The 57,121-nt window shown below is 49.0% G+C and carries 57 protein-coding genes and 1 pseudogene (1 of these 58 cut by a window edge); 26 read left to right on the forward strand and 32 right to left on the reverse strand.

Annotated elements, in window-relative coordinates:
* On the reverse strand, window positions 1–265 hold a 265-nt coding region (locus JMI88_RS36125), incomplete at its 3' end, for a hypothetical protein (protein WP_201366896.1).
* A gap of 105 nt (window positions 266–370) precedes the next feature.
* The gene (locus JMI88_RS36130; protein ID WP_201366897.1) at window positions 371–838 is read right to left on the reverse strand and encodes an NUDIX domain-containing protein; all 468 of its coding nucleotides are present in this window, start codon (window positions 836–838) and stop codon (window positions 371–373) included.
* Window positions 839–1,233: 395 nt separating this feature from the next.
* On the opposite strand from JMI88_RS36130, the gene JMI88_RS36135 reads away from it, so the two are divergent.
* The 6 genes from JMI88_RS36135 (at window position 1,234) to JMI88_RS41005 (ending at window position 5,803) form a co-directional block, all read left to right on the forward strand.
* Window positions 1,234–1,695, forward strand: a complete 462-nt coding sequence (locus JMI88_RS36135) for an SRPBCC domain-containing protein (protein ID WP_201366898.1) — start codon at window positions 1,234–1,236, stop codon at window positions 1,693–1,695.
* A gap of 77 nt (window positions 1,696–1,772) precedes the next feature.
* Window positions 1,773–2,180 carry an ArsR/SmtB family transcription factor gene (locus JMI88_RS36140; protein WP_201366899.1) on the forward strand — a complete coding sequence of 136 codons (408 nt, stop codon included), beginning with the start codon at window positions 1,773–1,775 and terminating at the stop codon, window positions 2,178–2,180.
* Window positions 2,181–2,652: 472 nt separating this feature from the next.
* The gene (locus JMI88_RS41000) at window positions 2,653–3,474 is read left to right on the forward strand and encodes a DUF899 family protein (protein WP_201366952.1); all 822 of its coding nucleotides are present in this window, start codon (window positions 2,653–2,655) and stop codon (window positions 3,472–3,474) included.
* 385 nt (window positions 3,475–3,859) lie between these two features.
* Window positions 3,860–4,423, forward strand: a complete 564-nt coding sequence (locus JMI88_RS36150) for a DUF2182 domain-containing protein (RefSeq protein ID WP_236023216.1) — start codon at window positions 3,860–3,862, stop codon at window positions 4,421–4,423.
* A gap of 600 nt (window positions 4,424–5,023) precedes the next feature.
* Entirely contained in the window at window positions 5,024–5,296 is a 273-nt protein-coding gene (locus tag JMI88_RS36155) for a hypothetical protein (protein WP_201366901.1), read from the forward strand.
* Between the two features lie 264 nt (window positions 5,297–5,560).
* A complete protein-coding gene (locus JMI88_RS41005) occupies window positions 5,561–5,803 on the forward strand; it encodes a cupin domain-containing protein (RefSeq protein ID WP_373323998.1) in 243 nt (80 codons plus the stop codon).
* Here JMI88_RS41005 and JMI88_RS36165 read toward each other — a convergent pair.
* The 7 genes and pseudogenes from JMI88_RS36165 to JMI88_RS36195 form a co-directional block, all read right to left on the reverse strand.
* Complete coding sequence (locus JMI88_RS36165; protein ID WP_201366902.1) at window positions 5,757–6,809, reverse strand: phosphotransferase enzyme family protein; 1,053 nt, start codon at window positions 6,807–6,809, stop codon at window positions 5,757–5,759. The genes JMI88_RS41005 and JMI88_RS36165 overlap by 47 nt on opposite strands.
* Window positions 6,810–6,936: 127 nt before the next feature.
* Window positions 6,937–7,587: pseudogene (locus JMI88_RS41010) on the reverse strand (AMP-binding enzyme); the annotation flags it as partial.
* A gap of 2,657 nt (window positions 7,588–10,244) precedes the next feature.
* The gene (locus tag JMI88_RS36175) at window positions 10,245–11,426 is read right to left on the reverse strand and encodes an rRNA adenine N-6-methyltransferase family protein (protein WP_201366903.1); all 1,182 of its coding nucleotides are present in this window, start codon (window positions 11,424–11,426) and stop codon (window positions 10,245–10,247) included.
* Window positions 11,423–12,424, reverse strand: coding sequence for an MvdC/MvdD family ATP grasp protein (locus tag JMI88_RS36180; protein ID WP_201366904.1), 1,002 nt, complete (start codon window positions 12,422–12,424; stop codon window positions 11,423–11,425). Before JMI88_RS36180 ends, JMI88_RS36175 begins: the two co-directional genes overlap by 4 nt.
* A complete protein-coding gene (locus tag JMI88_RS36185; RefSeq protein WP_201366905.1) occupies window positions 12,424–12,687 on the reverse strand; it encodes a hypothetical protein in 264 nt (87 codons plus the stop codon). The genes JMI88_RS36180 and JMI88_RS36185 overlap by 1 nt, the downstream gene beginning before the upstream one ends.
* A 233-nt stretch (window positions 12,688–12,920) precedes the next feature.
* Complete coding sequence (locus JMI88_RS36190; RefSeq protein WP_201366906.1) at window positions 12,921–13,181, reverse strand: hypothetical protein; 261 nt, start codon at window positions 13,179–13,181, stop codon at window positions 12,921–12,923.
* Window positions 13,174–13,401: a hypothetical protein gene (locus JMI88_RS36195; protein ID WP_201366907.1), complete on the reverse strand. Its 228-nt coding sequence runs from the start codon at window positions 13,399–13,401 to the stop codon at window positions 13,174–13,176. The genes JMI88_RS36190 and JMI88_RS36195 overlap by 8 nt, the downstream gene beginning before the upstream one ends.
* Window positions 13,402–13,575: 174 nt before the next feature.
* On the opposite strand from JMI88_RS36195, the gene JMI88_RS36200 reads away from it, so the two are divergent.
* From JMI88_RS36200 to JMI88_RS36210, 3 genes are read left to right on the forward strand one after another with little or no spacing between them, the layout of a single operon-like run.
* Complete coding sequence (locus JMI88_RS36200) at window positions 13,576–14,949, forward strand: helix-turn-helix domain-containing protein (protein ID WP_201366908.1); 1,374 nt, start codon at window positions 13,576–13,578, stop codon at window positions 14,947–14,949.
* Between the two features lie 8 nt (window positions 14,950–14,957).
* Window positions 14,958–15,500 (forward strand): flavoprotein, encoded by a 543-nt coding sequence (locus JMI88_RS36205; RefSeq protein ID WP_201366909.1) that lies wholly within the window; start codon window positions 14,958–14,960, stop codon window positions 15,498–15,500.
* A 19-nt stretch (window positions 15,501–15,519) separates the two neighbouring features.
* Window positions 15,520–16,212: a hypothetical protein gene (locus tag JMI88_RS36210; protein WP_201366910.1), complete on the forward strand. Its 693-nt coding sequence runs from the start codon at window positions 15,520–15,522 to the stop codon at window positions 16,210–16,212.
* A gap of 145 nt (window positions 16,213–16,357) precedes the next feature.
* Here the strand turns inward: JMI88_RS36210 and JMI88_RS36215 are convergent, their stop codons facing one another.
* The 3 genes from JMI88_RS36215 to JMI88_RS36225 form a co-directional block, all read right to left on the reverse strand.
* Window positions 16,358–17,056: a hypothetical protein gene (locus JMI88_RS36215; protein ID WP_201366911.1), complete on the reverse strand. Its 699-nt coding sequence runs from the start codon at window positions 17,054–17,056 to the stop codon at window positions 16,358–16,360.
* A gap of 125 nt (window positions 17,057–17,181) precedes the next feature.
* Window positions 17,182–17,694: a hypothetical protein gene (locus JMI88_RS36220; protein WP_201366912.1), complete on the reverse strand. Its 513-nt coding sequence runs from the start codon at window positions 17,692–17,694 to the stop codon at window positions 17,182–17,184.
* Window positions 17,695–17,761: 67 nt separating this feature from the next.
* Window positions 17,762–18,778, reverse strand: coding sequence for a serine hydrolase domain-containing protein (locus JMI88_RS36225; protein WP_201366913.1), 1,017 nt, complete (start codon window positions 18,776–18,778; stop codon window positions 17,762–17,764).
* Window positions 18,779–19,038: 260 nt separating this feature from the next.
* Between JMI88_RS36225 and JMI88_RS36230 the strand changes: the two genes are divergently transcribed.
* Both JMI88_RS36230 and JMI88_RS36235 read left to right on the forward strand, forming a co-directional pair.
* Window positions 19,039–20,133 (forward strand): hypothetical protein, encoded by a 1,095-nt coding sequence (locus tag JMI88_RS36230; RefSeq protein ID WP_236023030.1) that lies wholly within the window; start codon window positions 19,039–19,041, stop codon window positions 20,131–20,133.
* Window positions 20,134–20,438: 305 nt separating this feature from the next.
* The gene (locus JMI88_RS36235) at window positions 20,439–21,053 is read left to right on the forward strand and encodes a hypothetical protein (protein ID WP_201366914.1); all 615 of its coding nucleotides are present in this window, start codon (window positions 20,439–20,441) and stop codon (window positions 21,051–21,053) included.
* A 41-nt stretch (window positions 21,054–21,094) separates the two neighbouring features.
* On the opposite strand, the gene JMI88_RS36240 is transcribed toward JMI88_RS36235, so the two are convergent.
* From JMI88_RS36240 to JMI88_RS36280, 9 genes are all read right to left on the reverse strand, one after another.
* Complete coding sequence (locus JMI88_RS36240) at window positions 21,095–21,619, reverse strand: hypothetical protein (RefSeq protein WP_201366915.1); 525 nt, start codon at window positions 21,617–21,619, stop codon at window positions 21,095–21,097.
* 150 nt (window positions 21,620–21,769) lie between these two features.
* Entirely contained in the window at window positions 21,770–22,801 is a 1,032-nt protein-coding gene (locus JMI88_RS36245; RefSeq protein WP_201366916.1) for a phosphotransferase family protein, read from the reverse strand.
* A 326-nt stretch (window positions 22,802–23,127) separates the two neighbouring features.
* Window positions 23,128–24,081 carry a glycoside hydrolase family 26 protein gene (locus JMI88_RS36250; protein WP_201366917.1) on the reverse strand — a complete coding sequence of 318 codons (954 nt, stop codon included), beginning with the start codon at window positions 24,079–24,081 and terminating at the stop codon, window positions 23,128–23,130.
* A 120-nt stretch (window positions 24,082–24,201) separates the two neighbouring features.
* A complete protein-coding gene (locus JMI88_RS36255; RefSeq protein ID WP_201366918.1) occupies window positions 24,202–24,861 on the reverse strand; it encodes an RNA polymerase sigma factor in 660 nt (219 codons plus the stop codon).
* Window positions 24,862–25,079: 218 nt separating this feature from the next.
* Complete coding sequence (locus JMI88_RS36260; RefSeq protein WP_201366919.1) at window positions 25,080–25,703, reverse strand: recombinase family protein; 624 nt, start codon at window positions 25,701–25,703, stop codon at window positions 25,080–25,082.
* Between the two features lie 300 nt (window positions 25,704–26,003).
* Entirely contained in the window at window positions 26,004–26,717 is a 714-nt protein-coding gene (locus tag JMI88_RS36265; protein WP_201366920.1) for a hypothetical protein, read from the reverse strand.
* A 3-nt stretch (window positions 26,718–26,720) separates the two neighbouring features.
* Window positions 26,721–27,209 (reverse strand): hypothetical protein, encoded by a 489-nt coding sequence (locus tag JMI88_RS36270; protein WP_201366921.1) that lies wholly within the window; start codon window positions 27,207–27,209, stop codon window positions 26,721–26,723.
* 198 nt (window positions 27,210–27,407) lie between these two features.
* The gene (locus JMI88_RS36275; RefSeq protein WP_201366922.1) at window positions 27,408–28,127 is read right to left on the reverse strand and encodes a carbon-nitrogen hydrolase family protein; all 720 of its coding nucleotides are present in this window, start codon (window positions 28,125–28,127) and stop codon (window positions 27,408–27,410) included.
* 153 nt (window positions 28,128–28,280) lie between these two features.
* Window positions 28,281–31,130, reverse strand: coding sequence for a helix-turn-helix domain-containing protein (locus JMI88_RS36280; RefSeq protein WP_201366923.1), 2,850 nt, complete (start codon window positions 31,128–31,130; stop codon window positions 28,281–28,283).
* A 383-nt stretch (window positions 31,131–31,513) separates the two neighbouring features.
* Here JMI88_RS36280 and JMI88_RS36285 point away from each other — a divergent pair, with 383 nt between their 5' ends.
* Both JMI88_RS36285 and JMI88_RS36290 read left to right on the forward strand, forming a co-directional pair.
* Window positions 31,514–31,846, forward strand: coding sequence for a helix-turn-helix domain-containing protein (locus JMI88_RS36285; RefSeq protein WP_201366924.1), 333 nt, complete (start codon window positions 31,514–31,516; stop codon window positions 31,844–31,846).
* Between the two features lie 308 nt (window positions 31,847–32,154).
* Window positions 32,155–33,192, forward strand: coding sequence for a HEAT repeat domain-containing protein (locus tag JMI88_RS36290; protein WP_201366925.1), 1,038 nt, complete (start codon window positions 32,155–32,157; stop codon window positions 33,190–33,192).
* Window positions 33,193–33,207: 15 nt separating this feature from the next.
* On the opposite strand, the gene JMI88_RS36295 is transcribed toward JMI88_RS36290, so the two are convergent.
* Window positions 33,208–33,669 (reverse strand): hypothetical protein, encoded by a 462-nt coding sequence (locus JMI88_RS36295; protein WP_201366926.1) that lies wholly within the window; start codon window positions 33,667–33,669, stop codon window positions 33,208–33,210.
* Window positions 33,670–33,942: 273 nt separating this feature from the next.
* Here JMI88_RS36295 and JMI88_RS36300 point away from each other — a divergent pair, with 273 nt between their 5' ends.
* On the forward strand, window positions 33,943–34,587 hold the full coding sequence (locus tag JMI88_RS36300; protein ID WP_201366927.1) for a hypothetical protein: 645 nt from the start codon (window positions 33,943–33,945) through the stop codon (window positions 34,585–34,587).
* A 100-nt stretch (window positions 34,588–34,687) separates the two neighbouring features.
* Here the strand turns inward: JMI88_RS36300 and JMI88_RS36305 are convergent, their stop codons facing one another.
* The 6 genes from JMI88_RS36305 to JMI88_RS36330 form a co-directional block, all read right to left on the reverse strand.
* A complete protein-coding gene (locus tag JMI88_RS36305; protein ID WP_201366928.1) occupies window positions 34,688–34,981 on the reverse strand; it encodes a hypothetical protein in 294 nt (97 codons plus the stop codon).
* An 11-nt stretch (window positions 34,982–34,992) separates the two neighbouring features.
* Entirely contained in the window at window positions 34,993–35,652 is a 660-nt protein-coding gene (locus JMI88_RS36310) for an SMI1/KNR4 family protein (protein ID WP_201366929.1), read from the reverse strand.
* 136 nt (window positions 35,653–35,788) lie between these two features.
* Entirely contained in the window at window positions 35,789–36,490 is a 702-nt protein-coding gene (locus tag JMI88_RS36315) for a hypothetical protein (RefSeq protein ID WP_201366930.1), read from the reverse strand.
* Between the two features lie 38 nt (window positions 36,491–36,528).
* A complete protein-coding gene (locus tag JMI88_RS36320; RefSeq protein ID WP_201366931.1) occupies window positions 36,529–37,110 on the reverse strand; it encodes a hypothetical protein in 582 nt (193 codons plus the stop codon).
* Window positions 37,111–37,513: 403 nt separating this feature from the next.
* Window positions 37,514–38,533 carry a phosphotransferase enzyme family protein gene (locus tag JMI88_RS36325; RefSeq protein WP_201366932.1) on the reverse strand — a complete coding sequence of 340 codons (1,020 nt, stop codon included), beginning with the start codon at window positions 38,531–38,533 and terminating at the stop codon, window positions 37,514–37,516.
* Between the two features lie 105 nt (window positions 38,534–38,638).
* A complete protein-coding gene (locus tag JMI88_RS36330) occupies window positions 38,639–39,106 on the reverse strand; it encodes an NUDIX domain-containing protein (protein ID WP_201366933.1) in 468 nt (155 codons plus the stop codon).
* A 326-nt stretch (window positions 39,107–39,432) separates the two neighbouring features.
* On the opposite strand from JMI88_RS36330, the gene JMI88_RS36335 reads away from it, so the two are divergent.
* From JMI88_RS36335 to JMI88_RS36385, 11 genes are all read left to right on the forward strand, one after another.
* Window positions 39,433–40,788: a hypothetical protein gene (locus tag JMI88_RS36335; RefSeq protein ID WP_201366934.1), complete on the forward strand. Its 1,356-nt coding sequence runs from the start codon at window positions 39,433–39,435 to the stop codon at window positions 40,786–40,788.
* 11 nt (window positions 40,789–40,799) lie between these two features.
* Window positions 40,800–41,483, forward strand: a complete 684-nt coding sequence (locus JMI88_RS36340) for a CHAP domain-containing protein (RefSeq protein ID WP_236023215.1) — start codon at window positions 40,800–40,802, stop codon at window positions 41,481–41,483.
* Window positions 41,484–41,529: 46 nt separating this feature from the next.
* Window positions 41,530–41,766, forward strand: a complete 237-nt coding sequence (locus tag JMI88_RS36345) for a hypothetical protein (RefSeq protein WP_201366935.1) — start codon at window positions 41,530–41,532, stop codon at window positions 41,764–41,766.
* An 11-nt stretch (window positions 41,767–41,777) separates the two neighbouring features.
* Complete coding sequence (locus JMI88_RS36350) at window positions 41,778–42,158, forward strand: PrgI family protein (protein ID WP_201366936.1); 381 nt, start codon at window positions 41,778–41,780, stop codon at window positions 42,156–42,158.
* A gap of 5 nt (window positions 42,159–42,163) precedes the next feature.
* The gene (locus JMI88_RS36355; RefSeq protein WP_201366937.1) at window positions 42,164–44,629 is read left to right on the forward strand and encodes a VirB4 family type IV secretion system protein; all 2,466 of its coding nucleotides are present in this window, start codon (window positions 42,164–42,166) and stop codon (window positions 44,627–44,629) included.
* 554 nt (window positions 44,630–45,183) lie between these two features.
* Window positions 45,184–46,530, forward strand: coding sequence for a phosphotransferase (locus tag JMI88_RS36360; protein WP_201366938.1), 1,347 nt, complete (start codon window positions 45,184–45,186; stop codon window positions 46,528–46,530).
* Between the two features lie 290 nt (window positions 46,531–46,820).
* Window positions 46,821–47,636, forward strand: a complete 816-nt coding sequence (locus JMI88_RS36365; RefSeq protein ID WP_201366939.1) for a YwqG family protein — start codon at window positions 46,821–46,823, stop codon at window positions 47,634–47,636.
* A gap of 190 nt (window positions 47,637–47,826) precedes the next feature.
* Window positions 47,827–48,333, forward strand: a complete 507-nt coding sequence (locus tag JMI88_RS36370; RefSeq protein WP_201366940.1) for a PP2C family protein-serine/threonine phosphatase — start codon at window positions 47,827–47,829, stop codon at window positions 48,331–48,333.
* Window positions 48,318–48,725, forward strand: coding sequence for a PP2C family protein-serine/threonine phosphatase (locus JMI88_RS36375; RefSeq protein ID WP_201366941.1), 408 nt, complete (start codon window positions 48,318–48,320; stop codon window positions 48,723–48,725). The genes JMI88_RS36370 and JMI88_RS36375 overlap by 16 nt, the downstream gene beginning before the upstream one ends.
* 82 nt (window positions 48,726–48,807) lie before the next feature.
* Window positions 48,808–49,167, forward strand: a complete 360-nt coding sequence (locus tag JMI88_RS36380) for a cupin domain-containing protein (RefSeq protein WP_201366942.1) — start codon at window positions 48,808–48,810, stop codon at window positions 49,165–49,167.
* Between the two features lie 316 nt (window positions 49,168–49,483).
* Entirely contained in the window at window positions 49,484–49,990 is a 507-nt protein-coding gene (locus JMI88_RS36385) for an HIT family protein (protein ID WP_201366943.1), read from the forward strand.
* Window positions 49,991–50,089: 99 nt separating this feature from the next.
* Here the strand turns inward: JMI88_RS36385 and JMI88_RS36390 are convergent, their stop codons facing one another.
* The 4 genes from JMI88_RS36390 to JMI88_RS36405 all read right to left on the reverse strand — a co-directional run bounded on the left by JMI88_RS36390 (window position 50,090) and on the right by JMI88_RS36405 (window position 53,791).
* Window positions 50,090–51,955, reverse strand: a complete 1,866-nt coding sequence (locus JMI88_RS36390) for a VirD4-like conjugal transfer protein, CD1115 family (RefSeq protein ID WP_201366944.1) — start codon at window positions 51,953–51,955, stop codon at window positions 50,090–50,092.
* The gene (locus JMI88_RS36395; protein WP_201366945.1) at window positions 51,952–52,584 is read right to left on the reverse strand and encodes a hypothetical protein; all 633 of its coding nucleotides are present in this window, start codon (window positions 52,582–52,584) and stop codon (window positions 51,952–51,954) included. Before JMI88_RS36395 ends, JMI88_RS36390 begins: the two co-directional genes overlap by 4 nt.
* Window positions 52,581–53,039 carry a hypothetical protein gene (locus tag JMI88_RS36400; protein WP_201366946.1) on the reverse strand — a complete coding sequence of 153 codons (459 nt, stop codon included), beginning with the start codon at window positions 53,037–53,039 and terminating at the stop codon, window positions 52,581–52,583. The genes JMI88_RS36395 and JMI88_RS36400 overlap by 4 nt, the downstream gene beginning before the upstream one ends.
* A gap of 347 nt (window positions 53,040–53,386) precedes the next feature.
* Window positions 53,387–53,791: a hypothetical protein gene (locus JMI88_RS36405; RefSeq protein ID WP_201366947.1), complete on the reverse strand. Its 405-nt coding sequence runs from the start codon at window positions 53,789–53,791 to the stop codon at window positions 53,387–53,389.
* Window positions 53,792–56,843: 3,052 nt separating this feature from the next.
* Here JMI88_RS36405 and cas10 point away from each other — a divergent pair.
* Window positions 56,844–57,121: the 5' portion of a type III-B CRISPR-associated protein Cas10/Cmr2 gene (gene cas10, locus JMI88_RS36410; RefSeq protein ID WP_201366948.1), read on the forward strand. 1,771 nt of this gene lie beyond the right edge of the window; 278 of the gene's 2,049 nt are visible here — the first part of the coding sequence; the start codon lies at window positions 56,844–56,846; the stop codon falls past the right edge of the window.

The following is a 57,121-nucleotide window of genomic DNA, read 5'->3' on the forward strand; positions in this document are numbered from 1 at the left end:
CCCGATTGGAGAGACTGAACCGTACTTGTTGAATGGCAAGGAGCCGCTGACGTGAGACGAACGGCTGATGGACGCGAAGCACGACCCCTGCTGGATCTAATCGTGCGTTGAGGCTCATAACTCCGCCAAGATCAGTGGCGTGTGATCCAGGAGCGATCTGGGTGACTAGTTGTTGCACGTCGGGGTTGTCCAGTAACGGGCGATCAGGATTTGAAGGATCATCCTTCCACCATTCCAACAGATGTGAATGTTGATATGAGTCCATTGAGAGGCCGTCTCCATATGCAGTCAATTTCAAACTCATCATTATATGCGATATGCAGGTCAAATCAGGCTCTGCATCAGCGGATTCTGTATGTGTCTTGAAATATTAGTTGATATCGCCAACGTAGAGTGGAGCCGATGAGGAAATTCCTTGTCCTTGCTCAAGAAGGAAGGGAATGAGTGTCTGGGGGTAGAAACGGTAGATTGCCAATTGCCCCAGCGGGAGCCATTCAACCCCTTCTTGATCTGCATCGGGAGCCATTCCCTCGAACGTACGCGAGAACTCGTCGATGGTGCAGCGAAAAAGATGACAGACCACGTGAACGTCCCCTTCGAGGTCGGCGTTCTCATGATGTTTTCCAATGTATTCACGCACCCACAGCAATGGGCCAACCACAATGTCACATCCCACTTCTTCGAGGACCTCTCGTTGAAGTGCCTGTACCAAGGTTTCTCCTCCTTCTTGTCCACCTGTTGGGAAACTATACAAGATACCTTTTTCGTCACGTTTTTTCACGACCAAAAGGTTTTCATCTTGAATGATTACAGCCGCAACACTACTTCGTGGATACATCTTCTTCTCCTCCTCATTTTTGCTTTCCTCTTTATTGAGGACGAATTTTAAGCGGAAGAGTATCAACAAGTGGTCATCATCGAGAGTCTGTAAAATTCGAATTTACAGACAAAGGATAAGCTGAATAACATGAGCCATGATAATAATGCCAGAATAACGAACCTATCACATCTTCTGAGATGCACTTAAAATCCCTCCTCACACTCGGCTCTGGCTAGTGGCCTCGCCAGATCAGGCGGACCGCTTGATCTTTCGCGGGCTTGAGCCGGGCCGAGGATTTGAGCAAGATCGGAGAAGTTTTTTTTCTTGCTTGGTAATATACTCTCTATATGCAACCGAATAGTTGCCTGTCAAAAAGAAGAGAAAAGTGGAGTCATTCACAAGGAGGAAACACCATGACGATTCCTGATTGTATTGAACGAATTGAAATGCTGCCTGTCTCGCGCGAACGTGTCTGGGACGCCATTACGAAGCCGGAACAATTTTCACAATGGTTCGACATAGTAAGGGATATCGATTTTCGTGTGGGGGGCACGATCAACTTCACCTGGGAGAACGAGCTTTCTCCGTATCCCGCCGTGATTGAAAAGATTGAGCCGCCCCAGTGTTTTGCCTTTCGTTGGGCTTCCTACGCCTTCGGTCATCCCGAACTCAAGCTTCCCCCAACTGCCACGACGCTGGTGACTTTTACCCTCGAAGAGGTTGCGGAGGGGACGCGCTTGACAGTGGTCGAGTCTGGCTTTGCTTCTCTGCCAGACGCCTTTCAGGCGCAATCGCACCAGGAGAATGTGGAAGGCTGGCAGAGCGAACTCCCTAAGCTGCGTCTGTACCTTCAGAGCACCATTTCAGCAACCTAGCCGAGGCGGGCACCCACCGTTGGCGTTTGCTCCTGTGTGGTGTTTTCAGGGTCGCAAACAGGAGAGGGGAACATGCGATGACAGATTCACAGACACGCCTGGTCTTTGTGGCTCTGGCAGATCCAACGCGCCGTTTGTTGCTCGAACAGCTCTGCCAGGAGGGGTCTGGGACCGCAACGAGCTTTGCTGCACGTTTACCAATCACCCGCCAGGCCGTGACCAAGCACCTGACGATTCTGGCTGAGGCTGGCCTCGTGACAGTCCAGGAGGTGGGTCGAGAACGGCGGTATCTGCCACATCCAGAGGCTTTGCAGTCCGTCACGACCTGGATTGCGACTATCGAAGCACGCTGGGATCAGCGTCTGGCTGCTTTGCGGAGCTATCTGCTCGATGAGCCGCGCACGCCATCCACCTCGGAAGAAGAGCATGCCACAATGGCACAACATCAGGAAAGGATGAATGAATATGACCCAAACCAGGGATAATCAACACTTCACTACGACCTTTTTGGTAGACCAAACTCCAGAAGAAGTTTTCAATGCCGTCATCAATGTGCGCGGATGGTGGTCACAAGCCATTGAGGGGAGGACTGACCAGCTCGGTGCTCAGTTTACATACCACTACCAGGATGTTCACCGTTGCGCCTTCAACATCACCGAATTCGTGCCTGGCAAGAAAGTCGTCTGGCACGTGGTGGACAACTCCTTCAGCTTTGTGAAAGACAAAAACGAGTGGATTGGGACCGATGTGGTCTTTGAAACTGCCAGGAAGGGTGATCAAACGGAAGTTCACTTTACGCATGTTGGGCTTGTGCCTGCATATGAGTGCTACGACGTGTGCTCGGACGCATGGAGCTCGTACATCACCAAGAGTTTGCGCGACCTCATTACCACGGGCAAAGGGCAGCCCAACCCTCTCGAAAAAATCGTGAGGAAAGTTCGTCACATGGAGGCGATCATGAAGGATGAGTCGAAGAACGCAGAGTTGCCCGGGGCCGCCGGCCTCGACACCTCTGCCCTGCCTGCGGTGGTGGATCGGGCCACCTGGCAGGCAGAACTGGACAAGCTGCGAGTTCAGGAAAAGGCGCACACCCGTCAAGGAGATGCCATCGCGGCGGCTCGACGGCGGCTGCCGATGGTGGAGGTGGACCCCACCATCCAACTTCTCGGCCCGCACGGACCAGTCACGCTGCTGGAGGCCTTCGAGGGCCGAAGGCTTCTGATCGCCTACTATCACATGTGGCACACTGGTCAACCCGCCGCAGCCCAGTGCGAGGGCTGCACCAAATACAACGGCCAGGTTCGGGAGCTGTCCTATCTGCATTCCCGCGACGTTACCTACGCTACGTTCTGCCAGGGTCCCTACGAGGAGAGCATCCGTTACCGCGACTTCATGGGCTGGGACGTGCCGTGGTACTCGGTGCAAGACTCCGCCGACAAGCTGCTGGCCGGGCGCCAGGTCGGCATGTTCTACCTGGTGTGCTACCTGAGGCACGGCGACAGGGTGTTCGAGACCTATTGGACCAACGGGCGCGGCGTCGAGGTCATGTCCCCTAGCTACGGTCTGTTGGACATGACCGTCTACGGACGGCAGGAGACGTGGGAGGACTCGCCCGCTGGCTGGCCGCAACGGTGGGGGGAAAACACCAGCGAACCCAATGCCTACCGCACCAATGGACGGCCCATCGCCCAATGGTCTCGGCTGGCGGCTGGACGCTCCGACGACCTCGGCACTGGCACCACTGCCACCACCCCACACGGCAGCTCAAACCAGCCGTGACCTCTCGATCAGCACCGACACGGTGGTGGCGTGCAGTGCGGTGGCCAGTTCCCTCTCTCCATTCGAAGCAGAAAGGAGGCCAACTCCGTGAACCGGTCAGGGGAGGCACTGAACCCGAGCTAGCCTCCGGCCTTAAACGAGGCTGGCCGTGATCAAAGGGGAACAGTTCATGAAGAATAGGTGTACGATGCATATGCAGTTAGAACGAGAGCATGTTCTTTTTCTCGCGCCGCTGCTGATCCTGGCCGCGGTGTCGTGGGCGCTGTTGATCTGGCAGGCCGGTATGATGAATGGTATGGGGCTCACCATGGGCATGGGAATCAGGGTGTTCCTGGCAATCTGGGTGGTCATGATGGTCGCGATGATGTTTCCCGCAATAGCCCCGATGAACCTGACTTTCGCGCGTGTTCAGCGTGAGAGGGGAAGCTTCGGGCTTGCCTTTGTCCCAGCCTGGATCTTCGTTGGCGCATATCTGCTGATCTGGACGCTCTTCGGGGTACTGGCTTACTTCGGCGCGAACGCCGCCTCGGAGCTGGCTCGAACCGTTCCCTGGCTCCTGATGAATGCGCCCCGGATCGGCGGCGGCATCCTCGTGCTGGCTGGGATCTACCAGTTCACGCCCCTCAAACGCGTCTGTCTGGCGAAATGCTGCATGTGCCAGCAGTCCCTTCTTGAGGGATGGCGGGACGGTCGCCTCGGCGCCTTTCGCATGGGCCTTTCGCATGGCCTCTCTTGCCTGGGAGCGAACTGGTTGCTCTGTGTGCTGCTCTTTCCTGTGGGCCTCATGAATATCGCCGCAATGGCCGTGCTTACCGCGCTGATCTTCGTGGAAAAGGTTTTTCCACAAGCAGAGCGCATTGCCTGGATAGCGGGCCTGGCCCTGACCCTCTACGGCACGCTTGTGATCGTCGTGCCTGCTGCGCTCCCAACTTGGGGCACAGGCATGTAACGGGGAGGCTCACAGACAACTGGGGGAGCGGGACGAGCCAAGTGACCAGTTGGCACTCGTGTTGGCGTGACGCAGATGGGAGTGCTGCTCTCGCGATGTTCCTTTCACGCAAGTGCCGACATCTGTCCCAAAACTAATGGGGGGTTCTCATTGACACGAGAGCCGAAAGGCATGACACAGAGTGGCTTCAATGTTCTCTTTTTCGATGGGCAATGACTTTCATCGTGCCAATTTCGTTGGTGGGCCTCATATGCCTGATTGAGCGACAAGTGCATGCTGCTTCTTTTCCTGGAAACTTCCTCCTCGACCGGCTTCACCTGCCAAAAGCCTGATCGAGGAGGAAGCTCCTCTGCTTCAAACGTGAGGAGGTGACATGTCGATTCTCTTTGTGTCGCAGCAAACCAAGGTTTTTGATACATCTCATCTACAGAAAGATAATACGCTATTATATCTGCTAACTGATACTTTTCTTTTCTCAGTCTTGTTTTTGAACAGGGACAACTTATTCCTGCTGACCTCTATACGTTATCCAAAGCATACTATGTTCATCATGCATGTTTCCATCAATCTTCTGTTGATGCTAGTATTTCTGTATATCTTATGCGATATGGTGATACGCTCCTTTTCTGTTCATACGGCCTGTGGAATATCGCTCGTGATCCCATCATTGAAGATATTCTCAATCTTTATACACCTGATGATCCTGCATCTGCGGCTGATGTGCTGCTTCAGAAGGCATCGGATGCTGGTGGGCCAAATAATATGAGTGCGATAGTCGTCTCGATGTTACAATCACAAAGCCCGGAGCAAAGTTCTGGCTTGCATGCTGTAGCTATTCCAGCTGGCCTTCATATTCCCCTACGTGATGCGTAACGAGACAGACCTTGTAGCAAGCAGAAGTCAAATTATGCCTTTATTCGGCCTACACATCTTCCCAATGGTCTCTGTGCAGTGACACGACACTCCTCATACACATTTGAGTACATGAGTACCCTGAATCAGCAGAACATGACTATTTCGAGCCACGGAGGGCACCGATGACATACTTTCACCATCGTAAGTTACCAGACTTATTCTACTTTATTAGCAGGGCGTCTTCTACCTGACGAAATTGGCTTTCAATCTGATCGGCTTCAAATTTGGTACAATCACACCACTGAAGCATGGGTTGATCCTTTACCTCATGCACATCGAGAGAGCGACGAATGCTTCATCATTTTACAGGGAAGCGTGATTGTTGAAGTAGAAGGAGAACGATTCACCATTGGTCCTCGCGAGTTTTGTTGTTTCCCCATTGGGATATATCACCAGATTGTTGAAGTTCATCCTGGTTTTATTCAATTTTTGACATCTCAAAAGGGAGCGAGCGTAATTCCTTGAAGTGAGCATCAAAATAGGCATCACTGCCAAACCATTGAAAGCCGTAGAGAGGTCCTTTTTCTAGATTTACGGCCATGAAATACACCAGCAACAGCATATGCATCGTCGGGATGAACGCTAAGGTCTCCTCTGTCACTTGTCGCTTTTCTCGATAGCCCTCAAGAAACGAGAGCCACACTTGTTGCCTCTCCTCATCAGTCCTGTCCTGACCCATAGCGCTGCCATAAGCGCCCGCCAGATCAAACACTCGCCATCCTGGTCCGCACAGATCGAAATCGAACCAGGTGACACGATCACCCGCAAGGGTAGCATTCGCACTAAAGGCATCTCCATGAATTGGTCCCCAATCCAGATGATTGCCTATGGGATCAGCAAAGCACATGCGGATCTCATTGGCAATATCGAGAAGATAATCCCAGTCATCAATGCGCTGTTTGAGGAACGGCTGAAGTTGCGCAAGAGATCGATCAAGAAGATATCTTAGATCAAGAGCAGGGCGCTCATGGGTGCTATCAAAAGTATCCGCTGCAGTATGAAGCATGGCCAGGCTTTGTCCAAAGTAAATGCTCTGCTCTGCATTTCCCAGCGGAAAGGGCTCAGGGACACGGCCGGGAGCTGCGGTAAAAAGCACGACGTACCGCCTTCCTTCAGGAACCGAGATCGGCGTGATCAATAGACCATCGGGACGTGCAATGGGAAGAGAGACGGAGACACCCAACTGCGCAAGATGGAGCAAAAGGTCAAGTTCATACTGAATGGCTGAGAGTGTATGCCGATCAACTCCGTAGATACGCACCATATAGATGCTATTTGTGGTTGTCGTAATGCGATAGGTATCATTCCATCCCATACGAATGAGGGTGCACCCTGCAGCTTCAAGAAAGGGATAGACGGTTCTTACCAGCGAAAGGACTCCCTGTGCCGCTAGAGTCGAGTGAGTCACAGGCAGGGAAAACGCTTTTTCTGTTATATCAAAAGGGAGAGGCGAGAACGCGTTCTCTGGCATGGGCATAAAGATCTCCTTCAGGTAAGAACCAGACCAATACACTGGCGTAACTTACAGGCTGCGTTGCTTTACCCCAAATAGTGGTCGCACTGCAGCCTTCCCTTTCCTCCAACGCTTCTTTCTGGACCTATGTGGTTTGAATTGAGGCAACCTCCTGCAGCCCCAATTCCTGGATCGACGTCTCGCGCATCAGGTATTTCTGTATCTTGCCTGTCACGGTCATGGGGAACTCCTGCGTGAAACGGATGTAGCGCGGGATCTTGTAGTGCGCGATCTGTTCCCGACAGTATTCCCTTACCTCATCTTCGCCCAGTTGTTCGCCGTCGCGGACCTTGATCCAGGCGACGATGGCCTCGCCGTATTTGGGATCAGGCACGCCGATGACCTGCACATCGGCGATCCTGGGGTGGGTGTACAGGAATTCTTCAATCTCACGGGGATAGACGTTCTCGCCGCCACGGATGATCATGTCCTTGATGCGGCCAACGATGTTGACGTAGCCCTTTTCATCCATGGTGGCCAGGTCTCCAGTGTGCATCCAGCGCGCCTGGTCGATGGCTATTGCGGTCGCCTTGGGATTGTCCCAGTAGCCCAGCATGACGCTGTAGCCGCGCGTGCAGAGCTCTCCGGGTGTCCCCAATGGAACGATTGCACCGCTAGCCGGGTCGACGATCTTGATCTCCAGGTGCGGATGAATCTGCCCCACGGTGCTCACGCGTTTCCCCAACGGGGAATCGATGCGGGTTTGTGTTGAGACGGGTGAGGTTTCCGTCATGCCCTCAGAATGCATATCTCCACCAGGCTCCTCTTCCGGACTAACAATAGCCTCAAAAATAGCCTGTGGATCGGCAGACAACAACCAGAAAGCGTGAGCCATCTTCTTCTCCCTACGGCAAATCTCGATGCCCTTGCAGATGTAATCTAGAGATTGTACCGGGTCAGGGGTAACGCTCAAATCTATCCAGCAGGCATTTTTGGGAAAATCAGTTTTCATTGGAAAAGCCGGGTCACTCTTAATGCCCCACTGTTTTAAATACGAATAAATAGATGCCATTGTACGCGTGGGAACCTGCATTAATAAGTCTGTCAGAAGTGTGCAAGTAGGGTAAACGCGGCGAATAATCTCAATTTCTTGCTCTGTAAATTTCTTGTCAATCTGAGCGCCATTGGCGCGCCAGACAATTGCTACATCTGGGCGTGGATTAATAATATCCCGCCACTCGACGTACAACTTGAACCAGTGAGGCGTCAATGGTTCAACCTCCACCTTATAAGTGAGCTCATCTATCAAAAACTGTTTCTTCTCCCAGGACAACTTCGGCCATTTATCATCAAAATTCGAGAGCACATCATAAAACTCCTGTATCTCTTTTTCCGTCTTAACGTGATTTACCGTCTGCTGCTTATGCTCCAGGGCAGCCTTTTTCTGGTTCAGCGACTTCATACTCACAAGTATGCCTTTTACCACCTGCTCATCTTGCTTCTGATCCCCTGTTTTAATCTCATCAATCAGTGTCAACCTCTTATGGTAAGCTACCAGCTTCCTATCGATCTCAGCGAGTTGGTCCTGAATAGAAATGCACTCACCAGCCTGCTGTTTCGCAACCCTGGTAAGGTGTTCTTTTACCCTATCCGCAATATGTAAATCAGCCTTTATAAGCATCCGCAAGCGAGAAATAAATTCCCTATCCAGTACATCCACATATATAGAAAAAACGTGGTCAGACATAATGCCATGCTCTTTCCGATATGCTTTATAGAGCCATCGTTTTAACTTCGCCTCCCACATGGTAGAAAAGCCAGGAGCAATGGAGCATCGAACTTTTCCATGTAACAACGCTTCAGGCTGTCCGTGTTTCTTACGCACCTGCCTGTGACGTCGCTCCCTATTCTCCGCCAGAGGCTCTCCTTGCAGTGTATACCCACTATGATACTCGTAAGCCATGCGAAATAACTCTTTATCAACCACTGCTGGATGATTATCCCAAATAATAAAAGCAGCCTCTGGATTATTTTTATCCTTGATCGTCCATGCACCTATGAGCGCTAAATTAGTAAACCAGCTGTAAATAGTTCCAATATCAGTGGGCTTGTACCCTAATCCTGGAAAATATTTCATCGGCGTGATTATTTCGTACATTTTTAAATCGTTATCAGATGGATCAGGAAAAAGGTAAGGCAGGTCACTAATTTCTCTGAACAAAGCCGGAGCCGACCATCCCAACTCAAATCCCCTCTCAAAAACCCATTTCATCTTCTCCTGCCACGGCGCATAAAGTACCGGCTTGCGGATATCCTTCGGCGCAAATCTTTCCATAACCAGACCAGGAGGGAGGTTCCGTCCATCATAGCCACCCCGAAAGCTTTTATTAAGCTTTGCAGATTGCATATAAACAATCGGGCCTCTCAAAAAATTCGCGGCTTCGATCATCTTATTCTGAAACTTAACTACATGGTCTGGATTTCTAAAATTGTAGAACTTTACTGCACCATACTCATCTAGCTCATCTGAAGCTGTAAAGGGAGGAACGAATAAACTTATCCCCTTTTCCTTGCACTTGGCAATAAAGGGACCCCATTGGTCGCCTTCCAGATTTCTAAATAACCTATCCTCGCGAGAGACGATAATCTCTCCTATGCGACGAAACTCACCATTCGGCAACATCATGCCTTTTTCCATATCAGACCACAATCGATTAAATTCAGGGCGCTCATCAATACGCAGCTTTCCACTCTTACCAGCACCTTCATCGTACACAACAATATAGTCCTCATCCTCCTGCCTGCGCAGTCGAGTAGCGAACACGCGCAAGCCAAGTTGTATACGACGAGACTCCCCATACTTTTTATCAGCTCCTTTACCTGATTGCCTGATATAAACAGCCGTCAAGCGGGTCTGATCAATTTCTGGTAACTCAAACGTATAATTTTGTTTCTCTCGGTTTTCCAATTCCTGAAATTTAAATCGTCGCGGCTTGGTCATTCTTATTACTTACCCTCTCTAACAGCGCAAATAATTACAAAATATTAACGATATCATATTTAAAATTTAAAATTTTAAATATGATATCGTTAATATTAATAGATAAGAATACGAAAAGTCAAGTACATTTAGTTCCTTCGCGCAGTGAATTCATGGGCATAATTCTCAATATATTTAATCAGTAATTCCTTCTGCTCTTCGCTCAAATACGACATCGCTAATCTCAAATCCATCCCTTAAACCTCCAGACAGAGAACTCTAGATGAAAAGATATATTTTTACATCACAGAGCTATGGCCTTACGATGCTTCAGTAAGCCTAGAATAGCCTGCTTGAGGCAGAGAATGGGGCGAGAGTTTTGATCCAGAAAAAAGAATATTTTTAAGGAAATTTATCTATGAGATTGTGTAATGCATTAACACAATCTCATAGTAGAAGGTTCTGTGTATCTATTAAGCGCGCTTTTGAGGCGCATTAACGAGTAAACTCAGTGTCCCTACATATAAGACAGTCTGGTTATGAGCGTTTATCTCCAGACGGTAATGTTGGGGTGCAGGCCTTTTCAAGACTTCCCAGGTGGCGTAAGCATCCTGGATTTTCTGCCAGAGAGGATAGGAGCCGTGGACGTCACCAGCCCATTTGCCGTTCAGTTGTTGGAAGCGAAGGATCGTACAGTGTTTGGGATTGTACAGATAGATATAGGTGACGTCGCCCATGATTTGTCGGCTGATATGGGTGTCTGGGAGAAACCACTGCAGGAACCAGCGGTAGGAGTGATTTTCGAAGATATCAGGAAAAGGTGAGTTGTTAGCCAGGGGGAATAGCTCACGTCGTGGCTCCAGGAGCAGATTTTTAACCGTATCAAAGGATGTTTGAGGCAGCTGTTCTGTGATTAGAGGCATGAAGTGTAGCGGTCGCTCTTGGAAATGTCCGCTTATGTTGCCGTCTTGCGCTTTTTCCATGATCAAAAATCCGCTGGCGAGCGAGCCGTGCAGGTCGGTGACGAGACGTCCTCCTGGGCCGAGTTGCTGGGTCCAGGCTGGCGGTATAAGAGGGACGCTAGCAGTGGCGATAATGCGATCATATGGAGCGTGCTCAGGGTAACCTCGATAGCCATCTCCAACGACGACATTGACTAGTCCAACTGTGCCCAGCAACGCCTGCTGCGCCTGTTGGGCCAGTCCTTTGTCGATTTCGATACTCGTGACCAAGCGGGGGTCTCCGGTGAGCATGGTCATGATGGCCACATTATAGCCAGTTCCTGCACCTATCTCCAAAACGCGTTGTCCTGGTTTGATATCGAGTGCTTCGAGCATGAGTGCCATGACAGTTGGCATCGAGCTAGACGAACTGGGCCAGCCGCGCTCATTCACCTGTGTAACCAGCGCTTCATCGCTATAAACGATTTGCATATAGTCTTGTGTGTTTGCCGCGTCGTATCGCGTCCATTCCCTTCGCTTTGGAGCCTCGTCTCGTTCGTAGAAAAAGGGGACGAAACGTTCTCGGGGGATGGCCTCGAAGGCTTTGCGGATTGCTGCTGTTTTGATGACGCCTTTGCTCACGAGTTCATCGGCCAGGTACTGGCGTGCTTCTGCAGATGACTGCGTGGCGCTGTTGAAAGGGAAGGTACTCATAGGCGATACTCCTCTGGTTGTGATAAGAGATTGGCCATGGCTTCCTTTAAGTGGAGTTGTGGCACTTCTTTTTGGAGCCAGTAAAATTGTCCATTGGGATTCAATTCGAGCCATACGTACTCGCCTGCGGGTGTGACGATCAGGTCCATTGACGAGTATTGTAGCCCAAAGAAGCGGACCAGGTCGAAGAGCTTTTGTGCGAGGTCATCCGGCAATTGGTGGGCGCCGTAGGTCAGGTTGGGGTAATCGCGCCGGAAGTAGATGCGCCCATGTGCTGTGTGCTGGGAGTGGATCTCTGCCGCAAAGATCTGTTGTCCGATGATGATCACGCGCAGCTCGAATGCTTTCACGACAGCCTCCTGGAAGAGGTGGGCTGTGACGCGTACTCGTTTGAGGGTGTGTTCGTCAATGTATTCAGGTCCTACTTCGTTGGTATACAGGTAGCTCTTGTCGTTGCCCTCGATAACGCCACGAGCGACCGATTTAAGAATGATGCGACCCTGGCAGGTTTCATAAAAGGTTTTGACCTGTTGTGGGTCATTCGTGACCAGGGTGCGGGGAATCTGCAAGCCAAGTTGTTGGGCGGCTGTCATCTGGAGCGGCTTGAGATCGGCTCTTCGGATGGCATGATAGCGGCTGACCCAGAGTGTATGCGTATCCTGTAACTCGGTACTTTCCAGGATGCCCAGAAAGCCTCGCTGGGTTTCCAGTTCGAGGAAGTTTTGCTCGCCAACTGTATATTCAGAAGGAGCTTTATAGAACGTGGGGCGGCGCCACCAGATGCCGGCCAGGGTATCAAGGGCAATAGTCTGCCCTTGATACTCGAACGTTCCATCCAACAGGCCTTGCTGATCAAGCGTGCATGAGGCGGTGATGCCGCCTGGAAAATCGGCGACATTGCAGCAGGTGACTCGGACACCGCGATGCTGCAACTCCTCAATCATCATGGTGGCGTGGCCATCGGTTGGCTGTGTGAGGATCAACACGTGACTTCGCATTAGTAATCGTCGTCCTCTCGTGAATTGGAGTCAGCGATGAGCCCGGTTTGATCCGGGATTTCATCCGGATCATCTGTATCGTCGGTCTCATCATCCTCCTCTTTGCCGTCACGATTACTTTTGTAGGCCGTCGGATAAATGGACTCGTCGCGTGGACCGAAACGGGGTGGGGTTTCGGCGAAGAGTAGACTAAAGGGCAGTGGTCTTTCAACGGGCTCGCTGGTTTCAACTGGAACCGATGATGCTGGAAGCGTTGTGTTCATCTCTTGTGCTCCAATCTGCTTATTGTCTCTTTCTATGATGGATGCACTACAAAGTTGCTTACCTGAGGTGACCTTCCCGGTGCATGTTGTCGCAAGGGTTGGGGTGGAGACTGTGACAACATGCACCGGGAACACAGACACAACATGGAGTACGGTGCCCAGGGGTTGGGCGAGGCAAATACTCCATGTGACGGCTGTGTCATGCACACTCTCCCGTTCTGTTCTTTCTCTCCTCACTGCGCTCTGTGTCTGGATGATGGCATCCAGGCGACGGGATGACTCCACCGAATGTCATTCAAGGTGACGCGTTGGTGTGTGTGGCGAGAGAATGTGTTCATGACTGTGCGGGCGACATGTTCGTCAACGAAACCGCCGATTTCAACTGCGTATGATTGTGCCAGGGTCACACCTGCCTCACGTGCCAGTTGTTCGGATGTGATGGTGGTGTTCCTGCGCAATTCGAGCAGAGTTGGTTTGCTGGCGTGCTTATCCATCGATCACGCTCCGCTCATAGATCTCACACATGGCCACAATCGACTTTTCATCGCCAATCACATGGGCCAACTGTTCCTGAGCACATTGCAACTCTATATGCTTGCGGACAATAAAGGTGTGCCTGGCCGTTCCCGCCGCGAGTCCTGAAAGTCCCTGGTGCATGGCAAAGCAAATCGACTCGATCTGCTGCCGTAACACTGCAACCTGGCTTCCTGCCATGAGAAACCTCCTTTGTTTTGTGGTGATCGTATTCTCTGTGTAGAGAATACCCAGGATAGCGCCGCAAGTAGATAGCGCTTTGATGCCAGATGTTGACTTTTTCGTGATATGGGCTGTTTTATAGGTGATTTTGTGCTACACTTTTTCTATGAGATAGAACGTGAGGTATGAGTTATGAGCCGTGAAGAAAAACAGCCAAACGAGAAGCTCAAATATCAGCGCGAGATCCGTGGCTGGTCGCAGAAGAAGATTGGCATGAGTATTGGGACCAGTAAAGAGATGGTGAGTCGCTGGGAGACGGGTGAAAGAGCACCAGGCAAGTTTTATCAGGAAAAGCTCTGCACTTTATTTCAGCTTTCCGCTATTGAGCTTGGCTTTTTAGTGCCACCAAAAGCGGCTGGAGGGTCTCTCGCCTCCCAATCAGAGCCTTCCGCTCTGCCTGTATCAGGACAAGATCAACAGCATAGAGACATAACAATAGATACTGGAGGACCTGTTTTGGATCTTTCGCGTCGGCATGTGTTGAAAGGTATGCTCCAGGTTGCCTGTACGACGCTGGTTCTTTCCCCGTATACCATGCTTCATGCCGATGCACTGCATCGACTCGATTATTATCTCACACGTTCTTCTGGTGTTGATACGAGCGTGCTAGATGATCTTGAGGACGTCACGCAACGCTACTGGAAGCTTAGCCAGAATTTTTCATTTGAGGTCTTTAGTGGCGTCGTTGGTCACTTTCAGACTGTCACCGCTCTATTGCATCGTTCCCAGCCTTTAGGTACAGCACAACGACTCTCAGAGATTGCCGGAGAAGTGGCTCAAATCATCGGGAAAATTCTTTTTGACTTTCATGAGTATGATCTGGCATGGTCCTATTATGCTTTCTCCCTCAGCGCTGCCCAGGCAGCGGGTAACCATGATTTATGGGCTGTGGGCCTTGGTCGTATGAGCTTATTGAGCATAGAGAAACATCAACCACAAGATGCACTCACCCTCTTAGTTGCCAGTCAGAAGCTTGCTGTCCAACAGAACGGTACTCGTGCTTGGTTAGCTTGTATCGAAGCCGAGGCGAATTCACAGCTTGGGGACCTTGAGGCATTTACCAGAGCGATTGAGATAGCAGAAAATATCGCTCCCGATACAATCGTCGACAATGATAGGTATGCCACGGGTTTCAGCCCCTCACGTCTGGCTGGCTACAAGGGATCAGGATATCTCCAATTGAAGAAATCCGAGCTGGCGCTTGGTGCACTGCAATTTGCCGAATCTCTGTTGACCTCTTCCTCTTTGCGGCGCAAATCAGTTATACTGGCTGATATGGGAACTGCTTATGCTGGCCTCGGCGATGACCAGAAAGCCTATGAGGTCGCCTGTCAATCATTGACCATTATTCGCCATGTGCGATCGTTGAGTTCCCTGCAACGCATCTATGCCTTACGCACGGCTCTTCAGCCCTGGGAAACGGCTGCCTGGGTGAATGAGCTGGATCACCATATCCACGAAGTTTACAAAGAAATCACAGCGGAGCCTGTTGCTTCACTGTTGTAAGGAGTGCTATGGTTGTTTCTCGCAAGCCAGTTCTCTACATGATCGTGTGTGCTGCTCCCCCTGCTCAAACAATCGACGATTTTATTCGACACGTACAACAGGCTGGTTGGGATGTCTGTGTGATTGCCACCCCCCAGGCCACGCGCTGGATTGATAAACCCACCTTAGAAGCAATTACTGGCCATATGGTTCGCGTCGACTACAAACTGCCAGGAGAAGGTGACCCTCTCCCCAAAGCTGATGCCATCATCGTCATTCCGGCCACCTTCAACACTGTCAACAAATGGGCAGCCGGTATCGGAGATAACCTGGCGGTCAGCCTACTCTGCGAAGCACTCGGCAATGGGCAGATCCCGATCCTCCTCATCCCCTGCGTCAAGATGGATCTCGTGCGCCACCCTGCCTTTGCCAGGAGCATCGCTCTCTTACGTGACTGCAACGTTCGTATCTTACATGAACCGGAGCGCTATAAATCCCCTCAAATGGTACCCTGGCAGGAAATCCTCGCTGAACTGCAGTTGGTATACCATGCATATGAGAAAGCACGATAAAGGATCAAAACGAACGCATATGATGATGCAGGCATTTATTGAAGAATATATCGAGATAGAAAACAATCCCCGATACCATCATAAGCGCAATCGGTTGATGACCGAACTGCTCGCCCGATATCCCAACCTTGAGCAAACTTCTTTTGACGACCTCCTCATTATGTTGGGTCAGCTCAAAAGTAACCAGGCAGATATACGTATGCCTCTCTTTGCACAGTTGATCTATCCAGTCCTGGTGCGCGAAATTGAGTCGGGAAATGCGCAGGCGATAAAAGTGATGTTGGAGTATCCCCATTCGCTTACTTCCTATAATATGATGAAGAAGACCTATGATGGGTATACGACGCGGACATTAATCGATCGGTATTTGCAACACGACCCGGATGACCGTGAGGTGCTGTTGAAGAAGCTTATCTATCTCGCCGATGTGCTCTCTAATGCAGTGCATGAATTGCCTCTTGGCGTGCTCTATGGCATGGATGGTGCCACCGTGGATGGATGCCAGAAGTTGCTAGAGCGCCTGGAAGAATATAAGGTGACCTGCCAGAAACTTCATCTCGACCGTGAGGCAGACATCCATTATTGTGCTGCTCACTTCCATGGATACCGAGACTACCTCCTACACCAGCATCTGTATCAGAACTACTCTGACTACATTCAACAACACCAATTAGAACTCCGAACGACGCGTAATTACTATTTCAAGTCGTGATACCCGCAGCCTTTCATGGGCAATCGATTTATCCAGTATGGTTACGAGAAATCGATTCAGGTAGCTTTAAAAGATATATTGCTTCAAAGTGGTGTTGTAAGCGATCTAAATGTGGCTTTGTAATCTCCTTTTTATACCAAGAGAGCTACTCCAATAAACTTTTATCTATTTTTGTATAATATGGCCTTCCACTTTGCTTTTCAGATCGTCCTGTATAAAGAAAATGTCCATAACGATGGACATACAAGTGATTTATTTCAGCGTTATCTGGCTCGATAGTGACACGCCATGCTTGATCTGGTATTCCTTGAGGAACCTCCCAGATTCTAAAACGAAGAAAAGCTTCTGGATCATCATGATCGTATTGCTCTGCGTCAAAAGGAACTGTGTCGATCCTTGTTACCTGCGCTCCGCCATCACTCTCGTATGCTTCTTCCACCCACATAACCGCTAAATTGTAGACGAATAAAATGAATGGATCTGTATCATCTCCATAGAGAAGAGGTTTGAGTGTTTGCTGTTGTGTATCATCGCTAAAAGGATGATTATAGTCAAAGGGATTATAATCTCTTTGACGTCGATTTGTTTCATCTTCTGGGTCAGTGGGTCGAAGTATGGTTATATTATCATTGAAAAAGCTTGATTCCTTTGGTTTACGCACGGTTTGATAGAGGTACGATTCGTATTGATGTAAAAACGTAAGCAAATCATAGGTAGCTTGGGGGCTTAAGACTACTTCCTCTTTCAGCTTATTATTGGTTAAGGCTAATGCTCCATGGGCAAATAATTCAGCCTGATACGTACTGATATCAAGAAAAACTCGTATAGGTTCGTATTCAGTCATTCATCGACACCTCTATATAAACTACCTTGACTACATTCTATAGCGCCCATTGAAACTCTGAAAGATGTGCAACTATTATGTTAATCAGGCGCTATAGAATAGCCGAGCGCTTCCTATGCTTTGTGCTATGTTTGTCGTTGGAACATCCAATAATCGATTTGTATCAATTTTTGCACCTGGCCATCAGCTTCAACGACAAATTCGAAGACACCCCATTCGGAAGCGAAGTGTGTATTATCAATAGGAATACAACGCACTTCATCATGTATATCAGTGTTGCAGATCGAGATCACGCTCTCCGACAAAGTGACCTTGTAGGTACGATCAGCGGGACGGCTATACGTCCCTACATATTTTTCCCACAATGTCGGATTAAGTGCCTTCACATTTATAACGACACGTGTCCAGGGAGAGGCATTAAGTACAATATATGTTGCTTGCCCACCTGTGAATGGGAGAAAGCCAACAGTTAACGGGGGATCGGCATCACAAACATCATATAAGTCATCTTTTACTGCCTTAAGGGTTTGCCATGAGCCACCATTGATACTAAGGCAAAGCTGATCCTCAACAACCTGGAGCGTAGCGATACCCCCCTCATTATAGACATAGTTACCGACATATGTTGGCCAGAGCAAGGAATTTCCTTTTCCATGAGTCTGTATAACAGATTCAGGTCGATCCAACAGAAAATCATAAAGATAGTCAAAATAACTTAAAAAAGAAAAAAACCTGTAATTGCATACAATTCATCAAAGCAATAATCGCAGAACCTGTCTCTGGCTCAATGCGCAATTTACACCAATAGTTCCCAGCAGAACCATGATTGCCAAACCAGTATGCGCCATTATGTATCTCAGACATAAAGCCCAGGCCAGCACTGCTGCCATACAGCCCGTAAGTTGTACTAGGTGGAACAGTGTGCATCAACTGGATTGTTTCGGCGGATAACAAACGTTGCCCCTGGAAGACACCTTTATGCAAGTGCAACAGCACAAAATTGGTCAGATCAGCGCTACAGGACAAACCCAATGCCGATGGGCGAAAGGCAGCATTGTCAGGAAAACGGTGGATCACGAGTGGTTGCCCATTCTCATTCAGGTAGTGACCTAATGCAAGTGCATGCGTCATAGCAATCGTTGGATCAAAAGTTGTATGTCGCATATCAAGAGGTTCAAAGAGGATTTCTTGCATTACATCCGAAAAGGGTTTCGCCGTCACCACCTCCATTAAAAAAGCAAGCAGATTGACATGCAAGCCACTATAGCTTGGAAAGATACCAGGCGGAAGCGTAAATGGGTACTGTGAAAAATCTTCGCGTATTGATGTGCCAAGAGCATCAGCGTCCCTATGCCCATACACACGAAAGATATCGGCCAGACCAGCAGTATGGTCAAAGAGCATACGTACCGTAATGGAGTTTTCTGCACCTGATCGACGAAATTTAATCCAAGGAACATAGTCTTTTACAAGACGATCAAGTTCGAGCTTTCCCATTTCGACGAGGCGTAGTGCCGCCGTGCATGTTAGACCTTTAGTGATAGAGCCGAGCAAGAAAAGTGTCTGAGGAGTAATCGGTACGCCACTTTCTTCAACACTCGTCTTTCCAAAACTCCTGGCAAAAATAACGTGATGGTTCTGCAGAAGAACGAGTGCGGCACCTGGCACATGGGATCGCTCAAAGTCATCCTGAAATCGTTGTTCAAGTTCACGAATGTCCATAATACACCTTTGCAATTATTCTATTAAGGCTAATTCTTAGTATTACAAGTTATATGATACAACAATAACTTTTATATAACATTTATGCAAAGTAAATTAACGTGGTAGAGCTACATTAACTGGTGAAATGCGAGGGGCTTGAAAAAATCGGAAGCCATTGGCATGATGTGTTTATGCAAAAAAACAACACAGACAAACCAATGGACCCGTCGAAGCAATTTTGCCCGAATTCGACGTGTTGCGCAAGAGGTCAAAGCGGAATGGGTACCATTCGCATTCATGACCGAAAACGAGAGCGCTATCGCTGTACGATCTGTCGCAAGACCTTCAGCCAACGCACTGGAACGATGTTTGAAGGATTGCGCAAACCAACGGAACTGATTATCATCGTAGTGACTTTACTGGCCTATGGATGTCCAGTGCAAGCCATTGTTCATGCCTTCGGCTTAGATGAACGAACGGTCGCCTCATGGCGAGATCGAGCAGGCGCGCAGTGCCAGCGTGTTCACCAGGGACTCGTTGAAACCACCTCGCTCGATCTCGTCCATGTTCAAGCTGACGAGATTCGAGTGAAAGGACGCAAGATCATTGCCTGGATGGGATTAGCGATGATGGTCTCCACTCGTTTGTGGCTGGCAGGAAGGGTAAGCGTGACGCGAGATCGTGAGCTCGCTGATGCGCTGATGCAACAGGTGCGACGCTGTTGCCAGGATCTCAAAGCCGTGCTGATCTGTACAGACGGATGGGGCGCGTACCCCAACAGTATCAAGAAAGCATTTCGAGAGAAAGTGAAAACGACGATGGGACGGGGACGGGCGCGTTTGCAGGTCTGGCCGCAGTTGCATATTGGAACCGTGATCAAGCGGAGTGAGCACAAACGGGTCGTCGAGGTGAAGCGTACCTTCTCGTATGGTCAACAGGAACATGCGATGCAGCTTCTCGCGAGATCAGCAGGAGGGAGTGTCCTCAATACCGCCTTCATTGAACGGTTGAATGGCACCATGAGACAACGCCTGGCTACCTTAACTCGCAAGTGCCGTCACGCTGCTTGTCGCATCGATGCTTTGGAATATGGAATGTATTTGATCGGCTGTACCTACAATTTTTGTTGGCCTCACCAAGAGTTGAGCAAATCAACGCATTTGGGTAGGGCATGTACGCCTGCCATGGCCAGCGGATTGACCGATCATATTTGGAGTCTCTCTGAATTGTTAACGTACAAGCTTGCTCCTCCTATTTGGATCGAAGCCAAACATCGAGGACGGCCGCGAAAACAACGCGAGCCAGAACGTGTACGCTCCCATCGCCCCCGACTTCGACTTCGAAAAGGGCATTTGTGCTCAGTCACCAGTTAGTGGGGTTCTACCAATTAACGTTCAGCTCTGTATCTTTAATGTATATCTTTGAGTATAACATTTTTTACTTTAATAGTCTAAAGCTTTGCCAAAGTCATGTAAAAACTCAAAAAAGCCTTTACAACTTGTTTATGGGATTTTGTCATAGGCCTTATTGTATATGAGGGTATGTTGATTTGTATGATTGCGATATACTAGGGGTTAGCAAGAAGGCAGAATTGAGAAGGTTGCCTTTGCCGTGGTCATTCTTCGTGGTGTGGCTGCAGGTAGAAATGGTATTGAGAAAGGTAAGCAAATAAAAAGAGATGGAAAAAGCCTCAGAGAATAGGACCCTTCAACAGCAGTTGGCACGGCTGGTTTCCGAGATTTCAAACCCCTTGTTTGTTGCTCTCCCGACATTTTTGGTGATTGCACTTGTGACAGCGCCCGACGTGGCGCATGCTTTCCTCTGGTGGATCATTCCTATTCTGGGCATTTCGGTGGCACCATTTCTTTTTATCTGGCAGGGCGTACGAAAAGGGAAACTGACGGATCACCATGTCAGTCAACGTGAGCAGCGTTTTGTGCCGTTGTTCTTTGGCCTGACGTGTATGCTGCTCAGTTTTGCTTGCCTCTACGCCTTGCATGCGTCTCCCATTCTGGTTGCTACTGTGGTGGCAGTGATCGTTGCTTGCGGTATTTCGCTCATCGTGACGCGCTATTGGAAGATTAGCTTGCATCTGGTTGGTATGGCTGGTGCTGTGACAGTTTTTGTCCTCCTCTTCGGCCCCCGCTGGCTGGCCCTCTCGCCGCTCGTGTTCCTAGTTGGCTGGGCACGGTGGCAGGTGCGTGCCCATACCGTCCTGCAAGCCATTGCTGGTACTTGTCTGGCTGTATTTGTGACAGTGGCGACGTTTCATCTCTTTGGCATTCAACTCTAGTTGATGTGTCTTACAGATACACTGTGTTTTTTACATATCCCCTACCGTAACTGGGCCATGTCTCTATATATGTGTACTGGCTCGGAGTCTAAAAACAAGCGATGGGAGTATGAATGAAATAAGCCGACGGAAATGACGTACTTTTTGTAGACCCAACTGTCTTCCGGGATACGTACATTGTAGATGACACGTCCCCACTGATTCTCTTGCAATAACCATGTTGTTCTCAGAAAATCGGCGCGTCTTGGCATGCCCGTTTTCTGTTCCCATTCGAATGTTGTGCTGAGTGTGTTTTCACAAATCTCGAGCTTGAGGCAATTGTACCAGAATGGATTGGCTTGCTCCTGTTGCTCGAATTTTTCTCTAGGACGTTGAAAGCTGTCGCGCTCAGTATAAATTGCTGTATGGAGCAGGAGGTCTTGTTCAGGGTATGGAAAGGCAAGAGTAGGTAATTCAAGTGCCTCAGGAGTACGATTTCTTGCTTGAGCACTGATTCCTCCTCGTGAAGCTTTCGTCCAAATTGTACAGATACTCTGCATTACAACTAATGAATGAGATGACATCATCTATTCTTCCTCATTTGGGGTCTCGACATATTTTCCCGCGAGGGGACTGACAGGGGAAATATGTCGGGACCCCAAATGAGGGCGTAGGAAATAGCTCACCCACAGAATTATCAGTAAAATTCCACCTGTTGAATCTCAACATTTACAGGTTTAGAATCTAGAGTATCTTTGAGATCTCATGGAATGAGATCTATTGAAGGTGAATAATTCTGACCAATTGCTTGCCTGTAATAAGTGGTTCAAAACTTCCAGCCGGGTGCCAGACCATTGAAATTCGTTTTCCCCCGCACAAAGAAGCCGTAACCTGAACGTGTCAAAATTTGGCTCTTTTCCATACCCTGTAAAGAGAGGTGTCCACCAATCCCTTCCCGTAAACTCTCTTACCATCTCTATGGCAATCTTTACAAGGTCCTGGAGACTATCGCCTGCTGAGGCAACCTCCATGTCCACACAACCCGAAACCATCCATTTCTCGACTTCATTCTGGTGCAGGTAGAATTGGTGAGCATGACAATCGCCATGCGTGAAGCGAGGAGGCTGATATTCTGCCTCTAGTACCTCCTTGAGCGTTGAGAACAGTATTTGTAGTTGTTTCGTTGTCTGCTGAGAGAGTTTGCTCTGCTCTTGTTGCAGTTGCGCTAGTGCAGTCATTTGTCTCTGTCTCGCTGACCAGATTGGATGCTGCCACTTAGTATCGTCAAGCGGTCCGTCAGGTTTATTGTCAACGATGTAGCCTGGAAAACGAAAGGTAATACGATGCATCTGCTGCAGATATTCTCCCGTGGTACTGAGCAGCTCATCCCATTGCAACTTATCATCTTGATAGTGCTTGAGCATCTCAACCAGCGACCTCCCTGGCAGTTTTCTTGTCAAAAGAAAAGGTAGCCCAAGAGGATTCTTCCGAGTATTCCAAGCAAGTAACACATCAGGAGTTGCCAGCCCATGAGAAGCAAGTACAGACCACGCACTCTGTTCATGACGTACTGAGAACCCTGTTTCAACATCCTCTGGTGGATACCAATCTTTGGTATGCATCTTCAGGAAAAAGATGCCCTGCTGACACTCAATTCGATAGACGTGATTGTATTCTTTAATCAAGGTAACAGTAACTGGCTCATGTAGACCTGCAAGGTGTGTAATCCCTTGAGCTTGTAGCTGTGTCAGTTGTGTGGGTATTTGCATTGTGTCGTCTCCTTAACAGCATAGTTCATGTAACCGTTCAACATGTACAATTCGACGGCCACTCGAATCTGCGCATCATACGGCGAGATGCTGAGGCTGCCAATGAGAGGTAGGCTCAGGATACGTGTAAAAACCGTAATTATTCAGAAGTATGACGTAAAAAAGACATTTCCTGCAATTTTCGCCTTGATCACGATCGTGCCTCGCTCAAGGGAAGAGAAGCTCGCATAATTTACCCTTTCTGCATAGGACTTCTGAATAGTTACGAAAAAGTGAGACTTGTGCAAAAGAGCCTATCCCTCATTACGTGGAATGCCGCCTCTCTCTTATCTTGTAGTATGATGATACAGAGGATGAGCGAGTTCTTGTCGATAGTGATCCAGGATCACCGAATTGACCCAGATTCTCGCATCACCCCAATCGCTCCATACGGGATACTTTGCCCAATTCCAACTAATATAGCAAAAAGCCTTCACGCTTGGTTGCGTACGGATAAACGAAAAATAAGGCACAAACCATTTTTTCCATGTCTCTTCGCCCCCCTCAACGCCTCCAACCCATCGAGGTGTCGATTCTCCGATCATGACAGGAAAGCCACGTTCCTCAGCATCCTTCATAAAGGCAAGCGTATTGTCTCTGCTGAACTCTTCAGTGCTAAACAGATCAATTGACCACCAATCCACATAGTCATCGCCTGGATAGTAGGCTAGATAATCTCGATCAATGCCTTGCTCATGTTCTCGGCTCCCAGGTAAGGGGAAATAGCACCAGACAGCCGCAACGTTGTCAAGGTGGTGTTCTCGAAAAGCGTTCACAACCCGAATCCAGGCAGCTTTGTAGGCTTTGGGTTCATATCCATTCCAAGGCCCATTGAACTCAAAGCCGATGCGGACATAGGCTGGACGCTCAAGGAGGCGCAAACCTTCACAGAAGCCTCGAATTTGCGCATCAAGCTGCCCATCTGCAACCTGCTGTTCGTAATGTGGTTCAGGATCCGGATCAAGTGCATCTCCCGCAAAATGTAAACCTATCTGAGGTACAAGGGCAAAGGGAAGATAGGCATCTAGTTCTTGTTTCAGTCGCTGAAAATACGTTGGCATATCTGCTTTGAGGGTTGTATACGTCATGAACAATTCCGGTTTGTGCTCACCAATACACTCAAAATACTGCTTGAACGCTTCAGGGTCTTGACCAGCACCGTGGATCACCCTCTCACCATGAGGCTCAAGGCGTCGACGCCTTGATGTGTGAGGGATGGGTGAGGGAAATGTTTCAAGCATCTGTTACTCCTTATTGTGTTTCTATACTTGTTTCGACTAGAATTTTTTGTATATTCATGCGATACTCTCTTTGTGCGATTCTGGGAGAGGAACCACCTAAGAGGCGTAAACATCCTCCTGCTAGACAAGATGTATGCTATATCTCTCGAAAAGTGGCTTCCACCAATTTTCTCGAAGGCGAAAGAGAATCGCACACGCTTGCTGAACGATCGCTTCCCCGATTTCCTGTACCGCAATCGCATCCTGCAGCCGAGGCTCAAGATGCTCCTTGAGTCGCAATCGAGCAACGTAAAGGCACTTCTTAATCGTGTTCACGGGTACATTCAGCACAGAACCAATTTCTTGTTGTGTGTAGCCTGAGAGATAAAAGAGCGTCACAATCTGGCGTTGTTTGGATGGCAATGTCGCAATCGCTTGTTGAACCATCTCTTGTACCTCACGTCTCTCTGCAAGACATTGCAGAGAATCAGCGCCAGAATCGTGTGAGGCCATAGTCTCAAGTGGAAGAGACTCAAAGGATGGTTTTCGTAAGAAACGATGGCATTGATAGAAAACAATCTTGCGAAACCATCCAGGAAATGCTGCGGGCTCCTTCAATTGTGGTAAATGAAGATAGGCTTCTATGAAAGCTTCTTGTACAGCATCCTGAGCAAGCGTATATTCCCCGAGAGCATGGTATGCCGTAGCATATGCCATCTGTTGAAACTGGCTTATGAGGTTCTCATAAGCCTCTTTACTTCCTGCCTGAGCGGTTTTAACCAGTGTGTAAACCTCGTCCATATATTCCTCGTGTTCGTAAAAAATCGAGCGTCGTAATAGAAGTGCCAAAAAAGATGCAAAAGGTTCCCGTGAGTAGGTATCCAAATGTGAGTGAGTTGGTTTTACGACAATGCTCCCTGTGGATTGCATATGAGATAGCTGATACTCCGGAGCATTATGAATCCTTGAGCGAAAACCACGCTAGGAGTTTATCCTCGTAATGTAGTAAGAACAGTGTGCTAATATTGCTCATGCAATTTCCATTTGCTGATGTAGATGTTGAGAGAGTAGTGGTTTACGTATCCTAGGTGCTTCGCAATCTTGCGTACAGAAAGCCCTAATGCCAACAATTCCTTGATCCGCGGAAGGTCGGCATCAAATTTACTTTTCCGAATGGTTCCCTTTGGCTTCCCTAGCGTGATCCCCTGGCTCTTCTTCACGCTTAAAGCCTCCTTCGTTCGTAAGCTAATGAAATCGCGCTCTAGTTCCGCCAAGAGAGAAAAAACAGTCACGATAATCTTTGAACTCATATCGTGCTGGCCGTCGTTAAGGTCGATATTCTGTTTCAGTGCAATAAGCCGAATACCACGCTGTACGAGTTCATGCACCAGGGCTATGATTTCGACCGTGTTGCGTCCGAGCCTTGAAAGCTCAGTGACGATCAGAGTGTCTCCTCTCTCCAAGAGGTGGAGCACTTCCTTGATACGCCTTTGTTTGCTCGTCTTCCTGCTCGTCATGGTCATGGAAATAAAATCGCCGATTTTCATATCTTTCAGCCGGGGTGCCTCAAGGATCTCGTGTCTTTGATTGTTCACATCTTGTTTATCATCGAGGGCTTGGATATAGGCAAGTATTTTTCCCATCGTTCCCTCTGTCGCTTTTTAATCTTTTTACGCCCACAAATAGTATACATGGTGTTGTAGTTTTATCATCTGTATCACGTGCCAAAATGGAGAGTATAAACGGTCGTTTTCACCTCTACACATCTTCCTTCTGCTGTTATTGCTTAGTCAATAAGATAAATATCCCATTTCTTATTAACTGTTTGTCATTCATTTACTTCTTGATTTAGTCCCCCTCCGACATAATTACCCCTCTAAATTCCGCTAAGATGGGTAATTATGCCGGGGGCTAGTAGAGTGGAATAATTGTAGGCCAGAAATTTATGTATTATCCTCTTCTTGCAATGAGTAAAATTGCCAGTATTTGTTTTGATCTTGTCTTCGTAAGACGGGAACAGGGTCGAGATAAAACAGCGTTTTGCTGCCATTCTGCAGTGGCTGTTTTAAAAGCCGTTGGTTGTCATCGTAGATGGCTGGACAATAGGGATGCGGTGCAAATAAGGGTTCGGCAGTCTCGCCGATAACTGCCCAGGGAGTGAGATTAAATGATGAGGTTTCCCAGTAGATCTCACCTGTCTCTGGCTGACAGGCCTCAATCAATGCTTTGGTACATGCAAAGAGATGTTTCTGTCGAGCGTGTGCTTTCTCAACCTGCACATCTCGTAGTTGACCACCAGGAATAGTAATGAGCACTCCTATACGCTTCATTTCTTTTTCTGGAGTAAAGCCAAAATCCATCTCCATGCTTTCTCCATCGCCTTCGGTTTGCCAGAAGAGAGCCACGACCGAGCCTCTTTCTGCACGTACCTCGTCTGAAACATCTTGAAAGGAACCAATACATGATTCGATTTCTTCGATATCCTCTGTATATGGCGGATTGTAACGATAATAGGTATAACTACTTTGTCCAGCAGGGTGATCGGGAGAATTGAATGCAAAATGGTAGGACGCTAACACGTCACACATGATTGTCCACCAGTAGATTGGTGCTTGCTCGGTCCGAAACGTAAAGTCAACGTCGAGTGTATCTGCCATGTTTCAAAAACGCTCTTTAGTGGTAGTATTTGAACAAGAACCCGTATCATGAGAAGACAAAATGTATGATCCATTATCAACGAGCATTCCATGCTCCTGCTGGGCAGGAGGAGGAACTGCGATGGTCCATCCAAAGGAAAGGAGAGCTGTTTTTGCTAACATGCGTACCTCCTCCCACCTGGGATCAGAGGAGAGCGCCTCATCTGTCCAAAAAGCACTGTGGAGTGAACCGCTCATTGCGCTCAAGAAGTCATCAAGCTTTTTGAGTTGAACAGTCTGCGTATTCGAGGGCTCCCAGTACGTAGAAAGACATTGTGCCCAGTGGTTGAAGTCCAGTGCCATCTCATCAGTCAGCACCACCCATCCAGCGGGAAAATGGCTCAGTTGAGCTTGAGCAGGTGAGGCAAGCAACTGGAGTGAGTGATGTAGGTGCTCTAAGACTCTGTCGCCTCTTGCTTCGGCTTCAGGATCGCTAGAAGAAGTTCGCTCCATCTCTTTTCTCCTCATAGAATTGTCGGCGAAAGCTGTTTTCAGGAAGAATATCCATTGCCTGTCAGCATTCCAGCGTAGGCAAGCGAGTCGTAAGTCTCGGAAGTGATCAAGATCCGATCAGGCTAAAACTCACCAGAAGACAAGGATATGATCAAGCAAGTTTTCCTCTCTTTTTCATGGCCTGTAAAAAGAGTCGCTTTAATAAACATGGTGCTGGATATGCCCAAGCATTTTTTGATATCCGTCTTCTAAAATGAAGGTGGGAAAGTTGCTCATATCAAATTGTACACGGGTCATATGTAGCCGCTCACCCGAATTGAAATAAAACTGCCCACCACTATTGGCAGCGTAACAGGTAAAATTGGTGGAATGAGAATGACTGACCCCTGCGATATGTGCATTGTTTTCGTGTGCTCGCACGCGCGCCATTTGCGGCCAGAAGTCCATGCCTTCTAGAAAGTCGCCACCATCGCCGATAGGATTCAAAAAGAGTTTCACCCCTTTATCATGCGCTTTTCTGGCGATCTCTGGGAACACAATTTCATAACACAGCAAAAATCCAAATGTTCCCCAGGGGGTATGAAATGCACTCACTTCTGTTCCTAGTGTGAGACGATCCCCCAATTTCTGCAAACCATATGCCGGTTCAACTATTTTGAGGTGCCGATGGACAAGATTTCCCTCGCCATCGATCGCAATGGCGTAGGCAAACCCATCATTCCCCTCCATACCAGAGAAAATCCATCTTCTTGTTTGTTTGGCAATAGCTTTTACCTCATCCAATTTCTCTTCAGCCAGATAACTCTCTGGGAGCAAATACGCATCAACCTCTAATGGATCTGCTATGAATTGGTAGAGTTGTGTCAAATGTGGCCTTTCCCAGCGCGCAGGACAAATGCCGAGCCGGAAACGAGTCATGAGATGTATCCTCTCTTATACGGTAAATACGTTTATAGCATCTTTAAGGGTAGCATGAAGGATCTTTATTGTCTAGATGATATTCAATTTTCTAGCAAGTAGTCATTCCCCAAAGCGGTTAAGAGCTGAAAACCTGCCACGCTAGACATGATTTTAATCAGCTTCTTGTACATTTTTACTTTCAGTGACTTTTACTTGCTGCAAATTTTTTGAATGGTGTAAGGAATGGAAAGATGTAAAATGTTCAAGGAGGAGACGATGGGAGAACATATATCCTCCTCCGATTTTTTGCAGTAAGATCTGTTTGGCGGCATAGTCGAGAAAGCGGCGATACTTCCAGGGGATATGCCCGGCTTTCCAGAGATACAGGCGAAGCATATAGTGTTCGATGCAGGCAATGCCACCATTGAGCATGCTAGCTTGTAGGGCAAAGATAGCGCCACCGATGAAGGCAAATCCAATGCCGATGGTTGGCCAGTGAGGGAGTTGACCAATCCAGCCAAAGGCAGTTCCGCATACGAGCCCGCTTGCTATTCCTCCTACGACTCCGAAAAAGCAGGCAGCGATCAGGGCATTGCGAGCTGAGCGGCGTATGCCTTCGTTTGCATGCGCCAATTGGTGTTCTTCAAGGATGGTACTTGACCAGCCGCTGTGGAGTATTTCCGTGAGAATACTGGCGACACCACTGACCAGTCCGATGATGATGCCATAGATCAGTCCATAGCGCAGGCCATACGGGATTCCATAGAAGAAGCCGCTGGCCCCAGTAATGATTGCGATGGTACTCAGGGTAATAATGATGCTAATGCCTAATCCTTTTTGAATATTGGTGGTGAGGTTACGGCCGATTTCCCGCCAGGACCAGGCGACTGTTTCAGCTGGTTGAATGTGTACCCCTATATCTTGGATGAGCCTCGTTCCACCTCCGATACCGAAGGCGATGCCAAAGAAAATCCCCATAATCAGGGCATAGATAATAACCGAGGCGTTTATGCCTCTTACCAGGAACGCATCGATTGCGCCAAAGCCGATCATTCCGCAGAGCGCAAATATACAGGTATCTATGATGGTAGCGCGAGAGATACGATGCGATCGATGCGCATTTTGTGGATGTGGTTTTCTTTGGTTATCGTAACGTAAACCAGTAATTAAGCCGGTCATTAATCCAATCAAGAGACCACTAAAAAGCCCCATTCCCATGCCGCGATACAGACCGTTGTTCCAGTTGCTATCGAGCCCAAAGAGCACGCAGGACACTATGCCGACAGCGGCTCCGATAAACAGCCCTTTTTGTATCCCTTGCGAGAGGCTATGCAAGAACATGCGCCACGATAGTTTGGGGATGGGCCGGTCGATGAGCAGCGTGACCAGCAACGTCACGGTGGCGATAATAATGCCAAGACTTCCGCCACCTTCTAATCCACCACCTAGTCCTGGAGCCATCCATCCCAGTGCACTATTTCCTGGCCCTGACCCTAGCCAGCCCAGGAGTCCAACACCGACGCCACTGATGGGTCCAATTCGACCGCCACGCAGGAGCGAAAAGAGGGCTGAAATGATGATGATCTCTAGACTGAATATGAGTCGCACAACGACATGCCGATAATGATGCCGTATATGGTCATTGCAAAGCCAGTCAGGCTGTATCCGTTCAATGTAAAATTCTGTCTGGCTATGCTGTGTCAGTTGTCTGGCTAGCCAACTCAGCCATCGCTTTGTCTGCTGTGGTGCGTAGTTTTCACTAGCTGTGTTTTGCTGAAGTAAGAGCCGCTCCACGTATTTTTCAAAGATGGCATGGCGACCTGTTTCCGGTGAACTCATAGCAAGGACCTCGTCGAGGGGCATGTCTCGATAGCTCAGCGCAAGGATCGTGAGCATGAGTGGGTTTGAGGCCATTTCGCGCAAATGCTTATCGTGTTTGAGGGCGTAGCCCATAGCCTCGAGTTCGGGTCCTGCCTGTGAAACGTAGCTATCAATTTGTTGCTCTGTAAGTGGCTGAACGACGACCGCAGTATTCAGGATAATGCGAGCTGGTTGTGCCAGATAATCTGTTTTGCGGCTGCAGACAACCATTGGTAGGAGTCCATGCTCCTGCCGGTATGTGTTGATTGCTTCAATGCAGTCTGTGCGAAAACTCTCGCCTACCTCGTCAAGCCCATCGAGCAGAGGCACGATGTGGTCATGCTGGATCCATTCCGTTGCGAGCTTATGGGGAACCTGATATTTGGTGACCAATTCTTCTATTAACCAATCTGCAAACGATGGACGTTTTTCAGCCCAGGCAGAAAGGTGAAACACAACTGGGATTGGTAGCGTGACGTCAAGCTCGGCATGTTCAATCAATTCGCGCAACAGACCCAGTAGTAGCGTTGTTTTGCCTGCGCCCGGCTCCCCCAAAATGAGAAGCTCGCCATTGGCATTATGGTAGACCTGCATAATGTGAAGGTGATCGTTTGGGGTGCTTCTCGCGGTGTAGTTTTCTCTCATGGCGCTTTTCCATGGATGCCCAACCGCGTCTGGCTCTTCTTGTAGATTTAGCGTAAGTAGATGTCCGCCAGAGATATGTTCCAGCACGCCATGAATCCATCGAGAACGCACACGTCGTAGCATGCGCAGACGATTTACATCAGCATAGTAGTTATGAGAGATCGTCGCTCCCGGGGTGAGGTTTCTGGTAGTGAAGACGTCCTGTTGATGTGCACTCTCCATGCGCGTCATTGTGAGAGGCGTGTCAGGTTCAGAATGGTTGGTATGGTCGCTCTCTTCTCTTGCTGCTACCAACTGTTCGCTCTGATTGGCGTGTAATCCAAGTTCCTCTAATGGCTTCTCCAAGATTGTGCTCAGGCGATTGCGAAATTCGAGCGATGGGAAGCGTATTCCGCGCTCCCAACTGCGTACAGTTTGTTCGTCCACTCCAAGTTCTCTCGCCAGATTACGCTGGGTATATCCTCGTTCCTGGCGAGCCCGCCGTATCAGCTCGTTTGTTCGTAAGGGTTCATCCATTGAGAAAAGCAAATATATCTAGCCAACATACGTAGAGGGTATGCTGAATTGGTTCGTAGGTGTTTGAAATATGGCAAGATGATGTAAATTGATTCAGATTAAATCATCCTGCACTAAAAGATCATAACACAACCATAGCTTTCGCTCAATAACACCCCTTGATTGGTTGCCAAAACAGGGCTGTAACGGTGCTGTAACGGTCATTGTAACGGTACTGTATAGGTAACGTATAGGTTCTGTATCTGTTCTACGCAGCTCAAATTTGGCATAGTGAAGGCAAGTGTTCTGGACAAATTATCCCTTTGCACTTTTTCAAAATAGTAATTATTGGTACTGTTTGTACCGACGATCCTATGTGATCTAGAAAGTTAGAGCTGTCTTGTATGTTCGATAATCAGAATGCTATCTTTACGATGAATGGCCGTAGTATTTATCATCTGGATGATGTACGAGTTCTGATCTTTGGATCGAAGCAAGTGCGCTTTTCTCCCATTGAATACCAGGTAATGCTTCAGCTGTTATGCGAACGCCCTGTCTCTGATCGTGAGATCGTGAAAAATATTTTCAACGGAGAACTGGATATGTGGACGAAAGAAGCGCTAGAAAAGCACATCGAAAACGCGCGACGGAAGCTGAAAAAGGCCTGTGTTGATTTTCGCATTCTGCGCCTATCTAGCTTTGGATATATGTTGATGCCGAAATCACCTCATCTGTAGAGAAGCAGGTGTAGAATAAGAATATCGATTTGAATACAACCATCTGGAAATATTATGCATTGTTGCGAATGAGAACTAAAGCTGTCAGAGCCATCACATTTTAAGGTGGCTCTTATAGCTTTGAGCTTGTAGACAACGCACTATAAAGTAGCATTTGAAAGGGCACACGTATGCTTGAAGCGCTCGATTCAATTGATTGGTTTCACGTTGCAAGCTGTTATGGTAGTTCGGAAGAGATCCCGGCAGCAATACGAGGGCTCGTCTCAGAAAATGGCAGGGTGAGGCGCAGTGCATTGAGAACGCTAAGGATGTCACTAGAACACCAGGGTTCTGTCTATGAAGCAACGGCTCTTGCTGTTCCTTTTCTCCTGGCCATTCTCGCTGACCCTCAGACTCCAGATAAGCGTGAGTTCATTCATTTTCTCGCGCACATTGGCTGTAACGGTCTCTACCTGAACCATAGATATCAATGCCTATCAACTCAGCACTACTCGAGAATGGCAAAAGATGCTGATCCTATCTCTTGGCGGGAGGAAAATGCTCTCTATGAACAATTGCACGAGGATACCCATCGGTCCTTCAGAGAGGGACTCTCTATTTTTTTGCTCTTGCTCTCTGACCCAGATCCGGTAGTACGCCAGGAGGTTGCATTTTTACTTGCTGCTTTTCCCGAAGCTCGCGCCATGCTCTTGCCGCCGCTTATTACACAGCTTCGATGCGAAGAAAACGAGTATGTACAATGCTCCCTTCTTCTCAGTTTGGGGTATCTCTTGCCACCTACGCCAGATGCTGTTCAACTTCTTTCTCTGTATATGGAACAAGGGGAGACCAGATTGCTTCAATTTATCGCTGCCAATGCTTTGTGTACCTTACTGAAAGACCAAACACCAGAAAATGCTGTTCATGTCATGTTCGAGGTGTTTGCGCATCCAGATGCTTTACAGCCGTCGTATGAGCAGCTCTCTCCAATTTGGGGAAGTGGGTGGATTCATGCGCGTGCGCTCTACTATTTGTCCCTTCTCACTTCTTCTCCACACCGGATGCTGATTCTAGAACGCTTGATAGAACTGTTCCCTACTGTTGATAGCCCTGTCGATTATGATTGCGCTGACCTGCTTGTTCGCATAGCTTTCTATGAGAAGCAGTTTCGCTTCCAGCCACACTCTACCTTCAATGACCTTGATCCATTACAACAAACCGTGTTGCGAACGCTCGCTGCAAAAGAAATGCCTGGCGGTGGGACCGAATTGAATGATTATTTTGGAGCTGAAACGTTAGCATGTATGGACTTCCCCGCTAATCGTCGAGGTTTGAAAGCGTTTCTGGAAACAGCAACGTGCCAATAGGTCTGTGACGCTTCATCATTCTTGAGCTTTTTGTTTATGATCGACTCTTCTTTGGTTCCGTACCCAGAAGTATAATGCTACGATGAGGCAAATCAAGCTGGCAATTACTGAAGCTGATTGTATTACGTCCGGTATCATACTCGCAGAGAGCATATGACTATTTTCCAACCCTAATATTGCGGCATCAGGAATTAGTGTAAAACCAATCAGGCCAAACCACAACCGTGGTTGCGTATAGACTGAGACGTGTGGTTTGCGACGGTGCCGTGCGATAACCACCATCAAAGAAGCCAGACCCCAGCAGAACCAGCCAATGCACTGCAAGAAGTAGTTCAGCCAGTTCGGGAAAGGGTCACCCATATGCAAAGCCTCAATAACACCCGAAAGGGTTGCAGGCCAAAGCCAAAAGATCGCCATGATAATATAGAGCCAGCGTGTCACTCGTGTGTTATCGCCAGCATACCAGTACTCTTTCATGAGGATCCTTCCTGTTTCTATTTCTAGCTTCTCCCTTTGTTTACGGTCAATTTGATCATATAGTTTCACTAGTGATTCTTAAATGCAAAGAGAGCATAGCTAGACTGCATGGTTTCTTTTGTGATAGACTCTTCAAGAGAAAAGTAGAGATTATAAGAGTCGCAAGCGATTCATGTATCGGTTTCGGCAAAAAGGGAAACAAAGCGTAACTAAAGTGGCTTTTGAATAATTGGAAACCTATTGAATGTGTTTCCTATATGATTGCGAGGAGAGATGGCTGATATAGCAGAGCGAAACAATAGCAATTCTTCTTTTCCTATATACGTTCCCCTCTTGTCAGGCCGAGACGCATCCGTGAAAAATGAGCTAGATTTTGTTGCCGTTATCGTTCCACGTGAAGATCGCTGCGGTGGCTGTGGGCGTCATCTTCTAACGCTTTTTGACTTCAACTTGCGCCACTCAGCCTTTTCATTTCTTGCTATGCAAGGACAACAACTTCGCATTGCCATGTGTCCGACATGCACGTTATTAGGTGATCCTGTATATAGCAATGTGAATGGTGATGGATTGTCTCAATGGAGTCAAGATAATGGAGAGGAACCTGTCGATCCTTTGAATGATCTCGATGACTGGGAAGATCTGCCGCACATCTCCTGCCAGCAGCTACAGCTTGGTTCTCCATACAGCACCCTTCCCGAAGGCCCTCTTTCCTGTCGGCAAAAAGGCCTCTCATACGTAGGAAACGTCCCGACGTGGATACACAGCTCTGACTACCCCTATTGTCCTGGATGTCAACAAAGAATGCTCTTTGTCGGACAACTTAATCTTGCTGACTTACGGCCTGATGTAGAAGGCATCATTTATGCATTTCTCTGTTCTTGCTGTGGAAAAGCAGCGAACGCATGCCAGGTATCATAAGAAACACCTCCCAATCCTCTTTTTGCCAAATACTAATGGGGCGGGTCTCTTGCTTACGTTTTTGTCCCTTCCTGCGGTAAGACTGCGCCGATTCTAGGATTTACGTATCGATTTGAGGCGAAGCAAGGATCGGTGCCATGACTTCTGCGACGCAGTAATAATGAACCATTAGCGGACCAACCATCTTTCTGTCCGTCTCAAATGCATCCCGCAGACCTTCTGCTAGATCTTTGACATGGTCGTCTAACGTTGGATGTTTGCGTTTATTGCGACGCTCAAAACTGCACCAACGTCGAATTCCGATATTGATCATGCGCGCTCGGTCAGCAGGGTGAGCCATAGGACATCCTTCAGCCCACAAACGGGTGAGTGCTGCATCTAATGCTTCTTGCATAATGTGATCATTTACCGCCTTCCTAATTGAAACAGAGAAGAGCTGAGCAAACGGAGGAGGATTGAACGTTTCTTTGGCCGCGTTTCCTTTTTCGGTTTTACATTTTGCAAGCTATCTTCTAACCAGGTTTCGTACCAGGTGAGAAAGTTACTTTCTGCTGGATAAATGCCATTATCACTGGCTCGGTCATCAAACCAGATATTTCCACGTTCTGGTCCGGTTACAACTAACAACAAATAGACTCCACATCCAAAGTGGCAAATTCTCATGGCCCCCTGAATCCAATAGTTTCCAAAGTAGGTGTGATTTTCATCGACAGCTTCTGTATCAATTACATCAGAATCAGGCTGCCAGGCTTTTTGATGAGGAAAGGGAAGAGCTAAAAAATTGTCCTGGACATTCTCTAGCTCCCAGTTATACATGTGTATGGGGAAGAGGCCATAATAGGGTCCGGCTCCTCCATTTCCTATGGAGAGTAAGAAGTTCCGATAGTCCTCTGGCAGAATAATGGCATGTTGCTGTTCAAAAGCAGATACTTCGTCAGGAGTTAAAGGTGGATGCAGCTCATACGTATGTTCGCTAGCTCCGAACGTCTGAAACTGTGTATCCTGTCGTTTTAAGGATTTTAGCTTTTCTTTTATGAGATTCAATCGATCTAAAGAAGGTGCCATTTTTTCGCTTTAGCTTTGCTACTATGCGTTTGATGAATGAGATTTCATTTCTAGATGAGCTTACCGCCGTTTTTTAAGCAAGGCAAGAGGGCAAGGGAAGAATTTTACTCATCTTTGAATTCGTTTGTATCTGGATTCACCATTGTTTGACCCAGGTTACCTGAAGTGCCTGGCTGATCTCATCAAGGGTCTCCATCTTCCGAACAGCGACACTACAACCCAAAAACCAGGCGAGCGCCTGACCATTTCGTACATAGAGAGGTGGGAGATCATCGGAAAAATCCTCTACAAGCCCAAAGACCAGGGGACCAACAGTCGTGCGCTGCCACTGCTGCTCCAACCATGCGTTTTGATACTCCTGGTGATGGAAAAAATGTGTGTACCCGCCATGTATAGCTCCTCCACAGAGAGCATGATGATAGGTAAGCGTGTCAAGAAAGTCTGACACATGGGTGTGGCTTGGCATCCAGATAAGAGGTGCATCAACTTCCCACCACTCCCAATCTGGTAAAGCGTAAGCGACGACAACGGGAGGATTCGCTTTCTCCAGATCCTCGTGTCGGATCGCCCAGGAGCAGACCGCCTGATTTTCAAAGCAGAAAATGAGGGCATCTGGCCGCGCAACCAGTTTATCAGGTCCAACCAACGCTTGATTGAGTCTGGTCAGATCCTTGCGTCGGCCCCAGGTCGAGTAAAAGGTCCGGAGAGGAGTTGGCAAGCGGCTACCGAGCCGCGCCTCTGTGGCCTGAATGATGTTCTCCTCGTATCCATCGCCAGATTGCCAGGGAGGGTACAGTGAGCGAATATGAGGGGATTGCGTTGACCAATCGAGTTCCATGAATGTTCCTTTATTTCTCATGAATGTGTGATAAACATTTAAGAATGGCAATCAACTCCTACTAAGATATCATTTCGATATTCTGCTAAAATTTGTTGTGCTTTTATTTGCCATTCAGATTCTTCTTGTTCACTGTACTCTAATTTTACCCCTTCAGTTCCAATTTCATGCCAATGTAAATCTGGTGTAAGCAGCGCAAAAAAGTCAGGGATGGTGCCTAGCTGCTCAATGCGAATCATATTTTCATTTAATCTACAATGTTCTAGTTCAATATTTGTACTCTGACCACTATCATGGCGAGACATCTTGCTGACTACTCCGTTCCATCGCCCTCCAATGCCCCACCAGTTCTCCCACTTTGCTTGAGGGTTATATGTACTAATATAATAGATACCTTGCTCATCAATAGCTAACGGACGCCTGTACCACTCTTCGAGCTCTTTCAGAGAGATATTATTGTCCTCAGCTATATCACTGATTTCCTCTTTGCTTAAATAGACTTTATGAGGTTCGACTTCCCAGTAATCACCGAATGGTTCTAGCTGACTTTTGACTGTCTCTTCAATCTTCTCAAATGCTGTAGATCCTGGAACAATGACCCCAACAAAAATATGTGCCATTATGTTACTTTCCCATAAGATGCCCCATAAAATAACTGAATCGGGCCTTATTGCCTTGAATATGTAACAAAGGTGGAATACCTTTGTACCCTTTACTACGATATAAATACAATACACCATTTTTTTCTAATAATGCAAAGTTTTAATCTATATGATTGGCACATAAGCTTTATCTCAATCGGGTAAATTGAATTTTTAACTCGGCTCCAAAAAGCTGAGATACCGTTATCTGACAAAAATTGTTATGCTGCCATATAAAGGTAATGAGATATATTTAGCGCACATACTTGCCCATCAGCGATTTCATATGCCAAAGTCTAGCCACATCACAAGGCAGATTTTCTGTCCAGACAATGGAATCGGCCCAGAGTCGATTTTGAAGTATCAGGGATCATGTTCCTAACTAGCCTGGCATTGTTGCGTGATGAGCCAGCAGCCAATCACTAAGGCGCAGGAAAGGCAGCCTACCCCGAATCTGTCTTGCTGGATCATTGGTGAATCCGTCGAGAGCCGCAGCATAGAGCGGCACAGCAGCGGTGTAGGGGAGGAGGGCCTTTCTTTCCTCAGCGGTAAGACGGAAGTTCGCGTGGGCCTCGTATTCCTCAACAAGCCGCGGGACATGTTGCCACGCGAAGCTCTCTGGTACTTGGTGCCCCTGGAGTGCAAGCACCATAAACGCCAGAGAATAAGCAAGATCGTGAACCCGTGGCCTGTAGGCCAGAAAACCGAAGTCCAGGTAGACCGTCTTGCCTGTTGAAGTCTGACCTACATTGCTTAGGTGAACATCGCCATGGATAAGTTGTTGCGGAAGGTGGGACGCAGGCAGCCATTGCCTGCGTAACCGGCTGACCAAATTGCGAAGGAACCGCACAATATCAACTGCCTCTCGATCACCTTGGACGGCTGCCTCTGTGATGGGCAGCCATCGACTTAGAGAACTTGGAGGTGCATATGTGGCAACCAGAGGTCGCAGAACGGTTATGTCGAGCGTCGCCAATTCTCGATGCAAGGTGCCCAATGCACCAAACATCCAATAGTAGGAGTCGTACTTTGGCTTAGGCTGCTCGTGTGGGAGGTAGGCCTCCAGTTCTGCCCAGCGATTCCTACACCGAAATACTTGCGTGTTCCGCCATGGCAATGGGATAGGAGCGATTAGTCCCCGATTGGAGAGACAGAACCGTACTTGTTGAATGGCAAGGAGCCGCTGACGTGAGACGAACGGCTGATGGACGCGAAGCACGACCCCTGCTGGATCTAATCGCGCGTTGAGGCTCATAACTCCGCCAAGATCAGTGGCGTGTGATCCAGGAGCGATCTGGGTGACCAGTTGTTGCACGTCGGGGTTGTCCAGTAACGGGCGATCAGGATTTGAAGGATCATCCTTCCACCATTCCAACAGATGTGAATGTTGATATGAGTTCATTGAGAGGTCGCCTCCATATGCAGTCAATTTCAAGCTCATCATTATATGCGATATGCAGGTCAAATCAGGCTCTGCATCAGCGGATTCTGTATGTGTCCTGGCACATTAGTTGATATCGCCAACGTAGAGTGGAGCTGATGAGGAAATTCCTTGTCCTTGCTCAAGAAGGAAGGGAATAAGTGCCTGGGGGTAGAAACGGTAGGTTGCCAGTTGCCCCAGCGAGAGCCATTCAACCCCTTCTTGATCTGCATCGGGAGCCATTCCCTCGAACGTACGCGAGAACTCGTCGATGGTGCAGCGAAAAAGATGACAGACCACGTGAACGTCCCCTTCGAGGTCGGCGTTCTCATGATGTTTTCCAATGTATTCACGCACCCACAGCAATGGGCCAACCACAATGTCACATCCCACTTCTTCGAGGACCTCTCGTTGAAGTGCCTGTACCAAGGTTTCTCCTCCTTCTTGTCCACCTGTTGGGAAACTATACAAGATACCTTTTTCGTCACGTTTTTTCACGACCAAAAGGTTTTCATCTTGAATGATTACAGCTGCAACACTACTTCGTGGATACATCTTCTTCTCCTGCTCATTTTTGCTTTCCTCTTTATTGAGGACGAATTTTGAGCGGAAGAGTATCAACAAGTGGTCATCATCGAGAGTCTGTAAAATTCGAATTTACAGACAAAGGATAAGATGAATAACATGAGCCATGATAATAATGCCAGAATAACGAACCTATCACATCTTCTGAGATGCACTTAAAATTCCTCCTCTTTATTGACCTCTCTTTTAGGATAACCCGTTAAAAGGCTTCGCCAATTGTTGCCTTCATTCCTTGTTATCATTGGCCTCGCTTAGAGATAAGCATGAATGTATGTTGCTAGGAAAAGCGAGGTGTCATGTTTCGTCTTTTTTGCGGTTGGCGTTGGCCGCTGTGGTTACCTATTGTTGTGGGACTGGCCATGCTGAGCCAGGCTGGCTTCTACACAGGTGCTACAGGGTTCGTGTCAGCGTCAACTCCCCCTCATTTTTCAGGACAATTGCGGGGCGGGCCTGCCATGGTTCTGGCTCAGGTATCACCAGGTGATACAGCCCCAGCTTGCCAGCATTCGGGTAAGGCTGGCGATGTTGTTCAGCAGGAATTTGGGTGGAGTCTGTCATTCCTGTCGCCCAGGTATCGCAATACAATGCTGTGTGATGATCAGTTGCTGGCGCTTCCTGCGACGACCTGTTTGCGCTCTACGGATTTGTTTCAGCGGATTGGCTGGCCGGTGGATCTGCTGGAGAAGCAGTATGCGAATCAGGTGGTGTGCACGAAGGCTCACCAGCCACCGGCGGCCACTGCAGGAAATTGTCCTCTGGATTCGGCTTTGCCGAATAATCTGTTTGCGCCTATTCACTATTGCGATGCCTTTGTGGGTTTTCTGCAGTGGATTGCGGATAGCTTTAACAATGGCGCGAACTGGTTGATTGCGCAATCACAGCATATGACCGAGCGTATTCCACCCGATGCGACTTATGGGAATCCCGCTGTGATCGCGGTCTGGCAGGTGATGGTCCACATCACCGATGGGCTGGTGCTTGTGGCGTTCTGCTGGATTGGGATACGGCTCCTGACAGCTGGGAAACGAGCCGTCAGTTATGCCGATGTGATCGATGTGGTGCCGCGCCTGTTTTTGACGCTGGTGTTTGCCCATAGCAGTCTTAAGATCGCGCAGCTCTTGATCGACTTCAACAATGCGCTGTGCGATGTCCTGGTCAATCACGTTGGGATGTCTCCTATCCCATTAGGAAACGCCGGGAACGGTGCGCCGGTCTTTTTGGCGGCGTTTCTCCAGGTCTTGCATGGTCTGATGAATGTCCTGGTGGTAATTCAGGCCGCTATCGGGATCGCTGGCGTGGCCATCGCGATCACCCTGGGGCCTCTGTGTCTGCTGTGCCTGTTTCACCCGGATACCCAGCAGATCGCGCACACCTGGCTCCGCATCCTCGTGGCGCTGTGCCTGATGCGCTTTCTCCAGGTGTTAACCATCACTGTAGGTGGTCGCATGCTGGCGGCTGCGGTTCTGCACAATAACCCCGGCGCGGAACTGCTCAATCTCCTCATCGGGATCGGCATTCTGTTTATCGCTTTTGTTATCCCTGAGATGCTCCGACATTGGATGCTTGTGCCTGTCTCGGCGGGAGGCACTGCCGTTGTGGCGGCTGCCTCTGGAGCGGCTGAGGCCGGTTCGTCGCTTCGTGGGAGAGCCTGAGAGGATAACGCATGAAGAGTTTCAGGAGGGCCTTTGGATGCTGTACGATGATCTTCTTTTGTCTCTTGATTGTGGTGGTGATCGCTTACGGGACGTTCACGACCATCGCGCTGCAAGGAGGCATAAATACGAGCCCTGCCCCGGCTGTCGGACCATCAAACAATGCGGTGGTGCAGATGGCGCTGGCCATGGCTCGCCACTTGCACTGTCAACCCGATCCCAAACCAGGCCTGGATTGTAATGACCCGCGTCTTGGCATTGCTCTGGATGCCTGGTATGACGACGGATTTCCGCCTGAAGTTATCCAGTGGGCGGCTATCCACTGTCCAGGTTGTGCCGCCTGGGAGAATGGCAATTTTCAGTGCGTGGTGTTTGTAATCGCCAGCTATATTCATGTGAAGCCGCTCCCTATCGTGAGTGAGAATGCCAATCAGTTCTGGGCGTTGTTTGCTCACCAGCCGGGATGGATGGAGAGCCAGCAGCCCTTGCCGGGCGACATTATGACCTGGGCAGGCGGCCCCTTTGGGCATGTCAGTATCGTGGTTGCCGCCGATGCGCATTCGATCACATTTGCGCAGGCGAATGCGCAAATGCCAGTTCAAACGTTGCTCCGCAATCCGGATGGCACCGTGAACACGCACAACGGCTACTGGGATACCTTTACCGTTCAGGGATATATTCGCCCTGCCGCTTGAATACCACTGTTTACAGTTCTGCACAGCAGATAGAAAGCGAGTACCTATGCAATTTCCTGAGATTACCAGGTGGACGAATGCGTTCAGCGCTTTTATTCATGCGCTGGGCATCGGCCTGTTCATCTCGATTCTCGGCATTATCGGCGTGATCTTGATGACCTCGTTCGGCAATGAACGCAAAGGGATGCTGGCCAAGGCCGCAGCCTGGTGCGCGGTGTTCGGCTTTGCCTTTATCGTTGGCGGTCCGGTGCTCCAGACGATTGCGCAACGGATCTTTGGCTAGCAGGAGGCTCAATGAGCAACTATAAGCATAAAATTCCGATCCACTTAGACGTATCCGATCACATCATCCTGGGGTTGACCACGCGCCAGCTGCTCTTGATCGGCTCGGGCGTGGCACTCGGCTATACCGTATGGAGTTCGCTGTCCTTTCTCAATGGAAGCGATGCTGGCCTAGTGTGTAATGCGCTCTGTTCGCTGGTCCCTGTTGCGATCGGTGTAGTTGCGGCCTTTTTGCAACCTGCTGCTCGTGGCCTGGAGCAATGGGCAATGGTTTGGTTGCTCTATCTTTTCACCCCGAAGATCTATCTCTGGGATCTGTTCCCTGATGAGGATCTGGCGCCTGTGGCGCAACTGAATGCACCTGTCCTTGATTATGAAGAGGAGGATGAATAGCACGTATGTTACAACTTCGCTATCAACCCAGCAGTATGCTTGATATGATTGCGGTTCGCGAGATAGAGGGCAATACCCTCTGTCTCCGCACTGAGAAAGCGCGCGAGCGCGAATACAAGGCGGTGCTCGAAACGCAGCCCGTGAACTTCTCGTTGATGTCTGAGGCGGAGCAAGAGGCGGTCTTGGAAGGCTTTCGCGTGTTCCTGGCGCGGCTCTCCTTTCCGCTGATGATCCATATCCGCATCGAGCCGTACGAGCTGTCGTCGTATCTGGCCGACCTCGACATGGCACGGAGCCAGATCGCCTCGACCTCGGCAGTTGATGAGGTGACCGAGGACCACATTCGCTTTGTGCATAACCTGGCATCCATACGCGCGCTGCTGCAGCGAAAGTTTTATCTCATCGTTGCCGCTGATCGTCTGAAAACGAAGAGGAAAACGCGCTCGGAGATTGCCGACCTCTCTAAGAGCGAACTGGAACGCCGTTGTGCCGATATCTTCCAGGACCTGGAGCGGATGGGATTGCATGGCAGGCGCCTGAACCGGCTGGAACTTGTCCACTACTATCAATCCTGCCTGCATGCCAGGGCCGCCAAAGCGTTTCCGCTGACGGAACAGCAATTGGAGGCGGCAGACGTTCCTGTGCGATCTACGAAGGAAGAGACTGCGAGGGCATTGAACGTGGGATCGCCAGTGAGCAAACAGAGCACCGTTGCACTGCAATCGCCGACCGACGAGTATCCCAATAGCATCAATGTGTCCGAGCTACTGGCTCCCGGTTTGCTGGATATCAAGCCGAAGTACGTGCGTGTCCATCACGATGATCTGGATGAGTACCTCAGGTGTTATGCCGTGATTGGCTATCCTTCGCGGATCTCGCCTGGATGGCTTGATCGGTTGGTCCAGATCGATGAGCCATCGATCGAGGTGGTCATGCATATTCAGCCCCTGGAAGCGGCGACGTATACGGCGCGCCTCTCACATAAGTTGACAGGATACCGCGCGACGCGCATGCTGGAAGAGCGCCGTGGGAGGGATCACGATCCCTATATCCACGAGGCATTGAAGCAGGTCGAGGCCCTGCGTGAAAAGCTGGTCGCGCAAGATGAGCAGGTCTTTGGCGTTTCGCTCTACCTGCTCGTGCGCGCATCATCGCGCCTGCAGCTCAACGAGCGCTCTGAACGCCTGCTGTCGGTGCTCAAGAGCCTGGAGCTGAGAGCGGTCGCGCTCTCGCTGGAGCACCATCGCGGCTGGCTCTGCACGCTGCCAGATGGCCGTGACGTCTTAAAGCGGAAAAAGATCCTGGACACCAGTTCGCTGCTGACGGCATTCCCATTTGCCAGTACCAGCCTCTCGATGGAGCACGGTATCCTGGAAGGTGTGATGCCCAATGGCAGCCTGGTCATCGTTGACCCACTCAGCGACGAATTGCAGAATGGGCACGCTATCAAATTCGCCAAATCGGGTGCCGGAAAATCGTATCACGAGAAGGTCTACTTGAGCCGCTGCCTGCAGCGCGGGTATAAAGTGATCGTGTTTGATCCCGAAGACGAATACCGGCGCATGTGCGAAAAATTCGGTGGTACCAACATTCGCCTCTCGCCTGGATCGCTCCAGATCAACCCGTTTCTCCTGCCAACGGCAGAGAAGCAAGGGCGCAACCTGCTGGAGGAGAAGTACCAGAGCCTGCATGTGCTCTTTGATCTCCTCCTGGCAGAAAAAGGGGGACAGGCGTCGAGTACTCTCTCGCAGCGCGAGAAGGCCTATCTCAACGTCTGTATGAGCCAACTCTATCAGCAGTGCGGCATCACCGCCGATCCCGCGACCCATACCAGAAAGCTGCCCACGATGCGCGATTTGTATCACCTGCTGCGCCAGCAAACCTGTGGACCAGACACCTTTGGCCTGGCTGACCGCCTTCAGCGGCATGTCTCATCATTTCCTGATGAATCTATCGGCTTAGGCCAGCATCAATTTGTCGTCTTCAACCTGCGCGATCTCGATGTTGAACTGCGTCCCGTCGGCCTCTTCCTGGCGACCGATGCCGTCTGGACCGAAGTCCGCAGCGAACAGCATCCCGTCCCACGCATCCTCTCTGTCGACGAAGCCTGGGCCTTGCTGCAATTCGACGAAGGCGGACGCTTCTTATCGAGCCTGGCTCGCCGTGCCCGCAAGTACAACCTCTGCCTGCGTGTCACCACGCAGAATGTTCAGGACTTCGTCAAAAACGAGCACGGCATGACCATCATCCAACAATCGGAGATCAAATATGCCATGAAACAAGATCACACCACCATCGAAGCCGTTTCTGAAGCCCTACAACTCAGCCAGGGGGCCCGGAAATTTTTACTGGGCTGTGCCAAAGGCGAAGGCCTCTATTTCGCCAAAGGACTCTCTGTTCCCATGAAAGTCGTCGCCAGCCCCATAGAACACAGCCTGGCCGTATCCGGACCCCAGGAAGTCTTCATCTAGGAAGGAGAATTGAGCAATGAAGGAAATTTGAGCCGATAATCGATAAGCTCTTATCAATGGCTGCATTTCAGACGTTGTCTTGAAGTAAGGCTCTGATAGAAATGCTAATAATAGAGGTTCTTATACAGACTATGATACAAACACAGGGAAGCAGTCTGTATAAGAACCTCTATAGATTGAAATTGGAATTAGCTTGCTATCGTGAGTCCTTCGAGGGATTGCATTTACAGGTCCCATAGCAAGAGCATGGGAGCTAGCAAGTGTGTGCTCTCCGTATGAAGCGCGAATCACACGCGCATGAGAAAGCTCTTCATCTGTTGACAAAGAAAAGAGCGCTGTGATACTGTAACCCCATATGGAAGCCTTTGCTCCTCATGAGTGCATATCTTCTTGGAGGTACTCCCAGCCGTGTTCGCCTGATTTATCATGGTTCTAATATCTGAAGCATGTTTCTTGCTGCCCCTCAGTTGAGGCTGGTAGCCTGTTTGGATGCCCACGAGACATCCCCTTTGAAACCCGAACCATGATAAAACGACGAAAGAGAGTAGCATTCGATGGATCTACCTGCCATCTATGAGTATTACGCCGTGATTCCTCACCGAACACACTCGGCCGTGTTCCTGCTGCATACCGAAAACGGATGGTCCCTTCCTTGTTGGCAGACGACGAAACGCCATTTTTGGCAAACCTGCGATCATATCAATCAAACCATCCAAGACCTGTTGGCGCTACGCGTTATTACCTTGCGCTGTTTGTTCCTGGATCAGGATACAGAGAGCGGACATTTCATCAGAGTACATGAGCTTGAGAACCGAGATGCGTACTGGCTTACTCCTGCCAATGGTTCTTGGATTGGGTTTTCTGAGTTCAAGACACTTCCGCTGACTCATCCAATGCAGAGAGAAGTGCTTGAGGCTTGGTTCACAGAGCAAATAGAGGGCATTCCATTATCTCGACGAGCCTGGGCGCGAGCTGGTTGGTTTGATGAAACGGCAGATTGGATGGTTGAGCAACTTAGAGGCCAGGACATGATGGTGAATGACACCGTGAAACAGATACGCACCTGGGAGCGTTCATGCCTCTTGCGGGTAGAGACCACTCTCGGGCAGGTGTATTGCAAAGCTGTCCCAGCTATGTTTGCCCACGAACTTCCACTTACTCAACATTTGGACGTCTACTGTTCTTCCCATGCGCCTTCGATACTTGCGGTGAATCGCCAACGGAACCTCTTGCTATTGCGCGATTTCGGCGGGCCGAAAATTGGTGAACGAGGAAATTTTGCCTGGTGGGAAGAGGCAGTGTATACTTTTGCTATACTCCAGCGGGAGATGGTAACGCATGCAGACTCCCTGGTGGCAATAGGGTGCCCTGCTCGCACTCTTGATGACTTGACAGAGGATATCAGAACCTTGCTGGCTGACACTGAGGCCCTCTTTATCGAGGGCAAAGGTCTCAACAGCTCAGAGATTGCAGCATTGCGTGCTCAACTGCCCCGCTTTCTGAACCTTTGCCAAGAGCTGAAAACCTATCAGCTCCCCTACACATTAGAGCATGGTGATTTCAGCCCTACGAATGTTGCCTGGGTTGAACAGAAACCACTGTTTTTCGATTGGTCAGATAGCTCAATCGCCCACCCATTTTTCAGCCTATGCCTCTTTCCTGAAGAAATGGAAACCACCTTCCCTGATACGCCTGATTGGCAAATGCGTCAACGGTCTGCTTACTTGAGACCGTGGATGAGCTATGAGCCGTTGGAGCGCTTGACTCGAGCATTTGAGATAGCCCAACATCTCGCGCCTTTGCATCACGCAAGTCGATATCATGGTTTTATTTTGCCTCACATGGAAGCGAAGTGGGAAATGGCATTGATGATTCCCGCCTACTTGCGCTGCCTGCTGTAAACAGGCAAATGAGTTTCTGCCGTTTCAGATGGCTGTTTTTGTAGTCTGAAACGGCGTTTCTTCATTATGGAAAGAAAAAAGGAAGAAGTCTTTTTCCTATTCGGCGTATGTATACTCTATAATACTGTTATTGTTACTGCTATACAAGTATTTTTATGCGTTGAATGATTTTAGTGAAATCTGTTAACGGGCATTAGGCTATCAGACTCCATACAGGTCTATCGGGATACACACCAGCTATTCGGATCGCCTTCTCTCATACAGCAGATAACGCAACAGGAAGTAAACGTATGAGCCGATTACAGCAGCTCCTGGAAGCTGCGGGATTGTCTCGGGTGAGCACAGAGATCATGCACGTGGCACTGCCATCGATCCGTCTCAAAGCCCATCCCATGGAGGAAATACAGCTCGAGCAAGGGGCAACCAAATTCGGGGGATCGCCAGATCTCTCTGTTGAATATCCATGGCCAGAATGCGATGGCGTACCGCTGCCGTTTGTGGCGCAGATCAACCTGTCTGAGGTAGCTTCCTATGATTCGATGCATCTCTTGCTGACCACGGGGTTGCTTTCCTTTTTCTTTGACATCGATGCCTTCTTTGACTCTTGGCCTCGTCGCCAGAGCACTTGGCGTGTATTGTATGACCCCGGTGTGTCCACAGCCCTCCAAAGATTTGCCATTCCAGAGACGATCGCCAGGCGCCGCCGCTATCGTCCCAGCGCTGTGACCCATTCCACGGAGATCACGTTGCCGGATTATAGCCAGTATGATTCCACTTCTGTTGAGCGACTGGGGTTGTCAGGACAGCTCACCGATGAAGAAGAGCAGGCCTACTATGAGATACAAGCACAGCTTGCAGGCAGAGCTGGAACCCAATACCACATGCCTCTCCATCGCCTTCTGGGACACCCAGATGACATCCAATGGGATATGCACAGAGATCTTGAAGGCACACCGACCGACTGGCAACTCCTGTTCCAGATGGATAGCGACGATGCTCCAGACACCGAATGGGGAAATACTGGACGGATTTACTACTGGATTCGTACACGAGACCTAGCGAAGAGAGATTTCAGTAAAGTAGAGTTGATTTTACAATCGACCTAAGCAAGCTAATGGCAGCCATTTATACATGTTTATCAATGGTTGTATCGATTGGAGCCTTCTTGAACTGGTCTGTCTATATTCATTTGGTCTGAAAACCGTCTTGATAATGGGGGGGTAGCTTTACGATTTTACGCTTGAATCTGATATGCCCAGATGATAATTTTTTGTATTTCGAGAAAGATACTGACTGATGAATAAAGGAATGCCAACTTCTGTAACGTATGCGGTGGGAGCGAGATCAGACCCTGGAAAACGGAAGATGTTGAATGAGGATAGTCTTTTTGCTGTAAGTGGTAGCTATAACACATCGCTGATGCCATTCGGCTTGTTTATAGTTGCCGATGGTATGGGAGGGTATGCTAACGGACAGGATGCAAGTAGTCGAGCTATTCAAGTCATTGCTGACCATGTTTTGCCAAACATGACGGGAACCCATACTCTTCAACCGGACGAGTGCTCTCATCTACTCGCCGAGGCGATGCAGCGCGCAAATACAGCTGTTCGCCAACAGAATATCGACTTGCATAGCAAGGAAGGGGTCGATATTGATGTATCGGTGAGCACGACTGTAACCGCTGCTCTGGTTGTTGGGTTAACTGCATATATCGCTCATGTCGGCAATTGCCGGCTGTATCGCTATCATCCAGGTGAAAAACTTTTTAAGGTAACGACCGATCATTTGTGGTGGCGCGCCTGATTGAAGAGGGAAAACTCACTCCTGATGACCTCTATACGCATCCTCAGCGAAACGCGTTTTACCTCACCTTATTTCAGCAATCTTCTATTGATGTCGATATTTCTGTGTGCCCTCTGCAATATGGCGATACCCTCCTGCTCTGTTCATACGGCCTGTGGAATGTCGTTCGTGATCCCATAATTGAAGATATTCTCAATCTTTATACACCTGATGATCCTTTATCTGCGGCTGATGTGCTGCTTCAGAAGGCATTGGATGGTGGCGGGCCAAACAATATGAGTGTGATAGTCGTCTCGATGTTACAACCACAAAGCCCGACGCAAAGTTCTGGCTTGCAAGTTTTAGCTATTCCAGCTAGCCTTCATATTCCCCAAAGGTTTCCTGAGCAGTGACACGACGCTCCTCATACACGTTTGAGTACATGTATACCCTGAATCAGCAGAACATGACTATTTCGAGCCACGGAGGGCACCGATGACATACTTTCACCATCGTAAGTTACCAGACTATTCTACTTTATTAGCAGGGCGTCTTTCCCCTGACGAAATTGGCTTTCAATCTGATCGGCTTCAAATTTGGTACAATCACACCACAGAAGCATGGGTTGATCCTTTACCTCATGCACATCGAGAGAGCGACGAATGCTTCATCATTTTACAGGGAAGCGTGATTGTTGAGGTAGAAGGAGAACGATTCACCATTGGTCCTCGCGAGTTTTGTTGTTTCCCCATTGGGATATATCACCAGATTGTTGAAGTTCATCCACCGGTGGAAACGCTGATGCTTCGAGCTCCTTCCGTAAGCGACAAAGTCTATCAGTCAGAGTCAAGTTAACCATTTCCTTAGCTGTAGTAGCGACAAATACATCTGACTTCTTTGTGCTTTATCCTCCAAACATTCCCACCTTATAGCTTTAATTAGTAAAAGGGTTAAAGCTGTACATGTTTTGAGGTGGACCTGAGAAAATCAGCGCGAAACAGAGGAATTGACCAATGAGCATCCGGAGAAAACGCTTCCTATCTGGTATACTTCCTCTGGAACATGTTAATACCGTTAGCCGGCTGCGAAAGTGATATGCTGCACACCGAGCCAGATGATGCTTGACTCTATCAGCTGGAGCACAGGTCAATGCAGACACATTGGAGAGAACATGAATACAACTCCTTCTTGGGAACAAGATCGTCACCAGCTCAATCAAAAGATCGAAGCGCTGCGAAAGCGCGGGATCTGCTATTCCTGCCATGACCTTGCTACCGGCTTGATCTTTGGGCAGCAAGCACCCATTTATGAAGATGACCAGTTTAAAGTGGTCCTTGACCCCTATCCACGTATGCTTGGGCATACCATTGTGGTCTACAAGCCCCATCGAGAAGATATTTCTGAGCTTTCGGTAGAGGAAGCGCGATCCCTCTTTCAACTCTGTCTTCATGTAGTAAACGCTCTCAAAGCGGCTCTCCACGCCGAAAAGGTCTATCTGAATACAATGTGCGATGGATCAATTAATCATGTCCACATCCAACTCTTTCCTCGTTACGCTGGCGATCCCATCGGTTCAAAGCGGTTTGTGTTGCCACGTGGCCCACTTGAGAATGGTGAGGAGCTGGCCAGCCAGATTCGATACGCCCTCCTTCCCATTGTAGAGAGACAAGAACTGTAAAAACAATCTCTCTCCGACATGTGTCATGAGGGGTTGCAGGCTCGCATTTTGTTCCAGACGATGTGGCCCAAATTGTTGCGGTTTTGAGCTTATTTACTCTTAATCCGGTGACAAGGTTGGATGGTTCTGTGGAAGCCCTCCCTGCTGAAATGGATGGTTGTTTGCTTGCGGAGCTCCTGGATCGGTTGATAGTTCAAATCCAGGTTCCGATTCCTCTGTTTTGTGGCTATCACATGTGCTGTGCGATAACTGCTCCTCTTTTTCTTCAGGATGTCGAAAGGGCAGATTGGCCCGCTTGATAAGCTGCGATTGGTAATAGGGAATGTTGCGGAACTTGATGGGTGCGATGGTATCGGTCAGCAGAAGCATTTCCCCCTTTTTCATGGTGCGGATCTCTTCCGGCATGATGAGTCTGCGCCCGATTTCTTGTTGCCCCTGGCTCCAGCTTTCGCTTTGCTGTTGCGCATTTTTATTCATGCTCTGGCCAATAACAGTCGTGGTGCCGATGCGGCGCGAATAGAATTCGGCCTCATCCTGGCCGGTTCCTGGCAAAACGATGTGGGTGGTTGTATTGCTCAGAATCGTCTCTTTGCTCTCGGAACCATAAAGTGCATCAAGCTGCGCGTAGTTTTGAATGGCCAGGATGAGCCCGACTTTTGTGCTGCGCAACATACTGATTTTCTGTGCCATCTGTGGAATCTTGCCCGCATTGGCAAATTCATCAAGATAACAGGTAATGCCGCGTGGAAGTTGCCCTCGGGGCTCTTTTTCCGCCCTATTGGCGAACGCCGTAAACATTTGCATCAGCAAACAGGCCGTTAGTGGCTGGAGACGCTCTGCAGCACTGGCTGGGATTGAGAGATAGAAGGCTGTAGGCTGTTCGATCATCGCATTGAAGTTGATGTCGTTTGCTGCTGTGACGGCTGCCAGCTTCGGATTCTGCAGGCGGAAAAAACGCCCGGCGATATCCGTCATCACGCCACCGGCGGTCTTCTCGTTTAACTTGAGATTCTTCAGGAATGCGGCCGCCGTCTTTTTGGCTCGAACTGATGGACTTTCCTCAAAGAGCGCTTCAATATCTGCAAAGGACGAGCCGGTCAGGATGTCGGCCACGCGAGAGAAAGGAGCACCTGGCTCTGTATCTCGAAGGTGTAGCACGACGGCAGTGATCAGCAGCTCCGTGTTTCTATCCCAGAAGGGATCGCTGCTCCTGCCTGTATTGGACACCCAGCAGGTGGCAAATTCCTCAGTCTCTTCCATAGTGGAAATATGGGTTAGCGGATTATAGTGATGACTGTGTTCTGGCTGCGTGGGAGCAAAAAGCCAGACCTGCATCGATTGGGAGACCGCACCAGCTGTCAGCCTGACCAATTCCTGTTTGGGATCAATGATGACCAGCGAGCGGTTACCGCGCTCGGATAAAATACCAGGCGCAATCACACCCGCGGTCTTGCCCTTGCCGCTTGGTCCAACGATCAGGACATGTTCTTCTAGCTGCTTCTCTTTGAGTGCTAGCTGCTGATCTTTATATATCCCCAGCGGGAGCTGGCTCTGCATGGCTGCTTTCTTCCCGTGATCCTTCAGCAGTATGCGTGCTTCCTTGAGGGTTGCCCAATGTGCTGACCCATGAACGGTTGACGCCTTTAATTTCATAGTGCGCCATGGGAAGAGAAACGCACCGGCAAGGATGACGACCATGCCTGCGAACTGAGCATATGCGACTGTGACGTGTTGAAGTGTGCTATCATGCAGATACAGGTTCCAGCGTTGCTCGTCGCCGATCTGCCACCAGTTGTGCCAGGCCTGGTCAATCGCCATCGCATGATATTTCTCAGGCGTGAGATAGTCGGCCAAAAACGCGAGTGCGAGGATCGCGATATGATATCCACGGAGCCATACTCCCGAAAACCAGAGTATCATCCCTGCGAGAACGAGACAGGCAATAAGCAGGAGACGTCGTATCATCTTTCCCAACCTTTCTGTGCATTCGAGTGTTCAGCATCTCGTGTTATCGCACTTCTTTGCATCGCATGAAGAAAGGGATCTTCTCTATCGAGCTCTTGAAGTGTTGCCTGGAGATGCTGATAGTGCTCATACTCGCTATGTTCTCTCCCCCATGCACGTAGAAATTCCCAATCATCACGACCACCAGGAGATTTATCCTTTGTTAGCATCTTCACGGGGCTCGGCTGACCAGACTGGTGATCTTCTCCCCTCCCGGCCAGCACAATATGAATGTGCGGATCATCTGTATTTGTATGATGGATCGCGTACCAATGGAGCGTCTGCCCCTTATAGTGTTCAAGGTCGCGCATCACGGCGCGTGTCCACTCCATCCAATCCAGGATTGGCTCTTCTTGAGAAGGAGAGAGCACAAAACGGTGATAGCTGACCGCTCTGGAGGTATGTGCCATAATCTCTTCCTGGATGTCCTTTCTGTCGACATGATCTTCCACTGCGCCGAAGAAAAAGCGCTGCTCGCGCGTCTCTTCAGATCCTCGGGGCCTGTATTGGAGATATTTCAGGTGGTAGGCCAGCTTTTTGCCTGCCACCTGCTTCTTTCCCTTGACGAAACCTGTCCCTTTCGCAATCATGCCTGTTCATTGCCCGCACGAGCGGCGAGATCCTTGCCTACTTTGACTCTGGCATCGTCATAGACGTGCAACGCGAACTGGGCATCATCCCTGGCCAGCAACGCATAGACCATGCGCCGACTCAAGCCCCCTTCACGGATGGCTCGTACGATCAAGGAGGCCAGACGATCATCGCTTCGGCGCGTAACCGCCTTCATCTCATTGAGGATCTCAAGCTGCATATCTTCCCGCAACTCGGTGCGCAACTGCGACAAAGATTTGCGCAGCTCATGCTGAAGCAAATCGCGAATGACTGGCAACGATTGTTGCTCGATCGTCTCCCCTTTTTTCAATCCCAACCCCAAACGTAGCAACTCTTCCGCGACCTGGCTACTATACCCATCGCTCCCAGCTAAATCGCGGATCGCGGCTCTCAACGCCGGATCCAAATAGATATTGAGCCGTTCTTTTTTCATCTATTCCTTCCATTTCATCTCAGTGCTGATGTGACACTCCGATTTTTTGCTGACACTCAAATAGTGCTTCCTCGTTCCTCTTCACAAGCCTTTCCTGGAGTCAATAGCGCTGCTCGAGTGTGGGAGCGGAGCTCCCTTTATCTTGCCTACCCGCTCGCAAGCGTGGTAGACCCTACGCTGGGGTGGCTGTCGCGTTCGCTCGGCACCTCAACGCTTCGGAATTTTACGCGCCCAAACATATCAGGCAGACTGGTGGAGGTAGCGCTCATTGATCCACTTTCTTGAGGAAATCTCAAAAGGAGATTCTCTTCTTGTTCGCATGAAGAGAATCCTTGATAGCATCATGGTCAGCGTGAGCGCAGACAGTGGACAATCTCCTCCAGATTTGCCGCTTGAGGTGTTTGTGTGTGGGGAACAATGATCAGACCTTGCTGGCACAATTTTGTTGGTTGTGGGTCCAGACAAATGACCTCGATACTAGCGTTTAGCGCATCGATGAGAAAATTCAGTACATGACCCAGATGATGTTTATAAATATGATCAAACGAAGGCAACAGCAGCACCTGGAACGCCTGCCGATCTATCGCATCCTTTAAATCAGCAAATATTGTTTTGCTGGAGTCAATATCATAATAGACTGCTTCTAGAAAATACTCATGCTCTGTGCAATATGTCTCCGCAGCTTGCAGAACATCGCTCTTCTCCTCCGCATAAACCGAATAAAGAGCCGCCCGCGCCGTAATAATTTGCATTCCATGTCCCTTTCACCGTTATGATTAGCCTGAGATGACCGCAAAACCTCTTCAAGATACGTGCAATGCTATCATGCATGGATCTGGATAAGCGGCTAAAGAATTTTAGGTATATGAGCATGCAATACGCAGGGCTTTTGCCTGCCTTTTTACGGACATTTTCGTTGAATTACTGCCAGCATGCAATGAAAAACTTTCTCTTATCATTGAAATTGGCCAGAGTTGATAGCTATTTTTCTAAACCTCCTCAAAATATGCCCGTATATAGGTTCGTTTCGAAAATCACTTTACGTTTATCTGAGAAAGGTATATATTAGGACAGTTTTAGTCCCGTATATGCTCGTATTGAGTGATATTGCATGCAAAAACCTCTCGAAAATCGACGCCAATTTTGGACAAAAAGTGATTTTCGAAAGCCATTGACAGAGAACGAAAAATAGCATATAAACAGAGAAGAACCGACGCGCTGAGAAGCCAAAACAAAGGCCTTGCAACAAAAAAAGGTCATTTTATAACCACCTAACTACTTTACTCGATCCTCAGTAGCAGAGCGAACGATCCGGCAGAGGATACTGTAAGTTACCGTCATACTCGATGTTATGCCCTGCCTCCATTGTAGCAGAGCGAACGATCCGGCAGAGGATACTGTAAGCCAGGACCTCGCGAGCGGCCTCTATATACTTTGCGGGGTAGCAGAGCGAACGATCCGGCAGAGGATACTGTAAGAGTATAACCCCTCGTCTATTAAGGCGATGGGACATGTAGCAGAGCGAACGATCCGGCAGAGGATACTGTAAGACTGAGCATCACTTGATCCGCAATAGCATCACATTGGTAGCAGAGCGAACGATCCGGCAGAGGATACTGTAAGTGTCGCGCCTGGCTGCGGCAAAAGATCCGTGTGGCGTAGCAGAGCGAACGATCCGGCAGAGGATACTGTAAGTGAAAATCATCCCGCGTTGCGCTATCTTCTCCGCAGGGTAGCAGAGCGAACGATCCGGCAGAGGATACTGTAAGACTACGACCTGGGACTCATCGGTTGTCGGTGGTGGGTAGCAGAGGGAACGATCCGGCAGAGGATACTGTAAGTCCAGCAAGCGCGAATGATTACAGTTACAATGTCAACGTAGCAGAGGGAACGATCCGGCAGAGGATACTGTAAGAGTTCTTCATCAGCCCCATGATCTCCGACATGCCACAGGTAGCAGAGGGAACGATCCGGCAGAGGATACTGTAAGCAGGTTGCCATATTGGGTTGCGAGCACGAGCCCGGTGGGGTAGCAGAGGGAACGATCCGGCAGAGGATACTGTAAGAATGGTAAAACGCGGCACAATCGCGTTAGGAAGAAGTAGGTAGCAGAGCGAACGATCCGGCAGAGGATACTGTAAGTTCTATCGATACTGTGTGTCTTTGATTTCCAGAGAGGTAGCAGAGGGAACGATCCGGCAGAGGATACTGTAAGTTTGGCCTGGCACGTCAAAAATGAGCCATGTTTCGGGTAGCAGAGGGAACGATCCGGCAGAGGATACTGTAAGATCAATCCAGCGAATCTCAATAGAATTGCCGCCCCTCGAGTAGCAGAGGGAACGATCCGGCAGAGGATACTGTAAGGTCTCAAGACTGGCAGGATTCTTTAGGCGGCGATGATAGGTAGCAGAGCGAACGATCCGGCAGAGGATACTGTAAGAGGTACACGGCGTGCCCTTTGACGCGCTCAAGTTGCCAAGTAGCAGAGGGAACGATCCGGCAGAGGATACTGTAAGGGCATTTTTTCAATGTCGTAGAGATCCAGATAGAAACCGTAGCAGAGCGAACGATCCGGCAGAGGATACTGTAAGAGGAGGGCCAGGAGGTTATTCAAAGTGCAGAAAATCGTAGCAGAGCGAACGATCCGGCAGAGGATACTGTAAGTTCTATCGATACTGTGTGTCTTTGATTTCCAGAGAGGTAGCAGAGCGAACGATCCGGCAGAGGATACTGTAAGTGCTCGAAGCGAAGTCGCGCATGCAAAGCGGCTGTAAGTAGCAGAGGGAACGATCCGGTAGAGGATACTGTAAGCGGCCGTGTGATAGCCAGCACCTCAAAGACATCGGGTAGCAGAGGCAACGATCCAGCAGAGGATACTGTAAGTCCTTGACGTACTTGCTAACAAGTGTATCCAGTGCATGTAGCAGAGGGAACGATCCGGCAGAGGATACTGTAAGTGCATGGTCTTAGAGCCACCGCTGATATTTTTGAGATAGCAGAGGGAACGATCCGACAGAGGATACTGTAAGGCGTTCTTCTGGCAATCGGCCCATGGCTTAGTCAGATAGCAGAGGGAACGATCCGACAGAGGATACTGTAAGCTCTATCGCTGATCAGCGGCGTGCCTGGGTCATCAGATAGCAGAGGGAACGATCCGACAGAGGATACTGTAAGTCTGCAAGTAGTCAATAGCAATCAGATCGAAGCCATATAGCAGAGGGAACGATCCGACAGAGGATACTGTAAGCTATGACCTCTAGCCCTGCTACTGCTGTCAGCGGATAGAATAGCAGAGGGAACGATCCGGCAGAGGATACTGTAAGTATGGACGTGACGATGGTGGCAGTAACCAGGAGGTGTAGCAGAGGCAACGATCCGGCAGAGGATACTGTAAGGTTGAATTGAAGCAAGCTGCAAGGTAGCAGAGGCAACGATCTGGCAGAGGATACCGCTCTCTTCTTTTCTCTAACTTTTCCTGTAAATGCAGTCGCTCCAATTTGATGGCTCATATTTTGCCCCTCCCTTCATCTCCGATTCAGAAATATTTATGAGATTTTTCATAGATGTTTCTGATGCTTCCAAGCTGTACAAAAGTTTATACTATTTCTGTTTGAATCACAGGTGATGCAAAAGGTTCGCAATGTGTAGAAGCATGTTACAAGTATGAAAAATAATGCCAATTCTATACTGAGCATTTAATGCTTAATAGACATATGAGCATTATTGTGCTAAAATACTCAAAATTATTGCGTATAAATAGCTCAGTTAGCATAATGATAGTATATGGACAGGTAGGAAGGATTCATGCCATATCTGTTTCTCTTTCATATTGGACCAGTACAGAGTTTTATTGCGAGTGCGCGACGAACTCGCGATCTCTGGTTCGGTTCCCAATTGTTGAGCGATCTCTCATGGACGGCGGCAGCCTCTATTGCCGAGTCTTATGATCCTTCAGCGCTGATTTTTCCTTTTTTTTCGGCTGGTGAGCTACGCTTACAGGCTACAGAGCGCAATGTGTCGAATAAGATCGTTGCTTTGCTGGAGCCAAAAGAAAGCTGTGCTGCCTTTGCCGCAACGGTAAA

Source organism: Dictyobacter formicarum, from assembly GCF_016587435.1.

What these genes read in the sequence shown, in the direction of transcription:
- JMI88_RS36130 (WP_201366897.1), bottom strand. Translation starts at nt 838, where the DNA reads ATGTATCCACGAAGTAGTGTTGCGGCTGTAATCATTCAAGATGAAAAC.
- JMI88_RS36135 (WP_201366898.1), top strand. Translation starts at nt 1,234, where the DNA reads ATGACGATTCCTGATTGTATTGAACGAATTGAAATGCTGCCTGTCTCG.
- JMI88_RS36140 (WP_201366899.1), top strand. Translation starts at nt 1,773, where the DNA reads ATGACAGATTCACAGACACGCCTGGTCTTTGTGGCTCTGGCAGATCCA.
- JMI88_RS41000 (WP_201366952.1), top strand. Translation starts at nt 2,653, where the DNA reads ATGAAGGATGAGTCGAAGAACGCAGAGTTGCCCGGGGCCGCCGGCCTC.
- JMI88_RS36150 (WP_236023216.1), top strand. Translation starts at nt 3,860, where the DNA reads ATGAACCTGACTTTCGCGCGTGTTCAGCGTGAGAGGGGAAGCTTCGGG.
- JMI88_RS36155 (WP_201366901.1), top strand. Translation starts at nt 5,024, where the DNA reads ATGCGATATGGTGATACGCTCCTTTTCTGTTCATACGGCCTGTGGAAT.
- JMI88_RS36165 (WP_201366902.1), bottom strand. Translation starts at nt 6,809, where the DNA reads ATGCCAGAGAACGCGTTCTCGCCTCTCCCTTTTGATATAACAGAAAAA.
- JMI88_RS36175 (WP_201366903.1), bottom strand. Translation starts at nt 11,426, where the DNA reads ATGAGTACCTTCCCTTTCAACAGCGCCACGCAGTCATCTGCAGAAGCA.
- JMI88_RS36180 (WP_201366904.1), bottom strand. Translation starts at nt 12,424, where the DNA reads ATGCGAAGTCACGTGTTGATCCTCACACAGCCAACCGATGGCCACGCC.
- JMI88_RS36185 (WP_201366905.1), bottom strand. Translation starts at nt 12,687, where the DNA reads ATGAACACAACGCTTCCAGCATCATCGGTTCCAGTTGAAACCAGCGAG.
- JMI88_RS36190 (WP_201366906.1), bottom strand. Translation starts at nt 13,181, where the DNA reads ATGGATAAGCACGCCAGCAAACCAACTCTGCTCGAATTGCGCAGGAAC.
- JMI88_RS36195 (WP_201366907.1), bottom strand. Translation starts at nt 13,401, where the DNA reads ATGGCAGGAAGCCAGGTTGCAGTGTTACGGCAGCAGATCGAGTCGATT.
- JMI88_RS36200 (WP_201366908.1), top strand. Translation starts at nt 13,576, where the DNA reads ATGAGCCGTGAAGAAAAACAGCCAAACGAGAAGCTCAAATATCAGCGC.
- JMI88_RS36205 (WP_201366909.1), top strand. Translation starts at nt 14,958, where the DNA reads ATGGTTGTTTCTCGCAAGCCAGTTCTCTACATGATCGTGTGTGCTGCT.
- JMI88_RS36210 (WP_201366910.1), top strand. Translation starts at nt 15,520, where the DNA reads ATGATGATGCAGGCATTTATTGAAGAATATATCGAGATAGAAAACAAT.
- JMI88_RS36215 (WP_201366911.1), bottom strand. Translation starts at nt 17,056, where the DNA reads ATGACTGAATACGAACCTATACGAGTTTTTCTTGATATCAGTACGTAT.
- JMI88_RS36225 (WP_201366913.1), bottom strand. Translation starts at nt 18,778, where the DNA reads ATGGACATTCGTGAACTTGAACAACGATTTCAGGATGACTTTGAGCGA.
- JMI88_RS36230 (WP_236023030.1), top strand. Translation starts at nt 19,039, where the DNA reads ATGGGTACCATTCGCATTCATGACCGAAAACGAGAGCGCTATCGCTGT.
- JMI88_RS36235 (WP_201366914.1), top strand. Translation starts at nt 20,439, where the DNA reads ATGGAAAAAGCCTCAGAGAATAGGACCCTTCAACAGCAGTTGGCACGG.
- JMI88_RS36240 (WP_201366915.1), bottom strand. Translation starts at nt 21,619, where the DNA reads ATGATGTCATCTCATTCATTAGTTGTAATGCAGAGTATCTGTACAATT.
- JMI88_RS36245 (WP_201366916.1), bottom strand. Translation starts at nt 22,801, where the DNA reads ATGCAAATACCCACACAACTGACACAGCTACAAGCTCAAGGGATTACA.
- JMI88_RS36250 (WP_201366917.1), bottom strand. Translation starts at nt 24,081, where the DNA reads ATGCTTGAAACATTTCCCTCACCCATCCCTCACACATCAAGGCGTCGA.
- JMI88_RS36255 (WP_201366918.1), bottom strand. Translation starts at nt 24,861, where the DNA reads ATGGACGAGGTTTACACACTGGTTAAAACCGCTCAGGCAGGAAGTAAA.
- JMI88_RS36260 (WP_201366919.1), bottom strand. Translation starts at nt 25,703, where the DNA reads ATGGGAAAAATACTTGCCTATATCCAAGCCCTCGATGATAAACAAGAT.
- JMI88_RS36265 (WP_201366920.1), bottom strand. Translation starts at nt 26,717, where the DNA reads ATGGCAGATACACTCGACGTTGACTTTACGTTTCGGACCGAGCAAGCA.
- JMI88_RS36270 (WP_201366921.1), bottom strand. Translation starts at nt 27,209, where the DNA reads ATGGAGCGAACTTCTTCTAGCGATCCTGAAGCCGAAGCAAGAGGCGAC.
- JMI88_RS36275 (WP_201366922.1), bottom strand. Translation starts at nt 28,127, where the DNA reads ATGACTCGTTTCCGGCTCGGCATTTGTCCTGCGCGCTGGGAAAGGCCA.
- JMI88_RS36280 (WP_201366923.1), bottom strand. Translation starts at nt 31,130, where the DNA reads ATGGATGAACCCTTACGAACAAACGAGCTGATACGGCGGGCTCGCCAG.
- JMI88_RS36285 (WP_201366924.1), top strand. Translation starts at nt 31,514, where the DNA reads ATGTTCGATAATCAGAATGCTATCTTTACGATGAATGGCCGTAGTATT.
- JMI88_RS36290 (WP_201366925.1), top strand. Translation starts at nt 32,155, where the DNA reads ATGTCACTAGAACACCAGGGTTCTGTCTATGAAGCAACGGCTCTTGCT.
- JMI88_RS36295 (WP_201366926.1), bottom strand. Translation starts at nt 33,669, where the DNA reads ATGAAAGAGTACTGGTATGCTGGCGATAACACACGAGTGACACGCTGG.
- JMI88_RS36300 (WP_201366927.1), top strand. Translation starts at nt 33,943, where the DNA reads ATGGCTGATATAGCAGAGCGAAACAATAGCAATTCTTCTTTTCCTATA.
- JMI88_RS36305 (WP_201366928.1), bottom strand. Translation starts at nt 34,981, where the DNA reads ATGCAAGAAGCATTAGATGCAGCACTCACCCGTTTGTGGGCTGAAGGA.
- JMI88_RS36310 (WP_201366929.1), bottom strand. Translation starts at nt 35,652, where the DNA reads ATGGCACCTTCTTTAGATCGATTGAATCTCATAAAAGAAAAGCTAAAA.
- JMI88_RS36315 (WP_201366930.1), bottom strand. Translation starts at nt 36,490, where the DNA reads ATGGAACTCGATTGGTCAACGCAATCCCCTCATATTCGCTCACTGTAC.
- JMI88_RS36320 (WP_201366931.1), bottom strand. Translation starts at nt 37,110, where the DNA reads ATGGCACATATTTTTGTTGGGGTCATTGTTCCAGGATCTACAGCATTT.
- JMI88_RS36325 (WP_201366932.1), bottom strand. Translation starts at nt 38,533, where the DNA reads ATGAACTCATATCAACATTCACATCTGTTGGAATGGTGGAAGGATGAT.
- JMI88_RS36330 (WP_201366933.1), bottom strand. Translation starts at nt 39,106, where the DNA reads ATGTATCCACGAAGTAGTGTTGCAGCTGTAATCATTCAAGATGAAAAC.
- JMI88_RS36335 (WP_201366934.1), top strand. Translation starts at nt 39,433, where the DNA reads ATGTTTCGTCTTTTTTGCGGTTGGCGTTGGCCGCTGTGGTTACCTATT.
- JMI88_RS36340 (WP_236023215.1), top strand. Translation starts at nt 40,800, where the DNA reads ATGAAGAGTTTCAGGAGGGCCTTTGGATGCTGTACGATGATCTTCTTT.
- JMI88_RS36345 (WP_201366935.1), top strand. Translation starts at nt 41,530, where the DNA reads ATGCAATTTCCTGAGATTACCAGGTGGACGAATGCGTTCAGCGCTTTT.
- JMI88_RS36350 (WP_201366936.1), top strand. Translation starts at nt 41,778, where the DNA reads ATGAGCAACTATAAGCATAAAATTCCGATCCACTTAGACGTATCCGAT.
- JMI88_RS36355 (WP_201366937.1), top strand. Translation starts at nt 42,164, where the DNA reads ATGTTACAACTTCGCTATCAACCCAGCAGTATGCTTGATATGATTGCG.
- JMI88_RS36360 (WP_201366938.1), top strand. Translation starts at nt 45,184, where the DNA reads ATGGATCTACCTGCCATCTATGAGTATTACGCCGTGATTCCTCACCGA.
- JMI88_RS36365 (WP_201366939.1), top strand. Translation starts at nt 46,821, where the DNA reads ATGAGCCGATTACAGCAGCTCCTGGAAGCTGCGGGATTGTCTCGGGTG.
- JMI88_RS36370 (WP_201366940.1), top strand. Translation starts at nt 47,827, where the DNA reads ATGAATAAAGGAATGCCAACTTCTGTAACGTATGCGGTGGGAGCGAGA.
- JMI88_RS36380 (WP_201366942.1), top strand. Translation starts at nt 48,808, where the DNA reads ATGACATACTTTCACCATCGTAAGTTACCAGACTATTCTACTTTATTA.
- JMI88_RS36385 (WP_201366943.1), top strand. Translation starts at nt 49,484, where the DNA reads ATGAATACAACTCCTTCTTGGGAACAAGATCGTCACCAGCTCAATCAA.
- JMI88_RS36390 (WP_201366944.1), bottom strand. Translation starts at nt 51,955, where the DNA reads ATGATACGACGTCTCCTGCTTATTGCCTGTCTCGTTCTCGCAGGGATG.
- JMI88_RS36395 (WP_201366945.1), bottom strand. Translation starts at nt 52,584, where the DNA reads ATGATTGCGAAAGGGACAGGTTTCGTCAAGGGAAAGAAGCAGGTGGCA.
- JMI88_RS36400 (WP_201366946.1), bottom strand. Translation starts at nt 53,039, where the DNA reads ATGAAAAAAGAACGGCTCAATATCTATTTGGATCCGGCGTTGAGAGCC.
- JMI88_RS36405 (WP_201366947.1), bottom strand. Translation starts at nt 53,791, where the DNA reads ATGCAAATTATTACGGCGCGGGCGGCTCTTTATTCGGTTTATGCGGAG.